Origin of the sequence: Gracilimonas mengyeensis (assembly GCF_900182705.1) — a bacterium.
Classification (GTDB): Bacteria; Bacteroidota; Rhodothermia; order Balneolales; family Balneolaceae; genus Gracilimonas; species Gracilimonas mengyeensis.
On record NZ_FXTP01000001.1, the window covers coordinates 230,687 to 288,357 of the forward strand.

Genomic DNA, 57,671 nt, shown 5'->3' on the forward strand with positions numbered 1-57,671 from the left:
GAATTTTGAGCGATGGAACGAAGCAGTCCATCGTTTCGGGCGGTATTGCTGAGTTCTGAACTGGAATTTGAGACCACAAATTCTCCCGAACTTTGATCAATGTCTCTGCCGCCTTTTCGGGCCGTGGCCTCATACGAATAAATACCTTCTGCCAATTGAGGCATTCTAAGTTGGTAATTCCCATTTCCAGTATGATCCATGGTAAAGGTTCGGTCGGAGCCATCTGGTGTATTCAAAATTAATTCAATGATGCCATCGGGTTCGGGTTCTCCATTTTCATTTTGAAGGCTGCCGGTGATATTGACCGTTTCAGAAGTAGTGAAATTTTGCTTTGAGGGAGAAAGAAACAGTAGCCGGTCGTCGGGATCACTGGAAGTCCAGGATACGAGATTAGACATAAGCTGCCGGTTATAGTCTCTCAGCGATTCGTCCTGGCTTTGGGCAAATTTATACCAGTTCCAGATGGCTACCTGCGCACGCCTGATGTTACCGCGTTCCAGCACGGCAATAGCCGGAGATTCGGTTTCCATCCCTTCAAACTGAATGTTGTGTAAAACCTGAGCCTGAGGATCGGAGAGAACGGTTCTCAGCGAACTTCTAAGGTTTGGGGTATCCCCAAGGTTGACCGCGGGGAGCTCCATGATGGGCTGTTCATCTTCTTCAGCTACCTCAGCAAGCCGAACCGGTGAAGAGTTTCGGTTACGATGACGGATTAGCTCTAAGTTACTTAGTTCGCTGGCGGTAATATTTTCATTATCCAGGCTTAAATAAAGCGTGGGCTTTTGCCGGGCCAATTCAGTAATGGCAGCCGCTCCACTGGAAGGGGGAGTACCATGTATGACCATTAGACTGAATTCATCTAAGCCCTCCGGCAGTTCTTCAATAAAACTATTCCCCAACCATGTGAGAGTGGATAGTTCATTGTTTTGATCAGTGGAGATAACACGCCGCAGCGTTTTGACATCGGGGTGAATGCCAAAAGCAACGTGCAATATACGCACTTTGCTATCCAGCACATTCACCGAAAAAGACTGTTGATTGTTTGAGGCAGACCATTCATCAGGCAGTACCTGAACTTCTATAGAAAACTGCTGCAGACCCTCTTCCTCAAGAGGTAATTCAAAGCGGGTTTCCTTCACCTGGTTATCGGTATCAAAATTGAGGCTTTGCTCCTGAAGCGTTTCTCCGCTTCGGGTCAGGCGTACCTGAACGGTGCTTCCGCCATAGCCCGATTGTGTGATTTCAGCATCAATGATATGATTGGTATTTGTATATCCCGTTTGATTAGCCAGAATGTTTGAAACGGAAATATCCTGGACTGCTGCTGTATCTCCAATACCAATGGTGTACATCGGGATGGAAGAATTGTACGCACTAATGGCGGGATTTCGGCCATAGGTGATAATTCCGTCAGTGATAAGCACCACGGCCTGTACGGATTCATCCATTTCAAGTACCGATGAAACCGGTTCAGCGAGGTTAGTCTGGGGTTCAGTTGCTGTGATAGAATCGGGATGAAACGGACGGGTTGAAGTGCCAATGCTATAGAATTCAACACGAGCATCATCGAGGCTGGAGAAATCCAATTCATTCAGCAGTGTGCGATAAGACTCGAGTCCCCGGTAATCTCCTTTGGAGATTCCAGCACTTTCAGAATTATCCAGAAATACTGCAATCTTGGGTTGTACTTCTACCTCGCGGGATGAATAGAAATAGGGATTCATCAACAAAAGGAATACAAGAAGCAGGGCAGCGGCCCGTAAAGTAATCAGAACCGTTTTTGGGAGCGGAGGGATGCTGCGGTGCTTGCGGTAACTGTACCAGGCAATAAAAACCAACAACAAAGCCACCGGCACAGCCAGCCATGGAGAGATAATATGTTGGAAACCTTGAAATTCCACATTAATCCTGCTTTGTGGTTGTGAGAGTCAGCTTATTCCTGTCCGGTGAGCATTTGAATGAGTTTAACCGTAGTAAAACCTTCGGCTTCGGCCGCGTAGTTATTCACAATACGATGGCGTAGTACCGGTATGGCCAGTTCCTGAATATCTTTTTCAGTCACGTGGTACCGGCCTTGTGAGAGCGCGCGGGCTTTGCCTCCTAAAATCAGGTATTGGGAAGCCCGGGGACCTGCACCCCAGCTCATGTACTTATTGATGAAATCCGGAGCCATATCGGTATTGGGCCGTGTTTTTGAAACCAGCTCAACCGCATAATCCAGAACATTTTCTGGCACTGGCACTTCACGTACAAGGCGTTGTAGCTGCTTTATTTTCTCAGCATCCACCAAAGGAGTGATATTGATATCCTGGTGGGCTGTGGTACTGCTTACAATTTCTTTTTCTTCAGCCAGGCTTGGATAATCCACCCAAATATTAAACATAAAACGGTCTAACTGGGCTTCCGGGAGCGGATAGGTTCCTTCCTGTTCAATAGGGTTTTGAGTGGCCAGTACAAAGAAAGGGGTATCCAACGGGTAGGTTTTACCTGCCGTGGTTACGTGATATTCCTGCATGCCTTCCAACAGGGCAGCCTGTGTTTTTGGGGGCGTACGGTTGATCTCATCAGCCAGTACAATATTGGCGAATACCGGGCCTTTAATAAATTTGAATTCCTTGCGGCCCGAGTCTTTGTTTTCTTCAATGACCTCGGTACCCGTGATATCCCCAGGCATTAAATCAGGGGTGAACTGAATACGGCTAAAGCTCAAATTCAGCGATTCGGCAAGGGTACGGATCAGCAATGTTTTCGCCAAACCGGGAACACCTACGAGTACGCAATGACCTCGGGAGAAAAGGCTTATCAGCAACAGGTCGATGATATCATCCTGACCAATGATCGCCTTATGAATTTCTTTTTTTATCTGATGAAATGTATCGTGGAATTCATCAGCTAATTTTACTGATTCTTCAGCTTGGTTGTTCATGATTCAATCTGTGAGTTTTGTCCCGGCAAATCGGCATCGGCGCTCTCGGGCACGGGAATTCGGTAATTTACATACACATCTTCCCGCAGCTCGCTCATCCATTTATCAATTACTCTCATTTGTTTTTGCTGCAGTGCAATTTGTTTAATCCGCTCATAATCCTGCTTAAGGTTCGCAATGTGCTCCGGGATTTGCCGGTCGAGGCGCACAATTCGATAAGCCTTACGATTACGGGTTTGCAGGGTGAAAGACTTAGGTTCTGATATCGCACCTTCTTCATCCATTAACAGAACGATACGATACATAGCCGGATCCAGCCGGTTAAGAGGAATCAGGCGTTCACCGGTTTGAGGATCAAATATTTTACCACCAAGGTCAGCCGTATTGTCGTCTTCACTATACTTGCGGGCCATGTCAGAGAACTTCAGTTCGGGATTCGTAAGCAGGCTGTCTCTGATCTCATTGAGTCGATTAATAGCATATTCTTCGTCCAACTCTTCTTCATCCACAGTAATTAGAATATGGTTGGTTTCGATCTGATCGCCTACACGTCGTTTCAGTTTAATCACGTGATAACCAAACTGGGTTTCTACAACTTTGGAGATGCCACCGGGTTGTAAAGCAGCGGCTGCGGCTGAGTACTCAGGTACCAGCTCGTTGAGAGACATCAGGGGAAGCAGGCCTCCGTTTCTTCGAGAGCCGGGGTCTTCGCTGTGGCGTTGTGCCAGTTCTTCAATAGACTTACCGTGCACCAATATGGAATCTCGCAGTTGTTGGGCAAATGCAAAGGCTGCGCTATCGGCATCTTTATGAGCCGGAGGTACGATCACGATTTGGGATAAAGAGACCTGTTCGGGAATAGTAGGGAGGGAATCAGCAGGAATCTTGTTAAAAAACTCTTCGACTTCAGGACGAGTAATTTTAATGGATTGCAGTTTCTGTTGCTGCACTTGTTGGGTAATCATCTGCTCGCGAAAGTCTTCCCGGAAATCAGCACGAAGCTGAATGATGGATTTTCCAAAGGCTTCTTCAAGGGCTTGCTCACTACCGGCCTGGGAAATAAGCTGCTGGATACGCTGGTCCATCTGTGCGTTAACCTGGTCGTCGGTAACAGTGATGGAGTCAATTTGGGCCTTTTCCAGCATCACGTAGTTATCAATAGTCGATTCAAGAAAGGAGTACCACAACTCTTCGCTAAATTGAGCCGAGCGTTGTTGAGACATCTGAGCCTGACGCAAATAGTCGGCTACACGCTGGTCAATTTCCGATTTCAGGATGATGCGCTCATTAACATGGGCAACAATCTGATCAACAAGTTTTGGTTGTTCCTGGGCCTGTAATTGAGTGGTTTGTGTAAATAAAGTGAGAAAAAGAAGAGGTAGAAAAAGGAATAATTTATTCTTCATTAGTAGATTGATTCAAAGATGCAGTGTCTGTTTGTACAGTACTATCGCTGTTTGTAACGCTATAAATTTTAATTTCATTGTTCGCCTGCCCCTGAAGATAAAGATTCTTTACATATGTATTGAAGGCTCTTTTGCGCTTTTCCATAACCAGCCAGCCTTTAATCTGTTCCAGCAGCCAATCCAGGTCAGGGTGATCACCGGCCGGACGTTCGTCCAGTAATTGCACAAAATGGTACTCATTCCCGGCCTGGAGAATAGGGGAAATCTCGGACGGACCGATAACTCGCAGGTACCGGTTCAGGCTCTCAATATCTCCGCCTGCGAGTGACAGAGGCCAGTATTTTTGAGATTCCCTGATCTTCAAATCAGGATATAATGAGTAACGATTTGCCACATCTTCCCATTCCTGCCCCTGTAATAATCCCTGCCGGGCATTTTCAGCGTCAGAAGCAGAGGAGGCTACCAGGTGACGGTAACGTACGTATTGCTCCTCCAACGTGAATTCATCTTTATGCTGCTGATAATAATTGCGCGCTTCCTGATCAGTTACTTCTACTTCATCCTCAAACTCGCCGATGATAAAATCCTGTACGGATTGTACAATCAATTCTTCCTCCAGACGCTCCAGACGTTTTTGAACTTCCGGACGACTGCTAAAATTAAGGCGATCGGCTTCCTGTAATATAACCCGCTGGCGCACCCACTTATCCCGATATTGCTCAATAGCAGATACGCTGTCGGATTGAAGGATAGCCGGTGGAATTTGCTGGCGGGCTTCAGACAATGTCAGGCTCTCCATACCTACCTCAGCCAAAATATCCGTGCCGTTTCGTTGAGGGGTATTGCAAGCCGTAAAAAGTAGAAGTCCGCCCGCAAACAGGCTAATTATATGGAAGAAGGGATGGTTCATGAATCCTTCTGGTAGGCCTTACTTAATTTATCGGTATAAACTTTAACGTTATACTCGTCCCTGATTTTATTGAGCCATTCTTGCTCACGTACAGGCTGGAAATCAGCCAATAACTTGCTGAAGGCTTCCTCAAAAGTCATACGGCGGGAGGGAAGGCGGTCTTTTAACCAAAAGATGGCACGACGTTTATTGTATTCAAATGGCTCTGAAAACTCACCCTCATCAAGGTTTTCGAGGCGGTTATAGGGGCTTTCAGTATAAGAATTCAAAGAGTCAGCCCGGAAAGCGATGCCTTTAATTTCGGTTTTAAGACTGTCGGGATTATTTCCTTCCTGAATAAATGCTTTGGCCTCCATTAGCAGGGAATCTTCAGCAGAAGTAATCAGATAATAATAAGGGCGTTCGGAATAGGAGTATTCCTCTGGATTATCCTCGTAGATTTTCTCAAGACGGGACGTATCTACCGTTGCGCTGCTCCAAACTTTGTCATCATTTATTTGGTAGACTACCAAGCCATCCATGTAGCTTTTTGATTGCTTTTTAAATTCTGGAAATACTTCCTTGGTAAGCTCAATGATGTTCTCATCAATTACATAGTTGACGAAGTTGTTGAACCAGTCATCGGCGTAATCTCTGCCCATTCGGTTCGCATATTTCTCTTTGAAATATTGGTGCAGGTCTCCAATGGTTTTTTTCGTGTCTTTAAAGTGATAAACCGGCTTTTGAAGTAATGATTTTCCCGGAGAGTCTATCTCAGAAAGCATCAGGCTATCTGAATCCACTAACCATTCTGAATACTGCTCAAGGTTGTTTTCGAAGGTTTTTGTTTCAAAACGATCTTTTAGATAACTGACTACAAAAGCATTGTTTTCTTCAAATGCGGGGGAATCCTCAAAGCCTTTCATGAGGGCAGCTCTGCGTTCTTCTTCTGAAGCATAGGTTTGAACAGAATCAATCTTGAAAATGTGATAACCGTAATTGGTTTGTACCGGTTCAGAATATTCTGATTCCGGGGATATATTCATCACAGCATCCACGAAATTCATCGCAAAATTCGATTGATAGCTGACCCATCCGAGTCGGCCACCGCTATTTCGGGAATTACCGTCTTCGGTGTAATCCTGGACAACTTCGCCCCAAGGCTGTCCATCTTCCAGGGCGGCATAAGCTTTACTTATTTTTTGATAAGCGGTCGTATCCTGCGTTGCACGCACATAAATGTGGCTGGTTTGTCGTGCACGGGTTCGTTCCCGGCGATCCTGTAACAGCACAATGTGATAGCCAAACTGGGTTTTAAAGGGCTCGGAGATTTCGCCTACTTCCAGGTTATAAGCTACATCTTCGAACTCGCTTACCGTTCTGCCGGCAGAAATCCAGGGAATATCCCCGCCCATGCTGCGGCCGTTGCGTTTGGTTGAGTATTCCTGATTTACTTCCTCAAGAGGAACACCTTCCTGAATTTTTTCTTTTGCTTCCTGCAGTTGTTGCTTGATTTCAGCTTCACGCTCTGCAGAGATACGAGCATCGGCAGCAATCAGAATATGAAAGGTTTTGAGCTCCTCCGTTGAGCGCTCATAGTAAGATTCGAAAAGAGTAGGTTTGATCTCACTTTGCAGCCATTTGGCGTAAGCCGCCTGTTTGGCATACGCCTTATGTTCTTCAATGAGGGAAGAATCCTGGTAATAACCCAGATCTTGGGCTGCTTTTAGCTTGGCTTTATAATCCAGGTAAACGGGTAAGAACTCTTCCAGCTCCTGTAAAGTCGGGTTACTGGCTTCACCGGAGTTGATGTTATTTTTTAGTTCAGCGTAGGTGACCTTCTCTTTACCTACTTTTCCAACTACTGTTTTGTCAGAGGATGACTGGGCCCACAAAAGAGCAGGACTTATCAGAAATATAAAAAGTGAAAAAACAATACGTTTCATACTGTTCGCCATTGCGAATATCGGGTTAGGTTATCGTGATTTTAGTTTGATAGTGATAAAAGAGTAATCAAAATAGCATGCCGGCAAAAGCAGCCGTCATCAGGTTGGCTAAAGTTCCGGCAAAAACAGCTTTAATGCCAAATTTAGCAAGATCTGATTTTCGGCTTGGTGCCAGTCCGCCAATTCCTCCAATTTGAATGGCAATGGAGGAGAAGTTGGCAAAGCCACACAACGCAAAAGTGGCCATGGCTATTGTTTTAGGTGAAATATTGGCGGCGGTTACTTCTTCCGCCAGTTTCAGGTAAGCTACAAACTCATTCAATACAATTTTAGTGCCCAGCAAGGATCCCATGTTCACGGCATCCGCCCAGGGGACCCCAATCAGCCAGGCGATGGGAGCAAAAATCCATCCAAGTACCATTTCAATGGTCAGGCTTTCTCCCAAAAGTCCGGTAATACCGGTGATGTCGCTTCCCCAGCCTAAGATACCATTAAACATAGCCAGTAATGCAATGAAGGCCAATAACATAGCGCCTACATTTAAGGCTAGCTGAAGACCTGTGCCGGCTCCGGTAGCTGCAGCATCAATCCCGTTGGCATCGGTTTTTTCTACTTTCATGGATACATCGCCTTTGGTCACGGGTTCGCTGTCTTCAGGGTACAAAATTTTGGCAATCACGAGTGCGGCAGGAGCGGCCATCAGACTGGCCCCCAGTAATCGTTCAGCAAAAAGTTGTTGAGCCGCGGCAATTTCTAATCCATTGGCTTCGGCAAAGGGTGTACCCAGCATGGCTACATAAGCAGCCATCACACCCCCGGCAATGGTGGCCATTCCTCCCGTCATTACCACCATCAATTCCGATTTGGTCATTTTTTTGATAAAGGGTTCCACAACCAGCGGTGCCTCGGTTTGCCCCACAAAAATATTGGAAACAACCGAGAGGGTTTCAGCCCCGGAAGTTCCCAGCAGTTTCTGCATCCCTTTTGAAACCATCTTCACCACAAACTGCAGGATGCCGTAGTGGTATAAAATGGCCGTGAGTGAAGCAAAAAACACAATGGTAGGCAACACCTGGAAGGCAAAAAATACGCCCAGGCTGTCGGGATGTTCTGGGCCGTGGCCCAATCGTCCAAATATAAAAGAGGCACCCTCGGTGGTGTAATCCAGCACTACAACAAAGAAGCTGGCTATTTTTTGGAATAGCAGCATGGGCCAGCCCAAAGGAGCCCAAAAACCGGCCAGTACATCAGCCTTTAAAATAAATATGGCCAGGATAAACTGTATCCCGATTCCTATACCGACCAGTTTCCAGTCAATATTTTTACGGTTGTTGCTGAAAATGATGGCAAGGCCAAGAATGCTGACGATGCCGATAATACCACGTACAATATCCATTAGGTGTGCTCTGTGTTTATTTCTTTTTTCTTCTGATCACTTTTTTTGTCGGATGATTCCGCTCCTGAATTCATAAAAGGTTTGATAGGTCGGCCGCGGCGTTTGTCTACCGGCGGACGGAAACAATGGCGTGCGCGTGGCTCGTAGGCATCATATTCGCCCACCAACACTTGTCCCTCTTTTTCGACCACACGCTGTGAGTAATGGGCCATAGTACCTGATTCAGCACAAACAGCATGCAGCTTGGTTACATATTCTGCAATCGCCAACAAATAGGGCATAGGGCCGAAGGGTTTTCCTTTAAAATCCATATCCAGGCCGGCTACAATTACACGTTTGCCGTCGTTGGCCAGAGTGTTGGCCACATCCACCACGCGATCGTCAAAAAACTGGGCTTCATCAATGCAGATTACGCGGGCGTCTCCGGTGAGCAGTACAATTTGGTCGGCCGTGTCCACAACCAGGCCGGGAAGGGAAGTTTCATTGTGGGAAACCACTTCCTCGTCGCTGTAGCGTTTGTCGAGTGCAGGTTTTACCACCACTACTTTTTGACCGGCAATATGTGCGCGTTTGGCCCGGCGGATCAGTTCTTCGGTTTTTCCACTAAACATGCCGCCACAGACCACTTCTATCCAGCCATATTCCCGTGGTGCTAACGAAGGTTCGTTAATCATCTAAATAAATACGTGTGAAATTAGGTTATGAGCCCTGTTAATTTGAGGACGGAATATATCAGCCAAGCGGGAGAAAAGGAAAAAGGAAAAGTGGTTAATTGTTTGAAAGTGTTAGGTTCAAGGTTTTAGTAGCAAGGCGCAAGATTTTTCTTGTCCATGTATTTGAATTGGGTGAACAAATCCCGCAGGGATGGCCGAATGTAGCCGCGGACTTCAGTCCGTGGTGATGGAGGTCACGGCTACCAACCTCCGCCCGATTGGTGTAAATGGTTTAGTGTTTGACGGAGGTTGGGCTTTCTGTTTTTCAAAAGCTTGTTCACTGCAATGTATATATTGAATCCATCAACCATTTTGGAACCAGAGGTTCCTGCAGGCATTACGAACGAAACGTGCGTAACGAGGAAGGTTAAGGGTTCGTTTTTTTGCCTACCCAAACAGGACCCCAACCCTTTCCCTCCGGCATTTTGAATCAAGCGCCTTTGCCCATTGTACTGCCGCAGGGCAAGGGGACGCTTTGGTGACATCAACAATTACTTCGCAGTTCGTTAATCGCTAATCGAATGATCGTCAATCTCTCGAAAGTTACTTTATATCGAATTGCTTTCCAGAAATGAATGATGGCTTTACAAATTAAGAGAGAATTTCAATAGATGTGCGATAGACCGACAGACCGATGTTCGATGGACGATTTTTTTTAATCCTGTTCATCCTTAAATCCCCAAAATCATGGTTCAATATGATGCCCGCTTTAGCTCCAGTATAAGTCCAGTACAACTCCAGTTACAGTATGTTTGGAAACGAAGCGGTATTGGAGGGGTGCTGGAGGGATACAATGGATGGAAGATGACTGACATCCTAATGAGCCGTCAGTTTTGCCCCGTAACGGGCAACACCATTTAAGAGATGACAGAGTCTGTGACCGGCAGATCGATCATTGGTGATTTCTTGAAAACCACTCTTATCTCTTAATAACACCGTCATTGCGAGGAACTCATAATGCTTAAAGTAGGACTGGAGTGCCTACCGACGAAGCAATCTCCTTAATACCACTTGGGGTATTCATCAACGAAGCGTTGGGAAAGGAGTTGCCTTGATCAAACAGATCGCCACGTCGGAAGGCAAGGTAAATCGAGTTTCAAACGAAGTTGCCTCCTCGCGATGACTGGCGTTGAATAGATTTTTGAAATCCTACTTTTCTGCTTAAATTTGTCATCGGTAAGATAAAAGCCAATAGCCCAATAACATCCTCATGCCATAGTTTCAAAAGGGCAATTTCGATATCTCTTTGATGGACATTATAAAAGGAGATATAGCCATGCGTAAAAAGATTTCAACTGCCTCTGTTCTTTCTGTTTCAATCATTTCCTTTCTTTTGGTGAGTTGCGGCACACCGTATCAAGCCCTGGACTTTTGGGGGCATGGTTTCAGCGAAAGAAAGCTCTCGGAACAAAGCTATCTTGTTTCATTCAGTGGCAATGAAAGTACATCAGCCATCGAGGTTCAAAACTTGTTGCTTCGAAGATGCGCCGAACTCACACTGTCTGAAGGCTATAATTATTTCTTGATCCTGGACGAGAAATCCGACAAGAAAACCAGCTTGTCGTACATTGAAAGCTCCGAAGAATATAGCCGGGATGAAGAATACACGAAATCCGTTCAGATATACATGGCGAACAGAGATGAGCTTACCAAAGAAGAACTTCGCCAGGCGATAGATGCACGTGTTTATCTTGCATACAACAAATGAAGACTGATATGATTTTCGATGCTTAAACAGCAACTTTGCTCTTAGCCCGACCTCACCTCAATCCCCTCCTTCGCAAGGAGAGGAAGTTTGCTTGGCTTAACCATAAAGGAATCTTGAAGTATGAGTTTGATGTATTACAAGAGTCCTTTTCCTTGAGAAGGAGAAGACAAAAGAGGTCAGCAGGGAAGGGCTGTGATCTTCACTCTACTTAGTTTTGAATCGCGGATTTAATGGATAAACAGATTGCGCAGATTTTACAAAGGCTCAATCTATAATCTTTAATTTTCCATCCTTTAATATTTAATCATAATAAAGGTCGAATTCTTTCTTCCACCCCTTAGCCATCCATCAGACGACTCTCTGCGGGAATTAAGTGACGGAGAGCTAAGCCAGTCGTCGGATGGAATACGGGGTTTGTAATCTGCAATTTGTAATCTCCAATCTTTAATTCACAGATACATAATTTTTACATATACCGCCTTATTGCTATCTTCAGCGCATGAAGAAATTTGTTCTACAGAAGGAAGAGCCTCGTAAACGACCCGAAGATTATTCCATCCCGTATGCTGATTTGCTTAATAAACAGCAGCAGGATGCGGTGTTCCACGATAAAGGACCAGCTTTGGTGGTGGCGGGAGCGGGGACTGGTAAAACCCGTACGCTGGTGCATCGAGTGGCACGTTTGGTAGAAAGTGGGGTTAATCCCAACAATATTTTGCTGCTTACTTTTACCCGTCGTGCCGCTAAAGAAATGCTTAACCGTGCAAGCAATATCCTGGATGAGCGTTGCCGGCAGGTGCAGGGCGGTACCTTTCATTTTTATTGCAGCTTGTTGCTTCATCGTTATTCCGAGGCCATTGGTTATCCCTCCAACTTTACCATCATTGACATAGCCGATGCGCTTGAAGTGATTCAGTTCGTGCGCACGCAGCTCAACCTTCATAAAAAAAAGAAACGGTTCCCCAACAAAAATACGCTGCGTAATATTATCAGCACCTGCCACAACAAAAACCTGGATTTGCGCGTGGTGTTGCTGGAAGAGTATCCGCAATTCCTGGAGCAGGAGGAAAAGATCCTGAAAGTGGTGGAAGGCTACCAAGAGTACAAAGAACGCAATTTTGTAATGGATTTTGATGACTTGCTGATCAACACCAGGGAGTTGCTTTCCAAGAATGATGACATCCGCAAAAAGGTGGCTTCTAAAAATGAGTTTGTGATGGTGGATGAGTTCCAAGACACCAATAAGCTGCAGGCAGAACTTACCGAGTTGTTTTCCAGCGTGCATGGTAACGTGATGGCAGTGGGGGATGATGCCCAAAGCATTTATTCCTTTCGTGGGGCCGATCACCAAAACATCATGGATTTTCCAGAGCGATTTAAAGGCACCAAGCTCATCAAGCTGGAAGAAAACTATCGTTCTACCCCCGAAATCCTGGAAGTGGCGAATAACCTGTTGAAACAGGCTAATTATAAGTTTGATAAGCAGCTGTATTCCAACATCGAAAATGGGGAATTGCCGGCCCTGGTGCAGTCTTCCAGCGAGCACGACCAAAGCCGGTTTGTAACGCAGGCGGTACTCCAGATGCGGGAGCAGGGGATGGAGCTCAATGAAATGTCCGTGCTGTTTCGTAACGGGCGAGACTCTTTTGATTTGGAAGTAGAGCTGAACCGAAAGAACATTCCTTTTGTAAAATACGGCGGACAAAAATTTACCGAAGCCGCTCATATCAAAGATGTACTGGCGCATGTTCGTGTGCTGGTGAATCCCATGGATACTATTGCCTGGAACCGCGTGTTGATGCTGCTGGATGGTATCGGCCCCAAGACCGCCCAGGATTTATTTGAGTGGATTCGTCTGGCCAACAATCCGTACCGGCTGGATCTCTCGGATACCACCAGTCAGTCCTACATCGATCAGCTAAAAGAACTGAGTAAATTACTGGTCGATTTGAAAGAAAATGATCACTCGGTATCCAAAGTGGTGGAATTGGTTGTCGGTTACTATAGAGATTTTTGCAAGAGCCGGTATGATGATTACCCAAAACGACTGAAAGACTTAGAAGCTTTTATTAATGTATCAGAGAGCTTTACTTCGCTCCCTAAAATGCTCGAAGAGTTGGCCTTGGACCCGATTACTGCTACGGCCGTAGATACGGAGCAAAAGACCAAGGAAGAGGCCCCGCTTATCCTTAGTACTATCCATTCGGCCAAAGGATTGGAATGGAGGCATGTGTTCATCATTCAATGCCTGGATGGTATCATTCCGTCAGCTTATTCCGTTGAGGATGAGGAACAGCTGGATGAAGAATTGCGCCTCTTATATGTGGCCGCCACTCGTGCAAAAGAGATGCTCTATTTCAGTTATCCGGTACTGGCGCAGTCGGCGTACGGGGATTATTTTACTCAGCAATCCCGTTTTCTAAAAGATATCAATAGTGAGTTGCTGGAAGAATGGAAGCTTGTAGAGGAGGAAACCAATCAGCTTTCCGATGGGGATCAGCAGCAATTGCCTGAATAGATTTGAGCCCGATTTCTGATAAAGGAGTGTAATTTTCGGGATTTAATTAATCCTGTAAATCTCATCAATCCTGAAAAATCCTGGTTCATTCTATGATTTAAAGCAATGGTTAGACCAATCAGGCCTTGGCACCGACACCTCTCACAAACAATACGGGAACAGCCGCATTGTTTGATCTCTCCTCAAGGAGAGACTTTATCGAGACGGTCTTAAAGTTACGTTGCCTGAAAATTTTTTGAGGTTTAATTCTAAATCGCAGACTTCACGGGGGCGAATTATAGCTATATAGTTGAATTAAGATTCCAAAATATTTCACTACTTCCTAAAAGTCCTCCCTTGAGGGAGGTGGCTTGCGCAGCGATAGCGGAGCAAGACGGAGGGTGTTTGATGCTAAGGCTTTCATTTATTTTATCAGACTCACAAACTATACATGCGCCTGGATAACCATAATTCTGAAAATCCTGGTTCACAACCCCAGAACTTCGAGCTTGAATACCGCCCTTCCAATTATTACCCTATTTCTAATATCTATTTCAACAATTATCAACTATCGCGGTCAAAGTGAAACAACTTCTACTCGGCTTATTCATCTTATTCGGGATTTCTGAGTGCTTAATAGCACAGGGATTTAACTCTACCAATGGCCGCAATCATCCCGAACTAAATTGGCAAGTGGCGGAAACGGCGCATTTTAAAATCATGTATCCGCAGCGGATTGCTGGGATTGAAGATGAAGCGGCGGCTATTGCGGAAGAAAGTTACCGTGTCTTATCAGAAAATCTGGATGTGGAATTTAATTACAAAATCCGCGTGTACCTTTCGGATGAGGATGAGGTCAACAATGGGTTTGCCGTGCCATTCCGCCGGGCCTATACCGATATTTGGGTGAATCTGAATGATTACAGCGAGATTTGGACCGGCAGCGAAAAGTGGCTGCGCAAAGTGCTGGCTCATGAACTGGCGCATATTTTTCACTTTGAAGCGGTTAAAGGGAATGCAGGGCTTCTACAAAATGTATTTGCCACTCCGCGAACCCGATTTTGGTCAGAAGGGCTGGCTCAGTATCAAACCGAATATTGGGACTCACAGCGTGGCGATCGTTGGTTGCGTAAAGCTGTTTTTGATGATAACCTGAACTATAATTCCGGACAGGCGCTGGATGATGGCCGCTTGGTGTATGCGCTTGGAAATTCTCAGCTTCGCTACTTCACTGAAAAATATGGCGATAGCACGCTGGTGAATATGCTGAAGTATCGGGATACTTCTCTGGGGTTTATTAAGTATCATGATTTTTATGAGGCTTTTGATAAAGCAGTAGATGGCGGCTATTCAGCGTTTTTTGACGATTGGCGCAAGCATACCAACGTGTACTATAACACGCTGGCTTCGCGGATGGAACGAGTGGATTCCCTCGACGGAAAGTCTTTTGGCTTTCCTGCTACTTTTTTATTTGATGCGGCAGTGAGTCCCAACGATAGCCTTGTTGCCGTGCTGGGCTATCCATCAATGACACGTCCGGTTAAAAGGCTGTATGTGATCACTACGGATTCATCCCATAAAACCAAACAAGTTGGAGAAGGCAGAATCAACGAGGACTTGGCCTGGAGCACCGATGGACAGCAGTTGGTGTATTCTAGGCTTGTCAGGGGAGAACATTCATCGCTGGTGAATGATGTTTTTGTATATGATTTAAACAACGGAGAGGAGCATCAAATAACTTACAGCAGGCGAGCTAAATTTCCTGTTTTTGGGCCGGATGATGATCAGCTTTCGTATATCGTAAATGAAAACGGAACCGGAAACCTTTTTACCCACGATTTGAATACAGGACAGACACAACGAATTACCAACTACCAGGGCGATATTCAGTTGCTGTGGCCGCAATGGTTGCCAAAGCAAAACAGCTGGGTGTTTCATCGGTTCGGTGAAGCCGGTAACCGAAACCTGGTGTTACTCAACCGCGAATCTGGCAAGGAAACTATCTTGGATGATGGAGAACTGGACAACCGTAAGGTTGTGGTCAATCCTTCCGGCGATAAACTCGCCTATGTTTCACTGCGGGATGATGTGCCCAATGTTTTTATCTATGATTTCGAAACCGACCAGGAAACCCGGTTTACCAATGTTTTTACCGGGGCGGAAGTATTTGGCTGGGTTTCGGAGTTTGATACTATGGCTACTGAACACCTGCTGGTTGGCGCTTCGGAAAGCCGTACCAAAGATCAGCTGTATTTTGTTGAGGCAGATCGGGAAACCCCAGAAGTTTCAAATGATTATGTGCCGGCGGAATATGCCAGTTGGAAACAAAAGACCCCGCCGGTACTTTTCCCAGATTCCATAGCCCCAGCTCCACAGCTGATATCTGATCGATATGAATATGCATCTTTTCAGAACATTACCCATGTAACCTCTTTTGCACTGCCATACTATAGTGCTGAGGATGATTGGGGTATTTTTGCTACTTCTAACTGGACCGAGCCTCTGGGCAAGCACACTTTTGCCGGCGGGGGATGGCTGTCGATACCCGAGCCTGCAAAGAATTCTTATGGAGCCTTTTCCTATATCAATAACCAATGGTATCCCAGTATCTCACTGAATGTGTACCAGATGCCGGAGAATGGACAGTTTTATGGTGATCGATACTTGTTTGAAGAATACACCGGCGTTGATGTTACGGCACGGTGGCCGTTGGATACTTTTTCCGGTTCTTACCAGCGTAGCACACTTGGGCTTAAGCTTCGTTACTATCACACAGATCCTTTTGAGCGTAGCAAGTTTTTGCAGATGTCAAATATTGAAGCTCCTCAATCTGCCACTATCGCTGACCTGGAATTGGCTTTTGAGGTAAAGAAACAACGTCCCTGGAGCCGAAATGTGATTCACCCGCTGGATGGCTCGGGCCTGAGATTTTCTCTCTCTGCTGCTAATGAGAGTGTAGCTTCAGACCTGAGCTTTTTGAAGGCTGATTTAAATGCTTACACGATGTTTCCCGCTTTAGGATTGCACCGTGTATTTATCCAAACGCGTTTACAGACACAGTTCGGCAATCCCTTGCCCCAAAATTATATTGGCTTCTCACGCTATGATAATATCACCCTAAACCTTTTGGAGCAGGTACCTTTACGCTTTTTTGGAGATAACGAGCGGGTGCGCGGTTACCGTGATTTTGTGGCTGGTGATCAGGTAGCTTTTGCCAGCATGGAGTATCGGGTGCCTTTCTTACCCTCATTGCAAACCGAGATTTTGGGATTACTGAAGTTGGGAAGCACCTATGCTACATTGTTTACTGATGCCGGGATGGTTTTTGAAGGACAAGCGGAGTCAGGTGAAAGCGGCACCATCAGCCGGTGGGGAGCAGGCGGAGAAGTGAAAAACCTGGTATCTCTTTTTGGGATCGAATTTGTACACAGCCTGGGAATAGCCAAACCCGCCAATCAATTATTTGATAATCAGCCATTTGAAGTGTACTATCGCATCAAAACAGTAGTACCTTTTTAAGGTTTCAGTTCATCCTGCCAGGCAGGATTTGAAGAAAAGGGTATTCAAAAGGATGTAAATAAAAGATAAACAGGTATTAATAAATGATACGTATGGATCTTGGTGATCTGTTCAAAATCCCCATATGGTTATTATCAAAAAAAAGTAGTTTCTTAGACACGGCAAAACTTAAGATATTTTAATATTACGTCGATACTTAGATACAACCAACAGTTATCAGGCAGCGCTAATCCGCTAATTTGCAAGCAGTATTATGGCACAATTCAGGCTTAAGGCAATATCTCAGAAAGGGAAATTGGTACAGACCGAGTTTGAGGCAGACAATAAAAAAGAAGCTCAGCTTAAGGTAGACCGCCTTTCCCGTACCAACGGACTTTCCATTAAGGCCCTGGATGAGAAAAAAATGTACCAGTATAAGGTGCAACGGCCCGGTAAACCCAAAGTGACCGGCGAGCAGGAAGCGTATAGCAAAGAAGAGCTGGAAAAGGCGCTGGTGAAGCTGGGTTATAAAGTCATTAGCATCAATAAAAAGCTGTTCGACTTTAAGGGCGGCGTACCGATGCAAGAGGTGGTGACCTTTATTCGCCTTTCCTCTGATCTGCTAAACCAACAGCTTTCCTATGATGAAATTTTGAATCTCCTGTATGAGGATACGCAGAATAAGCGCATGAAGGAGGTTATTAAAACCATCCAGAAGGACTTAAAAGATGGAAAGGAAGGTTCCGAGGTATATGGCAAGCACGAAGATGTTTTTGGAAAGTTTGCGGCCTATATGCTAAGTGTAGCTTCTACTTCTGGTAATATGGCTTTGGTATTTGAAAGTACAGCCAAGTTCCTGGAACGGGATGCGGATTTTAAGAAAAATCTCCGTCGAGCCCTGATGATGCCCGCAGTTACGGTTTTGGCTGTAATTGGGGTGGTTTTGTTTTATGTAGGATATATTTTTCCTGCCACAGCCGAGTTATTTGTTGAGATGGACATCACCCTGCCACCGATGACGGCGGCTACCCTGGAGCTGAGTTACTGGCTCAGGGATAACTGGATTATGATTATGCTGTCCTTTGTCATACCTATCGCAGGCTTTATATACTATATAAAAACACCCAAAGGGAAACTTAACCTTGATAAATATATTATTCATATTCCTGTTATTGGTGATCTGCTCCACAAAACCAGTATTGAGATTTTTTCCCGCGTATTCTATACGCTGTACAGTGGATCAGGGCAAAATATTGAAGTGATAAAGGTAGCAGCTGAGGCCTGCCGGAATAAATACATGGAAAAACAGATTAAAGAAGTGGCCATTAAAATGATGTTGAAGGACGGGGCCGGTCTGATTGAGTCCCTGGAAACCACCGGTGTGTTTACTAAAACGGCCTTAAGTCGGTTTAGGTTAGGTGCCGAGTCAGGAGCCTTGCGGGAAAATGCCAAGCAGCTGGCCGAGTATTACGAGATTCAAACTACTTATAAAATGCAGTCGGTGATTGACATCATAAACCTGTTTATCAACTTGTTTATCATGATTGCCCTGATTGCTATTACCATCGTCTCGTCCGAGTCTGCTATTATCCAGCCAAATACCGGAATGTAATTGTTGATATAAATGGGAAAGATTAACATACGGAGACATATTGGCGACATCCTGGTAAATAAAGGAGTGATCACGGAAGATCAGCTCCAGAAGGGATTGGCTATACTTGCCGAAGAGCCCAAGGAAAGCAACCGTCGGCTGGGGCAGATCCTCTTTCAAGACTTAGGCCTGAACCGGCATATGATCATGAAAGAGATTGCCAAGATCTACGCTTTCCGTGAGGTATTGAAGGATGTAGAGGAGGTGCCTGGTGAAGTACTGGATCACATCAAAGAGAATATTGAAGACCTACCCAAAGAAGTGGTAGATGAACTGGTCCATCACAAAGCACTTCCGTATCAAAAAACCAATAACTCAATAACTATTGCTGCAGCTGATCCCTCTGATCCCAATATTCAGGGGGTGATCAATAAGATCAATTTTAAGCAGACCGAGCTTGTCTACTGTAAGTACGAGGTTATTGAAGAGATCCTCTCTAAAGTATATGAGCAGAAGAATGAATTCCTGGATCTGTTGGAAGAGATTGATTACGAAGAGCCCGATCTCGACAAAACTGAAGAGGAGATTGATGAGGAAGAAATAGATGCCGAAATCAATCAAAGTATGCTCAACTCCCTGGTAGAGGGGATGCTGGTTGAATCGGTGCGTCAGGGCGTGAGTGATATGCACATTGTGCCCAGTTCGCCGACTACCACAGATATTCGTTTTAGGATTGATGGTAAACTGCAGCTTTGGTATCAACAAAAAAATGTGAAGCCGGAAGCCATTTCGGCCGTTATTAAGGATAAAACCCGTAATGTAGACCGTTTTGAGCGGGATGCCTCACAGGATGGTTTTATTCAGCGGCAGGTTGATGGTTTTGGTATTCGGTACCGCGTGTCGATCATGCCCATTGTAGGGAAACAGTTCGACCGCAAGTTTGAGTCTATTGTAATTCGGGTTCTGGATGACAGAAACGTAATTCGCGACCTGGATAAGCTGGGTTTACAGAAGGTTGCCAAACAAAATTTTATAAAATCAATCCAACAGCCTTCAGGCATCGTAATCATAACCGGACCTACCGGTAGTGGTAAATCAACCACGCTGGTAGCCGCCTTGTATTATGTAATTGATCCAACCAAAAACGTACTTACGGTGGAGGAACCGGTAGAATATATCATTGAAGGGGCCCGGCAGCTTAAAATTAGCCATCACATGACTTTCGATCAGTCTATGAGAGGGATTTTACGGCATGACCCGGATATTGTATTGGTAGGTGAGATCCGTGATTTGAAAACGGCAGAGATTGCTATCAAGCTGGCGAATACTGGTCACCTCACGTTCTCAACCTTGCACACCAATGATGCGCCAAGTGCTATCTCGAGGCTTTATAAGATGGGGGTAGAACCTTTCCTGATCGCTAACGCCGTGAACCTGGTAGTAGCTCAGCGACTGATTCGCCGCTTATGCAACAATTGTAAAGAGGCCTTTAAACCCCATCCTGAGACAGCCAAAGGCATTGGTTTTACCGATGAGGAAATTGAGAACACCACTTTCTATAAAGCAGTAGGATGTGATAAATGCAACGATACCGGCTACAAAGGTCGGGCGGGTATCCATGAGGCTCTATATTTCTCTAAAGAAATTAAGAAAATGATTTTGGATGCCGGTGGAGATATTGACGAAGGTGCCATAAAAGACTTAGCGATGTCTCAGGGCATGTTAACGCTTCGTGGTTCCGGCCGTGAGCGAGTGAAAGAAGGTATTACCACCATAGAAGAAATTGTAGCAGTTACCATTGAGGATTAACATGCATATTTTTTGGATATTAACTACTAACTTGAAACATATTTATATATGTTAAAGCTGGTACAACAACACAGGGATTTAGTATGAGTAGCGAAATAACTAATTCTGGCGATGACATAATGAGCGATTACATCAAAAAGTTTTTGAAGGAGCCACCTATGCTTCTAAAAAACTTTCATTATGAAGATGTGCTGGAATTTCTTCAGTTAGGAAAAGAAGAACGATTTATGAGCGATGAAATCATCCTCAACGAATCGGAGTATGTGAATTCGGCATACCTTGTGGCCGAAGGCAGAGTTAGTATATGGAAGGATAACATACAGTTGGCTACTCTTGGGGAAGGAAATTTTTTGGGTGAAGCCTTCCTTTTCAGCAAGAACAGCAGAATGGCAAAAGTTACTGCAGAAGGGGACAGCGTACTGTTACGATACGAACGGTATGAAGCACTTAATTTTTTCCGGCGAAAACCAGAAAAGCTTTTCAATATATTCACAAAAAATATCATCGAAATACAGCAGCGCAAAATCAGCAATATGAATGTTCAGTTATTAAATCTGAAGAAACGCTTGCTTAATGACTCCAATTGGTAATCATTTAAATTCGGTTCTGGAAGCAGGACTGAAATAGATGTGTTTGTTATATTAAAATAATTTAATTTTTTTTGTAACATCTTGCTGGCTCAGGTATCTAATACATATCTGGAAACCGGCAACTGGTTATCATCAACACGATTAGGCTTTATATGGAGGCGGCAACTACAACTGCGATTTCAAAACTGGTAGATCCGGTTTTACAGCAAATTCCCCGTACGGTACGAGGGCTGGACCGCCATATGCGTATCGGAAATATTGTTGAGGAGCTGGATGAAGAGCACCGTTTGGCACTCACTGACATACTGGATTCTTATCTCAAACGGATGCTTAAGAATGAAGCATCGGATATTGATTTGGGCGGCCCCGGTTGTAAAGGGCGGGTTTGGTACCGCATATATGGCGATAAGAAGCCGGCTGAAACTCCTACAGATCTTTCTCTCGATGAAACCAATGTGCTGCTCCATAACGCTATTTTACCTTCTCAGCGAGAGAAACTGATAAAAGATAAAAACCTCGATTTTTCTTATTCCATTGAACTGGAAGACGGCAGCAGTCAGCGCTTCCGGGCAGACATGTATTTTGATCTGGAACACCTGGCTTTAAACATGCGGAAGATTGATAATACCATCCGCCCGTTTAAGAATTTGGGTGCTCATACCGAAGTGGCAAAGGCGCTCAGTCTGAAGTATTACAAATATGGCCTCACCTTAATCACGGGTATCACCGGTTCAGGTAAATCATCCACCCTGGATACTATCATTGACGCCAACAACCGGACGGTAGACTCTCACATTGTGATTATTGCTTCTCCGGTTGAATTGATTCATGAACCCGTACGTTCGGTTGTACGCCATCGTGAAGTAGGACGGGATGTGCCTTCCTTTAAAGAAGGAGCGATACAATCGCTGCGTCAGGATCCCGATATCATTGTAATAGGTGAGCTTCGCGACCCGGAAACCATTATGACAGCCCTCGAAATAACAGATTCCGGGCACAAGACCTTCGGAACCTTGCACACATCTTCTGCGATGGAAAGCATCGAACGTATTTTAGGTGAAGTACCTACTGAAGAGCAAAACAGGGTACGAACGCGTCTGGCAGATGTATTAACGTGTGTGATTAGCCAGAAACTAGTGCCAAGCCTGGATGGAAAACGGATTTTGGCTAAAGAAGTTTTGCTTGTAAATTCATCCGTCAAAGCGGCAATTAGAAATAACAACGTGGGCGAAATTTACCAAATGCTGATGGAAGGCAGCGAGCGGGGCATGAATACCATGGAGCAAGATCTTAAACGATTGTACTCGGAAGGCATCATTGCCAAAGAAACGGCAATCAATCACGCCAATAACAAAACCAAAATGGTACAACTGCTAAGCGAAGTGAATTACTAAAGACGCATGATCTCAGGAAAAACATATACGGGCTTGGTGGTAGATGGCGATGCGCTTAAAGTGGCCATGGTTAAGGTTACAGGTAAAAAGTTAACCTTGGTGGGCATAGATAAAGTACGCCTGGTTGAAAACCTTAAAGAAGAAGGAATGCCGGCCACTATTGATGAAGATGGAGGCATTTTTGATTCTGTAGATGATCCCGTTGACAGTAGTGAGATTTTCGGTTTTGAAACGGAGGAAGAGGTAGAAGATGCTGATGATGAACTGAAGCTGGAAGAAGTTGATGACGATATCGATGATCTTGGTTTTGACGACCTTGAGGATTCCGATCAAATTGTAGACTCGGATATGGTGGATGAAACCGAGACCCCGGCCTCCAATGAACTCCTGCTCTACAATTTATTTAGCCTGATAGATGCAAAGCGCATCAATTTGGGATTGAGCATTCCTGCCGGACAAACGATTTTTCAAATTCTTAAAGACAGCAACTTTTCCAAAACCAAGCGCAAAGATTTGGAAGTCATCGTGAATGACCGTCTGGAGGCTCTGCATGGCGTTCCTAAAGCTGAAGATTACTATTCCTATTCCGTAGCGGATGATGGTACGCTTTTGCTTACTTCTATTGATGAAGAACCCGGAATTCTAAACCTTGTTAACAACACGCTGGAAATCTACCGCGGCAAGCTCTTTGTTGAGGATGTTGTACCAGATGAAGTGGCGTTGGTTGGCCTGGTTAGGGCTAATTATGAACTTGAAGAAACGACCATAACGGGAGTCATTCAGTTTGGGGAGAAGAAGACCCGTATTATTTTTATGAAGGGTGAACAGCTTTGGATTGTATCCCCAATTATAACCGAAGGTATTAAAGATCAGCGGTTCCTAAGTACAGTTTTTAGTAAGATATTATTCCAGTTAGATACGGGCGAAGTACCTAATCTGGACCGGCTTATTTTATGCAACAACTCTCTGGGTGAAAAAGCAGTCACCTTTTTTGAAGACCGTTTTCAGGATGTAGAAATCACAGAGTTTGAATTTTCGGATGAAATATTTGATGCGGAAGGCATTAACAAATCTTCCTTGCCTGCTTTTACTACGGCTATAGGTGCTGCCTGGGCAGCCTCCGGATTTCAGCATAACAAATTCCCGGATATATCATTCTTACCTGATTATGTGCAGGAAAGGCAAAAGATATTTAAGCTTCAATGGCACGGGATTTTATTGCTGCTTCTCATTTTACTAACTCCCATTGTATCCAATCATTTTTACACGCAAAATGCAGCTGAAATAAACCGTCTTGAAACAGACATCAGCCAGTTAAATGCGCAGATAGAGTCTTTAGAACCTACCGTACAGGAATATAACCGCATCAGCTCCGAGCTTGAGCAAATACAAGCTCAGCTTCAATTGCTATCGGAATTAAGCCAGGGAACCCTGCGATGGAGTACCAACCTGGACCTTATAAATAACGGTGTTGATGATGTGAATATGGTATGGCTCACTTCCATGAACCAAAGCGATGGTGGAGTAGAAATTAACGGCATTGCCACTCGTCGGAGTGCCATAGCCGATGTTGCGGAGATATTTGATCGTGCTACATTACTGAATGTATCAACCTCCGAAATACGTGAACAAGACGTATATAATTTCCGGTATCAGATTCAGGACTTCTTTGATACGGAAGACATCTATACGCCGGAAGCAGTGCAAGGAATAGAAGACTTAATCCAACAGCCATAAATTTGTCATACGCAGTACGAAATACCATCATTCTGTTAGTGACCCTTGCATTATTTGTAGGGGGCGCATTTTCCTATATCAAGTTTATCCAGGTGGCAGAGCTTGAGGAACTGGAAGAAACCTATGCCGAAAAGCAACAGGACTACCAGGAAAAACGACAAACCAGCGATGCTTTTCCCATATTGAATGAAACCTATCAGCGGGCAATAGCTATTACCGAGAATTTCGACAAATCACTGTATCCTCATCCCACTCCGGATGATGTATACCACTACCTGGATTACATCAGTTACAGTGACACCAACTCAACCGTATATTTTGATTTTGTATTTATAGATTCAACCGCTTCTGATCAATATGGAATCATGACGGCTGATATTAACGGATATGGCAACTACCAAAACTTTATGAATTTTATTAATAAACTGGAAAACAGTCGGTTACTTAACAAAGTATCCGGACTTTCTCTGACACCCCCCGGAGGCAGTGGGGAAGAACTGGATGAGGTCAGCTTTGGCTTTACCCTTGAGAGTTATTACCAACGGCTTGGCAACCAGCAAACCAGTTTACTGGACGATCAACTAAGCCTGAATCAAAGTATTTCTACTTTCAATCCCTTTTATCCGCTTATACTTGCTTCGGTACCTCCAAATGAGGACAACCTGATTAATGTGGAGCAAAGTCGCTTAATAGGACTTACAAGCTCACGAGTATTTATAGCGGATCAGGGCGGCAGTGTGCAGTCACTCAGAATAGGTGACAAGGTATATCTTGGCGAATTAAGCGAAATTGATACCGAAAATAATTCTGCTACATTTAATTTAAATAAAGGTGGTATCACAGAATTGGTTACCCTGGAGATAGAGCGATGAAAACAGTAAAGAAAATGAGTTACGCATACAGCACGGCATTCGCCTTATTTTTATGTATGGCGGTTTTTTCAACCGGCCAGCAAGTGATGGCGCAGGAAATCATTGATCCACTCAGGGAATATACCAATCCCGAGGAAGTGGTAACCTTTGACCGAAATACCTCATACACTGAGGCTATAGAAGTAATTAACACCTTTGCGCAGGAGTTTGATGATAAGTTTATTGTTGATAACACGGCCCGATCTGGAGAACTGGGGGTGAATTTGCCACCCATGCATTGGAAAGATGCATTGCGTTATATCCTTCGCTTTGAAAACCTCCAGCTCACAGAGTATGAAGATTTCTATGAAATCAGCGTCCCCAAAGAAGAAGCAAATGTAAGCAAACAGGCAAATGCTACCGGTGTCGGCCAGCAATCCGAAATTCTGGCCACAACCGATACCCGTGAAGTTCGCATCAATGCTACTTTCTTTGAAGGTAACAAACGGGCATTGCAGGAAATTGGCATTGACTGGTCTACACTTACCAGCGACATACCCGAGAACCTAAGTGAATTTGTATCGGGAGAAGGGGGAGAGACAGTACCTTCTTCAACATTGAATGATCAATTTGTAGCCGTTAATTCTTTCAATGCTTCCAGCGTATCACAGAATGCCTTTAACGCGATGGTTAATTTCGGGGAATTTGGTCCTGGAATCAGTGTTCAGGCTCTTTTCAGTGCTTTTGAAGCAGATAACCTCGGTAAAGTTTTGGCCACGCCATCAATTAAAGTGGTTGACGGACAAGAAGGGAACATCCAGGTGGGACAGGATTTTTCCATCAAGCAAAGAGATATTGCCGGAAACGTTACCGACAACTTTGTAAGTACCGGTACTATCCTTACGGTCACCCCGAATATCATCACGCAAGGAGATACTTCTTTTATTTACCTTGATTTGGAGGTTGAACGTTCTACTGCCCAGCCTGATGTGGTAAGTACCATTGTGAACAAGCAGGAAGCAACAACTTCTGCTATTTTGATGGACGGTGAGTCAACCTACGTTGCCGGTTTATATCGTACAGAAGAGACCTCGGTGCGTCGCGGAGTTCCTATCCTGAAAGACTTGCCAGGCTGGTTTTTCGGTCTTCGTTACTTGTTTGGATATAATTCCAATGACTATCTGGAAAATGAGCTTATCATCATTGTACAAGCGGAACTGATTGAACCGGTTAAAACTCGTATTTCAAACAAATTGGAAACCAAACGTGATGTATTAAACAGTACGCGTGACCGTATGCGGAATGATCTTGACCGGGTATTCGAATCCGCTGAATCACCTTTCCCACCAGAAGATGATGCAGCTGCTAAATCCCAGGATTCAGTAGCAGCTGAAGAGGAAGTTTTGGAGCCAGAAGTCACTGAAACCGAAACTACTGATGAGCCAGAGCTCACCGAAGAGCAACAAGAAATGGCGGAAGAGCTTAGCATGCCCGTAGAACATCCCGAATTGATGATGGTGGTTCCAAAAGCCTTCGATTTAAATGAATTTTTGGAGCGACAGCAAAACGGAGAGGTAGTAGAAGAAACCGATTCTGATCTAAAGTATTTTGTGATTGGAGGATCCTTCCTGGTTCCAAGAAATGCTCAAAACTTTAAAGAAACTTTAGCTGAAGAGGGATGGGACACACGGATTTTATTCAACCCTGAAACCCGCTTTAATTACGTAGCCTACGAGGGCTTCTCTGATTTTGATGAAGCAGTGGAAAGAACCTTGGAATTACGAGGTAGTATCAACGACGAGGCTTGGTTATTTACGCTTAGATAGAAAAGGCTCGGGTAATTCCTGAATTGAAGCTTAATTCAGGAGTGCTGTTTTAAATACTGTATGGAAACACGGTTGAAAGACCCCGGTCGCTCTACATTGCACACATGCCCGCAGTTTTCAATCACCTTTAAGGTTGAATTTTTGTGCTTCTCTACGATTTGTTTAACGGGCGGTAAAAACATGTGGTCTTCACTGCCCATCACATAAAGCATGGGAGATTTCACTTCTTTTTCTTTGAAGTATCTCAGCAGGGGATTCACCTCGTTGGTAAGCTTAAACCAGCGCAAAAACTCTTTTTGATATAATTTCTTTGCCTCCCGGATAAACATATTTCTGGACTTAGCGTGATGTTTTCGGGGCATGATAATCCAGGCAAAAAAGCGGTAGAGCCACATATATGGGATGATTCTCTTGAACATATGTCCCAAAAATACCAGAATTCTGGAGCGAATGTTTAGCCGTGTGATGGCTCCGCAGAGAACAGAAGACTTCACGCGTTCGGGGGCCACTTCAGCAATGGTTCTTATAATGATGGTACCTAACGAAACGCCAATAAAATGAGCCTTTTCAATGCCCAGATGATCCAGCACATCCAGTACATCACGGCTGATAAACTCAAAAGAATAATTCTCTTCGTAATACTTTTGCAGCAAATCCTTTGATTTACCGTGACCACGTAAATCTACCAACAACACATTAAAGTGCTCTTTAAAATCCCTCAGCTGGTTAAACCAGATAGATGAGCTTCCACCGGCACCGTGTACAAACACAACCCAGTCTCTCTCTTCCGAGGATATAAATTCTTTATAGTACAACATATAGTTAATAGAATTATCGCAGGCGGTACTAAATTAAAACCTTAATTATGATATAAAAAGGCCAGAACAATATCACAACAATTTGTAAATATAATGTTAAAGAACAGGGTATAGTTTCAATGACAAACCAATTTTTAAGTACGGAGAAACTATGCCAGGTATATTACAGAAAACTACACAGTCACCATCCACTATTGCAGGGCTTAATATTAAGTCCGGTAAGTACACCGTGCGTTTCGCGCAGGGTCGGAATGAAGTTGAAGAAGCTTTAAGGCTCAGGTTCAGGGTTTTTAACCTCGAAATGGGGAAGGGCTATACGCGTTCCTATTTTGATTTTTTGGATGAAGACGAGTTTGACCGTTATTGCCATCACCTGGTAGTGGTGGAAAACAGTACCCAAGAGGTTGTAGGGACTTATCGGCTTCAGGATGTTAACACGGCCGAGCAGGGCAGAGGGTTTTATACGGCCTCCGAGTTTGCCATTCACCTGTTTCCTTCCCGGATTTTATTAAATGCCATCGAACTTGGCCGGGCCTGCATAGAAAAATCACACCGAAATAGCCGCGTGTTGTATTTGCTATGGAAAGGTATTGCCCAGTACGCTCAGCTGATGGGCATGCGATATCTTTTTGGATGTTGTTCCCTGAATACCATGGAAGCAGAAGAAGCATGGACCGTTTTCAGGCAATTAAAGCGTGGCGATCATCTTCATCCTGACTATCACATTTTGCCTAGTCCAAAATTCAGATGTTTGAAACCGGATGCAGAGGCTAAAAGTGATACCCCGGTAATGCTTCCCCAGTTATTTGAACTATATCTGAAGTTAGGTGCAAAAGTCTGCAGTCCACCGGCATTGGATAAAGCATTTCAAACAACCGATTTCCTGATATTGTTGGATTTAGAACAATTATCAACCCAAACAAAAAACCTGTTTTTCAAATAGAAATTGTTAATTTTGCCCTCTATGAATCTGATAAGGGCAATACTACGTTTATTGGTTTTTCTGATTGTAACCTTAGGCCTGTACACAGTGATTATGCTTTGTGCAATTGCTTCGTTTACAGGGTTGAATTATGAAAAATACAGAGGCTACCTGCTCAAAGTATGGGGCAGGTGTTCCTGTGCAATTCTGAATTTGAACATTCACACAGAAAACGAAGCCCCCGAGCCTCCCTTTTTGGTGGTTTCCAATCATTTAAGCTATCTGGACATCTTTGTGTTGTTTTCACAATTACGATGCCTTTTTGTGGCTAAAAGTGATGTAAAGGCATGGCCGCTGGCAGGTTTCATTATTCGAACCTGCGGCATTCTTTTTATAGACCGAAACCGAAAAAGAGATGTAAAACGGGTAAACAGCCTCATATCCAGGAACATAAATGAAAATCAGGGGATCATTTTATTTCCCGAAGGCACAACTAGTCCGGGCATTGAAATACTGCCCCTTAAAACATCATTGTTAAATTACCCGGCCAGCCAAAGCTTTCCGGTACATTATGTAACCCTTTCTTACCAAACCAAAGATCCGGATTATCCGGCCCATACCCATGTGTGCTGGTGGCAGGATATTTCTTTTGTCCATCATTTTTGGGAATTTCTTAAAATCAAAGAAACCCATGTAAGCATGAAATTTGGGAAGTCCGGGATCGTTAACGCAGATCGTAAACAACTGGCAGAAACTTTACACAAAAAGATGAGTGGTGATTTGAAGCCTGTAATAACAGCTTCAGAATTCTATAAAAAGCATGACGACTATAAATCTATGTTACCAGTATAGGAGTGACAGCCTTGAAGAGTATTGTTAGTACACTTTTAGCGTGGCTGTTGCTATCGTTTAGTGTTGTATCAGTTCATAGCTTAGCCAATGGATCAGTTAGGGGATACCAGGGTACTGAAATATCAGTGCTACAAGCAGATTCTTCAGAAAGCGATTCAGCAGCCTATCAGACTAACCGAAAGGATAGCCTGGAAGAAATCGTGCCATACTTGGACAGGGTAGAGAATGAGTCGGGGACCACACTAATCGTTATATACTTTTTTCTGATTGTGTTAACCAGTTTTATGAGTGAAGACTTAGCCTGTATAGGGGCTGGTTTGATGGTTGCACAGGGATTGCTGGAATTCTGGCCAGCCGCTGCTGCCGCCTTAACAGGTATCTTTGTGGGGGATTACGGATTATATTTTGCCGGACGGATATTGGGAGATTCTGTATTTAGAACAAAGCCGTTATCATGGATCATTAGTGAAGATACTTTGGAATCGTCTACAAAATGGTTTGAAAATAAAGGCCCCATTATAATGGTCATCAGTCGTTTTGTACCCGGCAGCCGTTTGCCGGTATATTTAAGTGCTGGAATGCTTAAAACAGGTTTCTGGACCTTCACACTTTACTTTGGAGTTACTGCCGCTCTTTGGACGCCTATCTTTGTTTGGCTTTCCGTTATAGCCGGTCACGAAATTTTAGCTTATTACGATCACTACGACCAATATGCTATTTGGGTGATGCTGGCAGTTGTTGTTGTTTTGTATCTGATGTATAAATATTTGCTGCCATTATTTACGGTAAGGGGCCGTAGAATAGCCTGGCAGAAGATTAAGCAGTTACTTGGTAAATAGTTATAGATTGCACTATCGCTAATCGATTTCGGTAATATTGATCAGCTCTTGTGATAAAATATCTCAATACCTGATAATTTATCTGCAAGTGCAGCCAAATTCTTTGTAATTTTGGGGCATGCTGATAACATTTGAAGGAATAGACGGAAGTGGTAAATCCACACAAATAGCTTTGTTGAAAGAGGCTTTGGCTGAACAAGGTCTCACTGCTCGTGTATTTCGGGAGCCCGGAGGTACCGATGTTTCTGAAATGATAAGGGGCATGCTGCTAAACCCTGAGCTGGATATTGATCCGGTGACTGAATTGCTGCTTTTTTCTTCTGCACGATCTCAACTGGTGGCCGAAAAGCTACAGCCGCTTTTAGAAGAAAACGAGATTGTAATTTTAGATCGTTTCTTTGACTCTACAACTGCTTACCAAGGCTACGGCCGAAACAGCTTACCCATTGCCCAAATCCAGCAGATCAATGAGGTAGCCACGCACGGCATCAAACCCGATGTGACCTTTTATCTGCAAGTTTCTCCAGAAGAAGCAGCTGCCCGCACCAGCCGTTTTCAAAAAGACAGGATGGAGCAAGCAGGGAACAGCTTTTTCCAAAAAGTGTTTCATGGATTCGAAAAGATGGCCAAAGAATACCCACGTTTCAGGACGATTAAGTCTGCCGATGACCCAAAAACAGTTCATCAGGAAATACTAAAACACCTGGAACCATTATTAAAAGAGATAGGGGACTGAATAGGCCTTTTAAATTATATTTCTTTAAAAACAGGAAAAAAAAAGTATTTATAAAGGATGATAATTGAGGCTTAATCAATTTATCCTTAAATTTAGAACAATCTGGATGAGTCCTGCCTATTTCCATGACAACCAGTTCATCAAAAGAATACAATTCTAACGATCATAACTACCAAGTAATAAATTATGGCGCACGAAAGAATCGAAATTGATTTACCTCTTGCCAAAGTGTATGAGCTTCTCAGCAACCCCGTTGAATTCCCTAAGTTTTTGGAGCGCATAGACAAAGTGGAGCGAGTCAACTCTCAAACCTTCGAATATAAAACTACCATCGAAGACGAAGAGTTCCAGTGGACAACCAATATTATTGACAATCTCCGGAACACCCGTTTTGCTTGGATTACCATCAATGGTAACCTGAATCAAACCGGAACTATTCGTTTTACTCCGCTTGATAATGGTGAGCGCACGCGCGTAGAATTCTCTTTAGACTACCGGACTTTCTTCGGAGAGCCTGAAGATGGTCTCGCTTCTTTTATTGAAGATTCCCCAAAACAGCTGGCTGAAGATCTTAAAAAATTCAAAGAATTGGCTGAAAGCGGAACCTTCAAAGATATGTCTCTTGAGTCAGACAGCGACGCAGAGTCGGAAGAAGCTGAAGAGGAAGTTACCGCCTAAGGTATTTCAAATTAATTTATTTACATTTATCAATGCGCATCTAAACGATGCGCATTTTTTTTGTCCATCAAACCCTTTTACATGGAATTTGCTGAATTTCTAAAGTCTCAAACCTCACAAAAACCCCATTACCTGCTTATAGGGAGTCCGGTTACGCATAGTGTTTCCCCGCTGATGCATAATACGGCCTTGGAACACCACGGATTAAAGGCGGAGTATCATGCAGTCTCGGTCAAAAATAGCGAAATAAGCACACTCATCGCGCATTTCAATCGACTGGAGTTCTTAGGGGCCAATGTGACCATTCCCTACAAAGAAACACTTTTTGATGCCATGGATACGCTGGGCATGGAAGCAGCCCAGATTGAGGCCATTAATACCATCGTAAAGAGGGACGGCAAGATTATAGGCGAAAACACCGATGAATATGGTTTCAGAGTTCCTATTGAGGAGTTTGAAGATGTATTGCCTGGTGAACGTGCTGTTATTTTTGGAACCGGAGGCGCTACCAAAGCTATTTGTTACGCTCTGCGGGAAATGGGAATTGAGGAAATTGTAATGGTTTCCCGTCGGCCGGGTAATTATGATGCACAGCCCTCAGATATTGTGATGTGCAATTACGACAACTGGGCGGCCTATGGGGAAGAGGCTACCATCATCATAAATGCTACACCTTTGGGCATGGTGCCCAATACGGATGCCTCACCGGTTCCGCCCGAAGACACAGGAATTCTGGAAGGCAAAATCTGTTATGACATTGTGTACAATCCACGCGAAACTACGTTCTTAAAACAAGCAAAAGAGGCGGGCGGAGAGCCTGTAGGAGGTCTGGATATGCTCATCTATCAGGGAGCGAAGTCATTTAAACTGTGGACCGGGCAAGAATTTCCTTTAGGAAAAATTAAAATGAAACTGGATGATGTCTTCCCAAATTAAGTGTATTCGTCCTTCAAATTTGAATACAGATACCATTTCAAGCTGGTTTAGTTTGAGAAATCAAGAGTTGGTTCATCCCAACAAAAAGATTGCTGGTTTAAATCTGGGCTTAAACACTAGTGAAGATGACGATATAGTATTTGCAAACCGCGAAGAACTACTGGATGAAATTGGTGTAGAAGTACATGAAATAGCCTATGCCATACAAGTGCATGGCACCTCGATAAAAGTGGTAGACCAGGGCGGTACTTTCCCTAATACGGATGGGTTTGTATGCAATACACCCGGACTAGCGCTAACTATTCAGGTAGCTGATTGCGCAGCGGTTTTACTGGGGGATGATAAGAATGAGGTGATTGGTGCGGCCCATGCCGGTTGGAGAGGAGCGGCAGGTGATATCGTCCCGAAAACGATACAAGAAATGAAACAGCTGGGTGCAGATCCAAAAGCGATCAAAGCCTTTATAAGTCCGTGTATATCCCTCAAGAATTTTGAAGTAGGGGAAGAGGTGGCTGTGGAATTTCCGGATGCTTTTGTAGACCGAACGAATTACGCTAAACCTCATGTTGATTTGAAAGCTTTTTTAAAGCATCAGCTAATTGAAACCGGAGTACCGGAGCTACAAATATCAATTGATGAACACTGCACCATCGCAAATGAAGATTTCTATTCCTATCGCCGACAGAAAGGTGAAAGTGGTCGTATGATGGGAATCATTAAATTGAATAAGCAATGAACTCCGGGCTTTACAGATTCAACCATAAAGACTATTCCGTTTGAGAGTAAGTTATAATCCCGGCTATGTGGCCGATATCCCCGATGATCACGTTTTCCCGATGAAGAAATTTTCGGGATTACATGCCTATTTGATTGCAAACAGAGTCATCAAAGAAGAGGAAGTAGTGGCTCCGTCTATGGTTGATTTTTCAAATTTGATTACAGCTCACACTTCCAGGTATGCCCGTGCTATTTGGGATGGTACGCTTACACACAAAGAGGAGCGAAGGATGGGCTTGCCGTGGAGTAAATCCCTGGCTATTCGTTCTCGTTTGGCGGTGCAAGGCACCATTAATGCAGGACTGATGGCTTTACAGGATGGATTAGCTGGTAACCTTGCGGGAGGAACGCATCACTCCATGCCGGATCATGGCGAAGGATTTTGTGTGTATAATGATGTAGCCGTCGCCATCAGGGTATTGCAGCATTCGAAATGGGCCAGCAAGATTTTAGTTGTAGATTGTGATGTTCATCAAGGCAATGGGACAGCACATATTTTTGCAAATGATCCGGATGTGTACACTTTTTCCATTCATGGTGAAAAGAACTACCCATTTAAAAAGCCCCCCTCAGATCTCGATGTTGGACTGCCTGACAAGACCGGAGATCCCGATTATCATAAAGCCTTGATAGATGCTTTAGATAAGGTTCTTTCAGAGTTTGAACCGGATTTAGTGTTTTACCTTGGCGGGATTGATCCGCTGGCGGCTGATCACTTTGGAAGACTATCGCTTACGCTGGCCGGACTGCGCGAACGGGAGCGGATTGTCATCGAAACCATCACCCAAAAAAATTACCCGCTGGTGCTACTTCTTTCTGGGGGCTATGCACCAACTTTGCAAGATACGGTGAAGGCCCATGCCCAAATGTATGAAGTGGCAAAAGAAATGGGCTTTTGATCTATGAATGCTTAATTTAGGCGTCGATTATCAGGGCGCAGTTAATGCGCCTTTACTGTTTGGATCGACTGCACTTTCTCATGCCTTCAGGTATGAATGACTAACCAAGATCAAAAACTTTTGAGCATACAAAAACTGGCAATTTTAGGTTCAACCGGCTCTATCGGCACGCAAGCGCTGGATATTGTTCGGCAGCACCCGGACAAATTTGAGATTGTGGCCCTTACGGCACATTCAAACTGGGAATTGTTGGCTGAACAGGTTAATGAGTTTCAACCACGATATACGGTTATCAGTGATGAGGAGCATGTAGAAGTGTTATCAGACACTGTATCCGACACCGAAGTACTTTCCGGATCAACAGAGTTGGCTGATATTGCAAGCCTCGATGAAGTAGATACGGTTTTAAATGCTCTGGTGGGCTTTGCAGGTTTTGAGTCAACTCTTTCTGCCATCAATGCTGGAAAAAAGGTGGCGCTAGCCAACAAAGAGTCACTGGTAGTTGGCGGTGCGTTGATAAAAAATGCATTGCAGCAATCAGGTGCTCAACTTTTACCGGTAGATTCTGAGCACAGCGCTATGTTTCAATGCCTGACAGGAGAAAACCGGAAGGATATTGAGAAGATTATTATCACAGCCAGCGGCGGACCTTTCCGGGAGCTCAACCGCAGTGAAATGCAGGAAGTGACAGTGGAACAAGCCCTGGATCATCCCAACTGGAATATGGGTGCTAAAATCACTATTGATTCGGCCACGATGATGAACAAGGGGCTGGAAATAATTGAAGCACACTGGTTATTTGATTTGCCCGTTAAACAGATTGAGCCGGTTATTCATCCCCAAAGTATCATACATTCGATGATCACTTTTGTAGATGGTTCCAGCAAAGCGCAACTGGGACTGCCGGATATGAAAGTGCCCATCATTTATGCACTTAGTTATCCGGAAAGATGGACCTTAGATACACCAAGAATGGACTGGAAAGAGGCGCAAAACCTGACTTTTGAACCGGTTGACTACGAGAAGTTCCCTTGCGTAAAATTGGCAATGGATAGTATCACGGAAGGTCCTTATGCTCCGGCTGTTTTAAACGCAGCCAATGAAGTAGCAGTAGATCGATTTTTAAAACGTGAAATTGGTTATATTGACATCCCTAAAATTGTGGAAAAAAGTTTGGCAAATATCCAATCTAAGGATAGTTTAAACGTTGAGACGCTAAAAGAAATTGACAAAGAGACGCGTAGCTACGCGGAATCACTCACTAAATAAGTTACATGGACTGGTTTCTAAATCTATTAAATACACTGCTCATTTTTGGCGGGGCGCTGATGCTCCTCGTTTTTGTACACGAACTTGGGCACTTCCTTGCAGCAAAACTCTTTGGGATGCGTGTAGAACGCTTCTCCATCGGTTTCCCGCCCCGTGTATGGGGTTTCCAGAAGGGAGAGACTGACTACTGTATCGGAGCAACTCCGCTGGGCGGATATGTTAAAATTTCCGGGATGATTGACGAGAGTCTGGATACCGATCATCTTGAAAAAGAACCCGAACCCTGGGAGTTTCGAAGCAAGCCTGTTTGGCAGCGAATTATTACCATTACAGCTGGTGTAATATTCAATATGATTCTGGCAGTGATGATCTACTTCGGAATGACTTACACACAGGGTAAAGCCGTACTGCCTATTGAAGAGACAGAAGGTATTTATGTACCTGAGACCTCGCTTTTACATGAAGTGGGCTTCCAAACCGGGGATAAAATTGTTGGTGTAAATGGTGAACGAGCTACTTATTTCAATGACTTGGTTTCACTGTCTAACCTGACTTCCGATAATCTGAATTATACGGTTATAAGAGATGGTAATGAGGTGAATATTCCCGTTTCGCCAAACTATTTAGACAGTTTGAAGACCCGCGGTTTTATCAGTCCTGAATACACATATCCATCCACGATATCTTCTGTTCAGGCAGGAAGTCCGGCAGCGTCAGCGGGCCTTGAAGCCGGAGATAAATTTATATCGGCAAATGGTAATTCTGTTAAATATTGGGTACAGCTGGTTGATATTATACAAAATGCTGAGGGAGCCATTGATTTTGGCATTCAACGGGGTGACTCCGTGTTTTATACTTCCATTGCGCCAGACCCTGAAACCCAAACGGTAGGCATTGTTTCCCCCACACTTGACATGGCTGGGGCTACTCGCATTGATTACGGTTTATTTGAGTCAATCAGTGAAGGCTATCATGAAACCGTTGATCGGACAGTTGGTACCGTACAGGCATTTGCCCGCATGTTTAGTGGTGATATTTCTGTAACCCAGAATCTTGGTGGTCCCATAGCAATTGCAAATATGACCCGCGAAGCAACAGATAGAGCCGGATGGATTGGTTTTTGGAATATTACAGCATTACTAAGTATCACCTTGGCTATTTTAAACATTTTGCCCATTCCAGCTTTGGATGGAGGTCATCTTGTATTCCTAATATATGAAGGGATTACCCGGCGAGAGCCTTCTGAAAAGGTTCGCATGGTGGCTCAGCAGATTGGCTTCTTCATCATGATAGCCATCTTCATATTTGTAATGTTCAACGATGCATTCAGGTATTTTTAATTTCTAAATTGGGCATTGCTGTAAGGACCAGAAATTGAATGAATTCTACTGTCTGAAGTGAACCGTTATTGGTCTATGTGGATTGGTTATGAGTTTTTAACTGAACCTACTATCCTTTCCCAATAAATGCGTAACCGTTTGCCGAATAACCATTTACTAATGTTATGATCTCACGTGAAGGATTTGCTACCATTGCCATTGTAGGCATTGTTTCTGCACTGATAAGTATTTTTGCCGTCTACTTTTTACCGCAATGGATTGCTTATGCTATTATGGCAGTTTTTGTGGTTTTAACGGCACTCACGGTATTCTTTTTTAGAGATCCAGAGCGTACTCCTCCTGCTAATCAGGATTTGATTATATCTCCTGCTGATGGAAAAGTGGTGTTCGTGAAAGAAGTGGAAGAGGATGTATATCTAAAAGAGAAGGCTACACAAATCAGCATTTTTCTTTCCCCGCTGAATGTGCATGTGAACCGTAACCCTGTTTCTGGTTTGTTAGAGTATGTGAAGTACCATCCGGGCGAATACCTTATGGCCTGGACGGAGCACGCCTCTGAGCTCAATGAACGGGCTGATTTTGGAGTGAAGCATCCGTCCGGTACTAAAATATTCTTCCGGCAGATTACCGGATTTTTGGCTCGTCGCATCGTTTACAATATTGGAGAAGGGGATCAGCTTAAAGCCGGGGAGCGCTTCGGTATCATGAAATTCGGCTCCAGAATGGATATTGTGGTGCCAGGCAATGTGAAGGTTAAGGTACAGCCGGGCGATACAACTGTTGCTGGAGAGTCGATTTTAGGAGAGATTAAGTGATATAGTGATGGGGTGATATGGTATTGAAAGGTCAGGCTTATTTGTAAAATTTCAGTTTACATTATTTTCTGTCATTGGTGTGATGCCGATCTTTATAGCGATACAATCACAGCCCATATAGTCTTCTCAAATATCACCGTTTCGCTTTACTTTTTTGTGATAGATAGTCTCTTCAATATTGTAAATATTTAGCCCTTCAGAAGAGTTATCCCGCAATACTATCCGCATAAAAAAAAGCCTGAAAGATTACTTCCAGGCTCTGAATTTATAATAAATTAATAAGTGTAAATTATTGTGCTTCTTTAACTTCCAGTAGCTCTACTTTAAAAATCAATGTTTGATTTGGTCCAATGGGGCTGCCTTGTGGAGGACGAGCGCCATAGGCTAAATCAGAAGGAATGTAGAACTCATACGTTGCACCTTCCTGCATCAGTTGTACGCCTTCGGTCCAGCCTGGAATAACACGGTTAAGCGGGAATTCAGCCGGCTCGCCTCTTTCGTAAGAGCTGTCAAAAACTTCACCGTTAAGCAGTTTTCCTTCGTAATGCACACGCACTACATTTTCAGCAGTAGGGGAGGCACCGTCACCTTCTTCAATAACTTTGTACTGTAAACCGGAGTCGGTTACCTGAACACCTTCTTTGGATTTATTTTCTTCCAGGAAGGATTCGCCTTCTTCGGCGTTATCAGAACTTTGTTTTTCATTCAGTTCTTGAAGATAACTATTGGTAACGGCCATGATTTGTTCTTGTGTTAACAAGCCGTCTTCACCAGAAATACCAGTACTCATACCGGCGTTATAGTTTCCGTAGTTTAACTCTTCAACGCCTTCACGAGCCAGAAATGAACCGTTTTGATACCCCAAAGCATAACTAACACTGTCCAGTTTAGTTGAAAGATTCGCTTCAGGACTGTTATTGCTTTGTGTTTGGTTACAGGCCGATACAAAGAGGAACGAGCCTACAACCGTACCAAGAATTAACTTTTGAAATGTCATATTATGGATTTTAAAATTAAGATTTGTGAAAGGTTTAAAATCAATTACCACAAAATAGGGTAAATCACGGCAAAGTGGAATAAATAATCTTCTATCTGTGTATATTGAAAGGCTATTTAAATAATTTTAAAAACAGACGATATTTTGACTTTTAACGACTTTAGCTTTCATGAAGCCTTGCAGAGCGGTTTGAGAGATACGGGCTACTCAGAACCCACGCCTATCCAAGAGCAAGCCATACCCATTATTTTAGAACAAAAAGATCTTATTGGGGCTGCCCAAACAGGTACAGGAAAAACTGGTGCCTTTGTAATTCCCATCCTGCAGAAAATCCTGGAAAACAAATCGGATCATACGCAGGCGCTGATTTTATCACCAACAAGAGAATTGGCCCAGCAGATAGACGAACAAATTTTTGCACTGGGATACCATACCGGGATCTCATCGGCTAACGTAATAGGCGGAGCTAACTTTGCCCAGCAGGCCAATGCAATCCGTGGCGGAGTTGATATAATTGTAGCCACTCCCGGGCGTCTGATTGACCAAATGAAAGTGCTGGATATGGATTTAAGCCATATCAAATACCTTGTATTGGATGAAGCTGACCGGATGTTGGATATGGGATTCTTGCCCGATGTAACCAAGATCATCAAGCAGCTGCCTCAAGAGCGGCAGACGCTGTTATTCTCAGCAACCATGCCCGGGGAGATCAAGAAACTGGCCAACCAGTTCATGAAAAATCCCGAGAAGATTGAAATAGAAATTGAGAAACCTTCCGGAAGTATCACTCAAAAGGGATATTTCGTAGACCAACGCCAAAAATTAAAATTGGTACAACAAGTACTGGACGAGCTGGAGTGGGAGTCGTGTATCATTTTCTGTGCTACCAAGCGTGGCACAGACCAGTTGGAACAACTATTGGTGAAGAATGGCATTAATGCCGGCAGTATTCATGGTGACCGTGACCAGGATGAGCGGAACAAAGCACTGCATGATTTCAAAAGCGGTAAAGTACCTGTTATTGTAGCCACAGATGTACTGGCTCGTGGTATTGATATTGACAATGTTTCTTTGATTATCAATTACGATGTACCTCGTCAGGTTGAGGATTATGTCCATCGCATTGGCCGAACGGGGCGATATGATAAGACTGGTATCGCTGTAACCTTCGTCAATAAAAAGGACAAAAGGGCTTTCTCTGCTATTCAGGACAAAGTGGGGGATCAGTTGGAAATTATGGAGCAACAATCTTCCCGAAAGAAAAGCTCACGAAAAAGCTCCAGGAAAAGTGATGACAATCAGTCCAGTAAAAAGAGCGATTCAAAATCTGCTTCAAATAATTCGAATAAGAATGAGGATTCAAAATCATCAGATAACAATTCAGTGCGGAAAAAGAAATTGAGTGACAAAGAAATTCAGGCTGCAAATAAGCGCGTAGAAAACCTGAAAAGTGTGAAGGTAGTGCTTAAGCACAACCTTAAGAAGGATAAAAAGCAAGACAACAAGCCAGCTTCAAAAGACAAGGGTAAAAGTAGTAAAAGCTCATCCGGGAAGTCATCTTCTTCCAGCAAAAAAAGCAGCAGAAAGAATGTGATGCCGGCAGAACGAATAAAGAAAGCTACCAAGCGCAATCAAAATGCACCAAAGCCAGCTAAAGGACTGTGGGGTTTGATCAAATCGTTCTTTTCCTGATCTGGTTAAGGTAATATTTACAATGCCTTAATTTAAAGGAAGCTTGTTAAGTTGTACTTTTAAAATAAAATCTATGAAAAATTTTATTCTTGTTACTCTAACATTCATTCTGGCATTGGCCTGCCAGCAAGCGGAGATGGAGGATAAGACCGAAGCCTTCCAGCTTTCCAGTTCTGTAAGTGCTGAAAAACCTCCTATGCTTTCCATGTCAGATAAAACAACCGTTAAAAATGTAATCTTTTTGATAGGAGACGGAACAGGCTTTGCCCAGATCACAGCCGGTCAGTATGCCTTGGTTGGGCCTGAAGGTCGACTTCATCTCCAAACAATGCCTGTAACAGGAACGGTAAAAACTTCCTCTTCAGATAACTTAATTACCGATTCTGCTGCCGGTGCAACGGCTTATTCTTGCGGTATCAAAACCTACAACGGAGCCATTGGGGTTAACCCTGAACAAGTTCCCTGCACCACCATTTTAGAGCTCGCTGAACAAGAAGGACTTAGTACCGGATTGATATCCACATCTTCCATCACACATGCAACGCCGGCCAGTTATGCCGCACATGTGAACGACAGGGGGATGCAGGAGGATATTGCTGCTGATTTTCTGGATTCTGGAGCTGAAGTATTCCTCGGGGGCGGATGGAAGTGGTTTGCGCCTGAACTACGCTCAGATTCACTGGACTTAGTAACCCAATTTGAAGAGTCTGGATACCAGGTTCTGAGAAATGCTACGCAGTTGATCAATGCCAATGGGGAACGCCTTTTAGGACTTTTTGCCGAAGATGGCATGGAACGCGAGGAGGGAGAGCCTTCCAGTTCTCAAATGGTAGAGAAGGCCCTGGAGCTTTTGACTAAAGATGAAGACGGCTTTTTCCTGATGTTGGAAGGGAGCCAAATTGACTGGGCAGGTCATTCTAATGATATTGAATATCTTAAACGAGAGATGAAGGATTTTGATGATGCGGTAAAAACCGTGTTGGATTTTGCCGAACAAGATGGTGAAACACTGGTAGTGTTTACCGCTGATCATGAAACCGGTGGTTTAACACTTTTAGATCAAACAGCAAGCGATTCCCTTCAGGTTTACTGGGCAACAACACATCATAGCGGGGTTCCGGTACCTTTGATGGCTTACGGTCCTCAGGCTCAGGAATTCATGGGATGGATGGATAACACAGAAGTAGGTATTAAGTTGGCCCGCTTGCTTCAGGTAGGGGATTTACCGATTCTTTCTGAGTAATATCTTTGGTTCGCGATAATATAGAGCATAAAAAAAGCCTGTAAAGAACACAGGCTTTTTTTATGGATGAAATATGTCATGAATTAGAATTCCATACTGTTACTTCCAATTCCACTTTTTTGGATTTGCCGTTCAAAGCAAATAGTAAACTGTGTTCCTGGTTGAACATTTTCATAGCTATATTCTGCTTCTATTTGTTGCGCAAGCACTTCAATGAGATGAAGCCCTAAGGAGCTTTGGTTGGAATATTCCTCGTCTTCAGGAAGCCCAACTCCGTTGTCTGTAATAGAAATGAGGATTTTGTCATTGGGTTTTTCTTTTAACTCAAAGACTAATGTTCCATCTTTTCTGTCTTTGAAAGCATGCTTGAAAGAATTTGTGATCACCTCATTAACAATTAATGAAGCTGGAATAGCCTGGTTGATATTAAGTTTTATGGGGTCACATTCAATCTTAAGGTCTACTTTAGAACCTGTTTGAAGGGTCTCAGAAACATTTTCAACTAATTTTACAAGAGTATCTGAGAAATCAAGCTGAGAAAAACTATTTGAGTTGTACAGCAATTCGTGTACCGTAGCCATTGTTTTTATTCGAACTACACTATCATACAATTTAGCTTTTAGATCTTCATTGGTTGAATCGAAGGCTTGCAGCTGCATCATCCCGGAAACCACGGCAAGATTATTTTTAACTCGATGGTGGATCTCGGCAAGCAAGGTCTCTTTTTCAGAAAGGGAAGCTTTGATTTCGGCTTCGTAGTTCTTTTGATCCGTTACATCGCGCCCAATGGCAACCCAATGCGTGTAATTACCGTTATTATCGGCTACAGGAACCATGGAGGTATTTACCCAGAAAGGAGTCCCGTCCTTTTTGTAGTTGATAAATTCAACTTCAACAGGGGTAAAATTCTTCATTGCTGTCCGAAGCTGTTCTCTTACTTCATCATCAGTTTCAGGGCCATTTAAGAAATGCAGGGTACGGCCAATGACTTCATCTTTAGAGTATCCGGTTAGCTTGGTGAAAGCTTCATTTGCATACACTATTTCTCTTCCAAATTTGCCAGGCTCTGCCTGTAATATGGTCACCGATTCGGAAGTATTGGTAATGACTGATTCAAGGAGTTTCAGCCGCTCTTGTTCCTGTACTTCATGGGTAACATCTTGCATGGCACCAATCATACGAACTGCCTTTCCCTTGTCGTCTTTAAGCACATATGCCCGGTCAAAAACATGTTTGTAGGAACCATCCGAGGCTTTGTATCTGTATTCAATTTGGAATCGTTCTTTCTTGTTGTTTTTGAGTACATCAGCCAACGCCTCATCAACTTTTCCAAGATCTTCCGGGTGAATTTTATCACGCCACCAAGAGCCTACATTTTCTATTTGAGTTTGATTGTACCCAAAAATAGACCTGAAATTATCGTTATAGACCATAAGGTCTGATTCCAGGTCAAGATCCCAGATTGCTTCACTGGTTGCCTTATTGACCGCATCATAACGTTCAAGGCTGCTTTGTAACTCTTTAGATTTTTCTATCTTTTCAGTTACGTCTTTAAGGATTGAGATGATGTGAGTGCATTCTCCATCTTCATTAAGAATGGGATCGATACTAAGGTTCAGCCAGAATGGTTCTCCATTCTTCTTGTAATAAAGGTTGGTATCCTCAATAGACTCGTAATTAGCCTGTGCCTTGCGGAGCCTTTTACTCACCTCCAAATCGGTATTACGACCTTGTAGAATATCTCCTGGCCTTATTCCCTTTATGTCCTCAAGTTCAAAGCCGGTAGTTTTTTCAAATGCACTATTTACCCACGTAACCCGACTTTGGTTGTCACTAATTACAACCATTTCTGTGGTTTTAGAGGCAACAAGAGAAAGTTCATAAAGCTTCTCTTCGCGCTTAATCTGGCCGGTTATATTTCTGGAGTTTGCTACATATCCACCCACAGCCGGCTCATCCATCAAATTGGTGATGATAGTTTCAACCCAGTGATACCGGCCATCTTTGGCTTGCAGGCGGTAGGGGTCCAATACAATGCGTTTTTCGTGGGCCAGGGTTCTAATTTTTTCCTTAACCTTTGCTTGGTCTTCAGGATGGATAAAGTCTACGGCAGGCATGTGAAGGTATTCCTCAAAGTTTTCACCGGAAGTGGGACTAATATAGCTGAACCTAAAATCTTCATCCAGAATGGCTATTAAGTCAGAGCCTTCCTGAACCAGTGCTTTAAAGCGTTTTTCACGTAAGGCAAGTTTTTGTTCTGCCTGTACTTTTTCTTCACTTTCAAATAAAATACGCAGGATATGGGCCGCCCTTTCAACGGTATTATGTTCATACTGAGTAGGGAAGGCTGGTTTCTCGTAATAAACAGCAAAACTGGCTATCAGTTCACCTCTATTATTGAAAACGGGCTGGGACCAGGAGCCGATAAAATTATATTTTTCACCAAAATCCGTAAATCCTTCCCAAAGCGGACTTTCGAAAATATTTTCGACAATTACAGGCTCACCTCTGTAGGCAGCAGTTCCACAAGAACCACTGTTTTCAGCTATTGGTATACCATCAAGTTCCTCCATAAAACTGGCAGGGAAGGAGGGTGTTGCAAAACAGCGCAGTTGATTCCCTTCAGCTAAAGTGACAGAAGTACGAATACCCGTATGCAAGTGTTCAATGCCCAATAAAAATTCTTTGATGATGTCTCTGACATTACGTTCTTGCAAAGCATTTTTTTCGAGAACATCGCGTTCAAGCCGCTGAAGTTCACTGTAATATTTTTGTTGTGTGATATCTGAAGCGGTTATAAGGAAACCACTAATGATGGGATCATCCGCTAAATTAGAGCCTGTACATTTAAGCCATTTATATTTTCCGTCCTTATGTTGAAAACGAAATGATCGCAGGTTTACATACTTGCTGGATCTTAATTCTTCAAAATCCTGTTTGGCTGCTTCAAGTTCATCAGGATGTATGAAATCAAACATGGTTTTGTCTTTAATTTCATCATATTGCCATCCCAAAATTTTGGTAAGGTTTGGACTGATGAAATTGAAACCACCATGCTTATCCAATATTTCTATCAAGTCGCCGCCTTCTTCCACCATAGACTTAAACTTATACTCGCTCATTTGCAGTTCGCGGGTGGTGTTACGAAGTTGAATTGTACTTGAAATATTGGATGAGATAGTACGCAGGTACTGAATTTCTTCCTTATTCCATTGCCTTTCGGTTTGGCAGTCATCAAAGCCGATATAGCCATAGAATTCGTCTTTAACAAAGATCGGGAAGATGAGGATGGACAGGATGTCTTGTGCTTCAAGAGCTTCTTTCAACAAAGAATCGGGCAAATCCTTCACTAAGGATTTAAAGATCTTACCTTTTCGAAGAAGGTCATACAATTCTTTAAAGTCAGTCTGGTTAAGGTTTTGTAATTCCGGGTTATCAAGTTGTGGAGTTGCAGAATCGGTTGTCCATTCAATTTTTTGGCTGGTCATTTTTTGACCGGTTTCAGGATCCTCGTGGTTTTCAAAATAATAAACCCGGTCTACCTCGATGGCTTCACCAATAATCTGGAAGGTTTCAGATAATACATTCAGCCAGTTTTCATTTTTTATGAGCGCACTTGCCACTTTTGCGTTTGCCGATAAAAGTTGACTTTTTTGTGCTAAAGAATGCTCCGTTTTAAGCTTCTGAGTTACATCCTCGGCCAGCTCTATCTTTGCTTTATCTCCCAGATAGTCAATAATGTCTGCCTTAATTCGAACTTGTATCTCGGATCCATCTTTTTTCTTATGGGTAACGGTGAGCTCTTTTTGATCTTCTCTGACTACTTGTGCAGAATTTAAATCAGGGGAGGGGTTAGCATTTAAATCTCTTATCGTCATCGATAGAAATTCTTCTCGGCTGTAACCATAATGGTCGATGGCAGCCTGGTTCACATCCAAAAAACGTAAACTTTCAATCTCAAAAACCCACATTGGCTGTGGGCTTAGATTAAATATGTCACGGTATTTTTTCTCTGACTCTTTTAGAGAACGGCCAATTCTGTTCCGCTCAATACTATAGGCTATAACTTTGCCCAAAATAAATGGAGTGATCTCATCTTTCAGTAAATAATCAGCAATACCCATACTTAAGGTACGCAGCCCGAATTCCTGATTTTCATACCCTGTAAGTACAATAATTGGAATACTTTCGGAAATGGAGGTCATTTTCTTGACCAATTCTTCTCCTTTGGCATCCGGCAGGGTAAGGTCGAGCAGAATTACATTGAAGTTGTGATTGGAGCTAAGTTCTTTTTCTGCCTGCGAGAAAGTTGTAACGTGTGTGGTTTCCGGATCCTTGAAATTCTCTGAGAGATATTCCTCAATAAGTACAAAATCCCCGGGATTGTCTTCTACGACCAGCACTTTAAGGTTTAGCTGTGTTTGATACATATCTCTACCGTATTATTTAGTCTTAGGGAATTGTACAATAGATATCCAAAAATTTTCGATGGTAGAGATGACATCCAGAAAATCATTTATATCAATAGGTTTTGTGATATAACAGTTAGAATGATTTTTGTACGATTTATTGATATCTATCTCATCTGAGGAAGTGGTTAGCATGATAACCGGAATTTGTTTTAAATGCCCGCTGGTTTTAATATGCTTCAGTACTTTATGCCCGTTTATTTTCGGAAGGTTTATATCCAATAAAATTAAGTCAGGTGTCTCAACATCTTCGTACCCTTCCTCTTTTTCGAGATACTGTATGGCTTGCCAGCCATCACGCACAACGGAAATGCTGTTATTTAATTTACCTTCTTCGAGAGCCTCTGTGGTTAGTACGATATCGCCCTCGTTATCTTCAACCAAAAGTATATGAATTTCCTTTTTTTCCATGATCTTAGCCTTAGACTACTTTCTTTTATGTGGCCTGTTTTTGACTTTCAATAAAACCGATTGAATTCCGCTATAATTAACACCACTCATAAAATGATTAAACCATTGCGGAATTAAGGTAGTTGTACAATTCCAATGAACAGACATTATCCATTGGATGAATAACATTAGTACTGTGCGACTCCTTAAATCTGAGCAATATCTATCCGTAGATACCTGTGCTCCCAAAACTATAGCACTATTTTTATGATGCTTTTTTGGGTAAATCAACATTTTTTGTTGTGTTAGGTCAACTTGGACTAAAATGGCATTAAAATCAATCACTTCTTTCTGGTTAACTAACATTTTTAAAAACCGGCATTCTAAATTTTATAGTATATGCTGCATTTATTTGGATATTGTGAAATAAAAAATACTTCCAGCTCCTTCTTTTGATTCAATCCAAATTTGTCCTTTATGTTGTTCTATGATTTTCTTGCACATGGCTAAGCCCATGCCGGTTCCCGAGTATTCACTGCGGGCATGCAGGCGTTTGAACATTCCAAATACTTCATGATGGTGCTCAGTAGCTATACCTATACCATTATCTTTAACAGCAAATTCCCAATGGTTTTCTAATTCCTTGCAGGATATATCGATCTGTGGCTGGGTATCTTTTTGCTGATATTTCAGAGCATTGGATACCAGGTTTTGCATCAAAATTTTTAAAGTAACAGGTACGCCTGTTACAGTGGGTAATGTGCCAACAACAACATTTGCGTTCTTATGGGATATTTGCCCATCAAGTAATTTTAAAACATCCTGAACTATAGCTTCCATAACTACTTCTTCTGTCTCATTATACAAGCGGCTAATACGAGAATATTCAAGCAACTCGTCTATAGAAGATGTCATCCGGGCAGCACCATCCACGGCAAAATGAATATACTGGCGGGCTTTATCATCCAACTGGGTAGCATATCGCTTTTCAAGCAGCTGCATAAAACTACGGATCATCCGTAAGGGTTCTTTTAAATCATGAGAGGCCGTGTAAGCGAATTGCTCAAGTTCCTTGTTTTTGTTATTGAGCTGCTTGATACTGCTTTGAAGTTTTCCCCGTTCGATTTCCAATTCTGATCGTAGCCGGTTTTCTTGAGTAATGGCAGATTCCAATCCATTAAACAAAATGGGAATTAGAATAGCAGACATAGCACTTAGAAAAACAAGATTGGAAGAGATAGCTATCCAGGCGCCCAACTCGTTTTGTCCCAGCACTGCAAAGTTTCCCACCTCCATATACAATAAAAGTCCCACAGAAATACAGATCAAAGTGTTAAACACTACAGCAATATATCCGAACTTTTTATCCAGGCTTAATACCGTAAAAATGGTGATGCCCAGCAGGTACAATAAGCCGGGCCCCGCAGTGCCAAGATATAGCAGTAGCATGGCGGAAATGAGGTACAACACACCATTGAAAAGTAATTTTCGGGCAAAAACGGTGATACCCGGTATAAATGCTACACAGAAGATTACGACAACCCCGATGCTGTCAACTACAATCATCCCGTCTAAATTATTAATATAAGCCATGTATATGCCTGGGATCAGGGCCATCATGCTTAAAGGAATTAGATAAACAACTGAATTAGCGAAAAGACGGTTTTGCCAGTACGAAAGGGAAGTAGTAGCTACAAAGTCATTCGTACAATGATGAAAAATGATCCCCTTGTAAGCTTGCCATATGTTATTAAATAAGTTTTTCATCAGAAAAAAAGGGGGTTAAAAAATAAGGCTGTTCGTTGACAACATAGCGAGAAATCATGACTGACCGTTGGTATTGGGTTTCTTGGGAATTGTAAACAAGAAATTACACCCTTTGCCTTCCTCTGATTCTACCCAGATTTTACCACCATGGCGCTCCACAATCTTTTTGCTAATAGCGAGTCCAATCCCGGTACCTGAGTATTCATCACGGGTATGAAGTCTCTGAAATATTTGGAAGATGGTATCCTGGAATTCTTCTTTAATTCCAATTCCATTATCCTTGACAGAGATTTTCCAAAACAGGCCAGCATCTTCAGCACTAACTATAATTTTCGGAGTGGTATCAGGTTTATGATATTTTAATGCGTTGTTTATGAGGTTTTGGAATAATTGTTTTATTGCTCCTGGATTCACAGATACTTTTGGAAGTTCCCCAACCTCGATCATGGCCTGCTTTTCATCAATATGAGTTCGTTCCAGCGATTGAACTTCTATTAGTAACCTGTTAAGCTCTACATCAGAACGTTGTTTATCCCCATTATTTAGTCTGGAATAGTTGAGCAGGTCAAGAATAATTTGACGCATTCTCTGAGCACCATCTACAGCAAAATGAATGTACTGATTGGCTTTCTCATCCAGCTTATCAGCGTATTTTTTATCTAACTGGGTGAGGAAGCTTGTAACCATACGGAGGGGTTCCTGGAGGTCATGAGAAGCTACGTAGGCAAATTGTTCAAGTTCAGCGTTAGAGGCTGCAAGTTCTTTGGCGTGCTCCTCTAACTCATTATTCAAACTTTTTAGTTCAGCCTCATACTCTTTTTGACTGGTAATATCAGTCATAGCTCCAACTACACGTATTACATTTCCTTGTTGATTCCGAATAAAATTGGCCCGGTCGATGGTATAGGCATAGGAGCCGTCTTTTCTTTTAAACCGGTACTCTTCTTGCCAATTCGATTTTTTAGAATCGTTCATATACTGATTGATCTTTGTTGCAATCCGCTCACGGTCATCAGGGTGAATTCTTGACAACAAGAAATCAAGGCTAGGGGTTATTTCATTCAAATCATAACCAAATAGTGTTTCAAAACCTTTACCCCAGAACAGAGAATTTTCGACTACATTAAAATCCCAAATGGCATCATTGGTGGCTTCTGTAACTTTTTCGAAGCGTTCATTTATGTGACGTATTTTTTCTTCGTTTTTCTTTCGATCCGTAATGTCTTTGAAGAATACAGAGATACCCTTAGCAGAAGGGTAGGCATTGATATCGTACCACTTATCTTCTTTTTCGTAATAATCTTCAAAATGAACATTCACCCGCTCAAACATTACCCGGTGAAAGTGAGTGTAGGAAGGCTGGTCAATCCAGGATTCAAAAATATCCCAAAGGTTTTCTTTAAGTATGTTTTGTTTAGGTACTTTCAATAATTGTTCTGCCGCTCGATTCCAGTAAGTAACCTGCCAATTTTGGTCCAAGGTGAAGAAACCATCTCCAATACTTTCCAGAATAATTTCCTTCTCTTCATAGGCTTTCTGCAGCTTAACTTCCGTGGCTTTTTTCTCAGTGATATCCTGAACTGTGCCTTCCAAGATAGCTTCTTCCGAATTTTCTGGTTTTACCACATTGCCTAAAATATGCAACCATTTTACCGAACCATCCGGCATTTTCAGGCGATGTTCCATATTCACCGGATCATGGTTTGTGATGGCGTTGGTATTCTGCTCTAAAAACAGTTCTCGTTCTCCGGGGTACAAGCGCTCCAAAATGGTCTCAAAATCAATTTCATCTTGCTCCGGATCCATTCCCCAAATTTCATAGGCCTGTTCCGACCAATAGATATCACCCGATTCCATGCCCACTCGCCAATATCCCAGTTTGGCTATTTTTTGGGCCGTTTTTAGTTTTTTATTTGAAGCCTGTAATTCTTCCGCGGCCTGCTTACGCTCCGAGATATCCCTGAAAAACACACTTAAGCCTTCTTTAGAAGGATAGCCATTAGCTTCAAACCATTTACCCAGGCGTGGGTAATATTCTTCAAAATGGACCGCTTCCTGTTGCTCCAAGGCCCGTTCATATTCACTAAAAAATTTAAGTTCTTTAGCATCTTCAAAACTATCCCACAGATTATTGCCTAACACTTCCTCACGGGATATACCAGTAATGTCTTCGGCCTGCTTGTTCCAATAGGTTACCGTCCAGTTTTCGTCTATAGCAAAAAAGGCTTCGGTAATGCGTTCCAAAATACGTTGGCGTTCTTTATGGGCTTCCAGCATATTTAGCTGGGCTTCCTTTCTTTCATGGATATCCTGGAAGCTTCCATACAGGCCCACACAGTCGCCATCTATAATTTGTGCTTCACCTTTCACCCTAATCCATTTTTCGTTGCCCAGGGCTGTTACTATTTGTAATTCCACATCCCAGGGGGTTCCTTTTTCAATGGCTTGATCTAGTGCCTGTTGTATGGCTTCCCGGCTTTCACCTTCTTTATAAAAAAGAATGCCTTCTTCCAGAGTGGGCTCGTACTCTTCATCTACCTCGTGTATTTCGCGTGTGATGGGAGACCAGTACACTTCTTCTTTTTCAAAGTCTACTTCCCATGCACCAATCTGAGCCATTTTTTGCGCCTGGTTCAGCAACTGTTCCAACTCTGTTTTTTCTGTTACATCCCGGCCGTAAGTAAATACAAAACCATCTTCCCCAAATACATCCGATGAGCTCCAGGATATCCACCGGTATTCTCCATTTTTGGTTCGCCACCGATTTACATAGTTATTGGCCTGACGCTCCCCGGAAATGGTTTCACTGTATTCTTTCTGGGTTTCCTGCAGGTCATCCGGGTGTACAAAGTTCTCGTAATTTTGGGATGTGAGCTCTTCTTCAGTGTATCCCAGCAAATCACAAAAAGCGGGATTAACTTTTACAAATCGCTTGTCAGAAGCGGTGATAGCAAGAATATCCGGGGCGCTTTCAAATAACAACAGCATTTCTTCTTCCTGTTGTTTTCGTTTGATTTCTGCCCCAAGGAAATCAGTTAAGGATTCATATGGCATCATTTTTCTGCGAATGGCCTCCGAACTTCTACTGCTACCCAGCACTAATACGCCTACCAACCTACCATTATGAAATAGGGGAAACCCGGCGGCAGATTTTAACCCCGCTTTATCGGCCGCTTCATGCCTGAGAAATGATTGGTTATTGTCAATATCATCCCAAACCAGAAGTTCCTGCGCTTCCCAAACCATGCCAGGAAGGCCGGTTCCTTTTTTGAAGGTTGTAATTTCTCTGCTATTGCGTAGAAATTCAGCTCCATTCATACTCACTGAGTAGGAAGATATCATGTGCAGCACTTTTTCATCAGTACTGGTTAGCCAAATTTCAGCCGTATCAAATTTTTCATACTCTGCAAGAAACTCCGTCAGGTTACCTAAAATAGGCGATAGCCGTTTCTCCTCTTTAAAAAATTGGGATACCTGTTGTTGTAGTTTAGTATGTATTTCGGCTTGTTTCTTTTCGCTGATATCCCGCAAGGCCCCAATCATGCGTGTAGGTTGGCCGTCTTCATCCCGAATAATATAGCCGTGTTCCACAACATGGGCATAGCTTCCGTCGGCTTTTTTAAAACGGTATTCGTAAGACCATTTATTCATAGAAGCATCGCGCAGGGTATAGGAAAGGTCTCGCTGTACTTCTTCAAGGTCGTCGGGATACACCAATTTTTCCCATTCTTTAAGTGGAAATGGATCCTCTTTTTGAGTGTGTCCGAACAAAGCTTCAAAGCCATCCCCCCACTGCACATGATCTTTTTTTATGTCCCATTCATAGATGGCATCCATAGAAGCTTTACTTACATAATTGTAGCGTTCAAGGCTTTCTTTCAGCTGCTCCTCGTACCGTTTACGTTCTGTAATATTAGTTAGGGCGCCTACAATACCAACCACTTCACCATTTTTCTTCAATGGAGCTTCGTTTACTTCTACCCAAATTATTTCCCCATCGGCTTTCCTTAGCTGTAACTCGTAGGCGGGCTGTATCTCTCCAGTTTTTATGGCTTTGTGGGTTAAGGCTTCTCCCTTTTTATTCAGGGGATGGTCGGTAATAAACTCCGTCCATTTCAGCTTGGCATCATCCGGAGAGTAGCCTAAAAACTCCATGCTTTGTGCACTCACATAGGTTAAAAGGCCATCCGTATCGTGCTGGTAGAACATGTTGGAACTGTGCTCCACAACATTGCGATATTTCTCTTCGGTTTTTTTAAGCTTCTCCCGCTTCTGTATTTGATCAATTTTTTGGGATAACTGAAGCGCTATAGCCTGTAATAATTCTTTTTCTTCGGCTAAAAAAGGATGCTCGGTCAAATTATCATCTACATCACGATAAATAATCTCAACGGTTAAAAACTTGTCAGATAATCGTTTGCCGGATTCAGCTAACTTATATCTACTATCTTCAAAGTTTTTGGTTTGATACTTTTGATTATCCCATTTGATACAGCATTCCGAAAGCTCATTGTATTTAAAACCCTGGGGAATAATGTGTGAGGCTTTTTCCAACAGTTGGTCAATAGAAAGTTCTTGTTCTTCAATGTTGCTAATTTCATACAAGCATCGCTGTTCTTTTACACGCTCAAGAAAATTGCTATGCGATTGTTTAAGCTCCTGCTCTACATTTTTGATCTCTGTGATATCCTGCGTACTGCCATACACCCGTTTACACTCTCCATCCTGAAATTCAGCCTCACCAACAGCCCTGATCCATTTTTCATTACCCTTAGCAGTAACAATCTCTAATTCCAGGTCAAAAGAGGAACCTTCATTAATGGTTTTTTCTATTGCTTCCGTAATCTTTTCCTGGCTCCAGCCTTCTTTATAAAAGCCAAGGGCTGACTCCAGATCAGGTTCATAATCAGGAGCTACTTCATGCACTTCCTTTACAAAAGTAGACCAATAGAGCTTTTGCTTTTCAACGTTTAGTTCCCAATTCCCAATTTTGGCCAGTTTATAAGCTTGCTCCAGTTTTTGTTCCAGCTCTTTTTCAGGAGTAATGTCAATCATTAAGCCGCGCAGGTGAACTGGCTGGCCATCTTCTTTAATTACAGTTACTACATCCCGTATCCAAATGTATTCCCCGTCAGCCCTTTGCATACGGTACTCAAAAGTGTGATTAATGCCTTCCTGCGTTTGGCTTTTACAAAAACCTACGGCTTCCTCACGATCTTGTGGATGTATTTTGTTTTGCCAAAACTCTGAGGAGCCCTGCCATTCTGCTGGAGAATACCCCAAAATACGCTGCACCTGCGGACTTACATAGGTGAAAGTAAATGAGGTCGCATCTGCTTCCCAAATCACCCCATCTATGGTTTGTACCAGCGATTGATACTTTTCCTTGGTTTTTTTAATTCGTTTTTCCGCTTTTACCCGGTCGGTAATTTCCCTGAAATTGTCCACAATTCCGCCCACATTGGGATCATGCAGCATGTTGGTGATGGTACCTTCAAACCAGTGCCAGCTGCCATCTTTATGCTGCATACGGGCAGGGGTTACTTCCATGGGCATCCCCGGCTGCTGCAGGCATTTTTCAAGCTCGCTGTAAATAATATGGATATCATCCGGGTGCACAACAGCTTCAACATCCAAATTCATGGCTTCATCAACCTCGTAGCCCAAAACCTTTTTTAAGGAGGGAGATACATATGAAGGGCTGCCATCAGGCTGTAAAATAAATAACACATCGTTCCCGGTTTCTACCAACGCACGGTACCGGGCTTCGCTTTCTTCAAGCTGGGCTTTGTAGTACAACTCGTCCGTTTTTTCATAGATGGAAACCAACGCTCCGTAAATGTTACCATTCTCGTTAAAAGCGGGACGATACGTCGTATAAAAGTAGCGATTTTGTCCATTGGTGTTGGTCATGGACAAATCGGCTTTTATCACTTCTCCGTCAAATACTTGATCTAAAATATCATGGACTTTTTCTACCCGATCTGGCAAGGCAAATTCTATGATACTTGTGCTTTTCCGGGGTCTTTTATCAAATATATCCTGGCATTTTTCGGCATAGGCTTCATTAAAGTTCAGGATATTTAAATCCCGGTTTATCAGAACAAAGCTGTCCTCTGCGCTATTTAGCATTAAGTTGGCTTCGCGTTCGCTAATTTTATTGTCTGTGATATCATGTATGGTGTTGATGATATAGTCAACGCCGCCGGAATCATTGCAAACAGGAGTATTTATGACTTCCCAATATCTTTCATCAAAATCCTGATCCCTTTTTACCAAGTCATAACGGAGGCTTGTAATACGGTCGGTAATCTTCTTCTGTAGTACTTTTCGAAATGACTTGAGTAACTCAGAGGTGCCATCTCCGCGTATATCAATCTGATTGGGAGGGAAGGCTTCAAACAGAGGTTGGCCCAGCAATACATTCTCTTGTTGATCCAAAATATCTAAGGCAGCTTTATTTACTTCTAAGATGGTAAAGTCAGGATCATCTGCTCTAAGAATGAGCGTAGGCGTAGGGGAAGCTTTAAAAATCTTGATGATCGTATCTTGGTTATCCATATCATTATACCTAAACAAATTCCGGCCCTGAAAGCTCAATTTATTACTACCAACCACTAAGTTGTATTCGTTTATCGCGCTACTATTTGTGAAACCTAAACAACTATTTGATTATTAAAATAAATTAATCTTCATCATATGGCAATAAAAAAAGCCGCTAGCTTGCGGCTTTTTTCCTAATCATTTTTTTGATAAAAATTTAAGTGATAATTATGTAATAGCTTAATATGCATTCTTAATAATAGCCATATCGATATATTTTAAGGTTACGGATCCAGACCGTAGTACTCTGCTACCATTTCATAATTCCGGTAATCCATACCTTTGCTGCGTACGATTTCAGAAGGAGGTATGGCTATCACACGTAGAACATCACGATCAAAAAGAGCAACATTAGCGTTGTTGTTGTCAGCCACTTCACCTTCTATTATTAAACTGAAGTCTTCAACATCGAAGGAGTATCGAAGGTTAACTAAATCATTTTCGTAGGGAACGGAAAATGGGAGGGCTTGCCAGGCTGTGGTTCCTTCAAATCGCAAATAGCCCATCACCAGTCCCTGGTCTACCATATATTCATCTAAATTATCCCATCCATAGCTTGCTACACTAACAAATTCATCTTCATGAATAAAATCATTAGCACGTATGGTAATGGTGCTGGAATAAACAAGGTCTACATCAGCTTCAATGTCATTTTCATAAACGGTACACGATGAGATTATAAATAAGCCGGCAAGTATAAGTGTAAATTTTATTGCTTTCATGATCTTCTCCATTATTAGTGTTTGTTCCATTGGAACTGAGAGAAGAATACGGCTCTAAGACGAATGCTATAATCGCATGTTTGGGTTATTCCAGTTGGTCATTGTCTGATTATCATCAGGTCTTTATCCAACTATATCAATGCTAATTAAAATCGAGAGGAGTGGTTTTGGGTTGCAAGCTGATACATAGCGAAGTTAATCTTAATTCCAGATTTAGGTTGGAATAGGTCAATAAAGACGCCATAAGGATCATGAATGATCACAAAGAGGGATGTGCAGCAAAGCCAGCAATATATCAACTTGTAAGCAGATCATACGTTTCTTTCGGCTTTAAGACAAAACGTGGATTTTGATTTAATCTTTTGCCGAGGGCGGGAGAGGTCATTTCAACCGCAACCGTTTGAACAGTATCCTCTGAAATTTGGACTACACTGATTTGCCCCATAATCACTACAATCTGCTCCACTTGACCAATGGCATTGGCCAGTTGTTGTGCCGCATCGGCTACTTTCTTATTAACTTTATCATTCTCCTTTTTCATGAAAACAGCTTCAAGGGCTTCTTTTCCTGGCGCAAAGATATTGTAGATATTTTCCTTGTCATTCTCTCTTTTACGGAGGTAGGTCAAATGTTGGAAAAATGGAGCATAGGTAGGTTCGTCAAAAATCTCTAATTGGAAACCAAGTGACTCCATTAGCTTTTTGCCAGCTTCAAGAATTTCTGCGGATACTTGTTTTGAGATACCATGATCCGGTATCCCTATATAAATGTCAGAGAGAAAACGGCTGGAGGATGCAGTAGTTAAGGTATCTTTGGGTTCCGCATCGGAGGTCGCATCGCCTTTATCTGATGAGGTTGCGTTATCAGAAGGTGAAGCTTTTTCTTCTTGTTTGTGTTCTTTCTTTTGATCTGTTGATTCTTCTTTGGTCTCTTTTTTTGCAGCTTTCTCAACTTCTTCTGCAGGCTTCTTTTGTTCACTTTGCCCATTGGTTGATATTGCGCCGGGATTATCCAAGTCGATCTGTACATTTGCACCCGATTTGATATCAGCATTAACCGTGGCGCCTTCTTCAATAGCAAAATGTTTGGCAAATATTTGTCCGTCGATACTGGCGCTACCGCTCACGGTCAGTTTTTCTTTTGCATGAAGTTCTCCTTCAACTTTACCAGAGATCTCTATATTCATGGCTACAAAAATGCCCTTTAGCCTACCGGTATTGCTGAGAATAATTTTTTCGTTAGAATGCAGGTTACCTTCAACCACGCCGGCTATGCGAATGCTTTGATCGGTTTTAATATCAGCCCGGAGAGTAGTGCCTTCAGCAATCTGTGTAATACTTTTGGTAGGGTCTTTGGTTTCCACGGTGTATAAATTTGGTTAACCATTTATGTTAGCAGCATTTAAAATATCCAAAGTGTAGGATAGATGCGGAAGAGTTTTTAGATGCTTCACAAACCCATTCCCTTATAAATGTCTTATCGGCGATACTTACGAATTTATTAAATCATTGAATGTTCAAGCACTCAAATCTATTATTTTTTTTGAGCAATAAGCTATAAAGTCAATAAAATTTATGTATGTAGATGCAGATAAAATCGAAATAAAAAACATTACACTGATTATATGAAGTATCTAATAGCTTGAGTTAGACGATGGGGTATATACATAATTTCGCCTCTCTTTTTCTAATTAAGAATGGCATCAGTTTCCATTAGCTATTGCATTTTTAAATTAGCGGAAATTGGCATTTCATTCATGTTCACTTTCCTTATCTTTGCCACCGATGGCACGCAAACCCAACAGCAATCAAATATATAAACAGGTAGCAGGTGAACTAAAATCAGGGAACCTGAAACCCGTGTACTATCTATTCGGGGAGGAAGAATTCTATCTCGACCGTTTGCTGAATCACTTTTCAAAGATCATCCCCGAAGAACAAAAGGATTTTAACTTTGATTTGCTATATGGCCAAGAGGTAAGCCCGGCCAAAGCCTTATCTATTGCCCGAAGCTTTCCCATGATGGCAGAGCGACGGGTACTCATCATCCGTAACTTTATGCAGATTAGTAAAGGAGGGACAGATGAGGGAGCAGCCAGTGGCCACATCAACGATTTCATTTCTTATATAG

Annotated in this window: 40 protein-coding genes (2 of these 40 running past the window's edge); 25 read left to right on the plus strand and 15 right to left on the minus strand. The window is 42.9% G+C overall.

Features of this window, described 5'->3' with window-relative positions:
- The 7 genes from FN815_RS00970 to FN815_RS01000 form a co-directional block, all read right to left on the minus strand.
- On the minus strand, positions 1–1,901 hold the 5' portion of the coding sequence (locus tag FN815_RS00970; RefSeq protein ID WP_142452719.1) for a hypothetical protein. 193 nt of this gene lie to the left of the window's left edge; 1,901 of the gene's 2,094 nt are visible here — the first part of the coding sequence; the start codon lies at positions 1,899–1,901; the stop codon falls past the left edge of the window.
- Between the two features lie 32 nt (positions 1,902–1,933).
- Positions 1,934–2,926 carry an AAA family ATPase gene (locus tag FN815_RS00975; RefSeq protein ID WP_142452720.1) on the minus strand — a complete coding sequence of 331 codons (993 nt, stop codon included), beginning with the start codon at positions 2,924–2,926 and terminating at the stop codon, positions 1,934–1,936.
- Positions 2,923–4,332: a peptidylprolyl isomerase gene (locus tag FN815_RS00980; RefSeq protein WP_142452721.1), complete on the minus strand. Its 1,410-nt coding sequence runs from the start codon at positions 4,330–4,332 to the stop codon at positions 2,923–2,925. The genes FN815_RS00975 and FN815_RS00980 overlap by 4 nt, the downstream gene beginning before the upstream one ends.
- On the minus strand, positions 4,322–5,242 hold the full coding sequence (locus FN815_RS00985) for a peptidylprolyl isomerase (protein WP_142452722.1): 921 nt from the start codon (positions 5,240–5,242) through the stop codon (positions 4,322–4,324). The genes FN815_RS00980 and FN815_RS00985 overlap by 11 nt, the downstream gene beginning before the upstream one ends.
- On the minus strand, positions 5,239–7,167 hold the full coding sequence (locus FN815_RS00990; protein WP_185957125.1) for a peptidylprolyl isomerase: 1,929 nt from the start codon (positions 7,165–7,167) through the stop codon (positions 5,239–5,241). The genes FN815_RS00985 and FN815_RS00990 overlap by 4 nt, the downstream gene beginning before the upstream one ends.
- Before the next feature lie 67 nt (positions 7,168–7,234).
- Positions 7,235–8,563, minus strand: coding sequence for a NupC/NupG family nucleoside CNT transporter (locus FN815_RS00995; protein ID WP_142452724.1), 1,329 nt, complete (start codon positions 8,561–8,563; stop codon positions 7,235–7,237).
- Entirely contained in the window at positions 8,563–9,237 is a 675-nt protein-coding gene (locus FN815_RS01000) for a thymidine kinase (protein WP_142452725.1), read from the minus strand. Before FN815_RS01000 ends, FN815_RS00995 begins: the two co-directional genes overlap by 1 nt.
- Before the next feature lie 726 nt (positions 9,238–9,963).
- Between FN815_RS01000 and FN815_RS18790 the strand changes: the two genes are divergently transcribed.
- The 11 genes from FN815_RS18790 to FN815_RS01050 all read left to right on the plus strand — a co-directional run bounded on the left by FN815_RS18790 (position 9,964) and on the right by FN815_RS01050 (position 26,777).
- Positions 9,964–10,137 carry a hypothetical protein gene (locus FN815_RS18790; RefSeq protein ID WP_185957126.1) on the plus strand — a complete coding sequence of 58 codons (174 nt, stop codon included), beginning with the start codon at positions 9,964–9,966 and terminating at the stop codon, positions 10,135–10,137.
- Positions 10,138–10,525: 388 nt separating this feature from the next.
- Complete coding sequence (locus FN815_RS01005) at positions 10,526–10,984, plus strand: CC0125/CC1285 family lipoprotein (protein ID WP_142452726.1); 459 nt, start codon at positions 10,526–10,528, stop codon at positions 10,982–10,984.
- Positions 10,985–11,483: 499 nt separating this feature from the next.
- Positions 11,484–13,502 (plus strand): ATP-dependent helicase, encoded by a 2,019-nt coding sequence (locus FN815_RS01010; RefSeq protein ID WP_142452727.1) that lies wholly within the window; start codon positions 11,484–11,486, stop codon positions 13,500–13,502.
- A gap of 561 nt (positions 13,503–14,063) precedes the next feature.
- Positions 14,064–17,000 (plus strand): BamA/TamA family outer membrane protein, encoded by a 2,937-nt coding sequence (locus tag FN815_RS01015; protein ID WP_142452728.1) that lies wholly within the window; start codon positions 14,064–14,066, stop codon positions 16,998–17,000.
- Positions 17,001–17,253: 253 nt separating this feature from the next.
- Positions 17,254–18,591: a type II secretion system F family protein gene (locus FN815_RS01020; RefSeq protein WP_142452729.1), complete on the plus strand. Its 1,338-nt coding sequence runs from the start codon at positions 17,254–17,256 to the stop codon at positions 18,589–18,591.
- A 12-nt stretch (positions 18,592–18,603) separates the two neighbouring features.
- Positions 18,604–20,379, plus strand: a complete 1,776-nt coding sequence (locus FN815_RS01025) for a GspE/PulE family protein (RefSeq protein ID WP_142452730.1) — start codon at positions 18,604–18,606, stop codon at positions 20,377–20,379.
- Between the two features lie 83 nt (positions 20,380–20,462).
- On the plus strand, positions 20,463–20,969 hold the full coding sequence (locus FN815_RS01030) for a Crp/Fnr family transcriptional regulator (RefSeq protein ID WP_142452731.1): 507 nt from the start codon (positions 20,463–20,465) through the stop codon (positions 20,967–20,969).
- A 152-nt stretch (positions 20,970–21,121) separates the two neighbouring features.
- Positions 21,122–22,363, plus strand: coding sequence for a type IV pilus twitching motility protein PilT (locus tag FN815_RS01035; protein WP_142452732.1), 1,242 nt, complete (start codon positions 21,122–21,124; stop codon positions 22,361–22,363).
- Between the two features lie 6 nt (positions 22,364–22,369).
- The gene (locus FN815_RS01040) at positions 22,370–24,100 is read left to right on the plus strand and encodes a hypothetical protein (protein ID WP_142452733.1); all 1,731 of its coding nucleotides are present in this window, start codon (positions 22,370–22,372) and stop codon (positions 24,098–24,100) included.
- 2 nt (positions 24,101–24,102) lie between these two features.
- Positions 24,103–24,972 carry a hypothetical protein gene (locus FN815_RS01045; RefSeq protein ID WP_142452734.1) on the plus strand — a complete coding sequence of 290 codons (870 nt, stop codon included), beginning with the start codon at positions 24,103–24,105 and terminating at the stop codon, positions 24,970–24,972.
- On the plus strand, positions 24,969–26,777 hold the full coding sequence (locus tag FN815_RS01050) for a type II and III secretion system protein (RefSeq protein WP_142452735.1): 1,809 nt from the start codon (positions 24,969–24,971) through the stop codon (positions 26,775–26,777). Before FN815_RS01045 ends, FN815_RS01050 begins: the two co-directional genes overlap by 4 nt.
- 35 nt (positions 26,778–26,812) lie before the next feature.
- On the opposite strand, the gene FN815_RS01055 is transcribed toward FN815_RS01050, so the two are convergent.
- Positions 26,813–27,595, minus strand: coding sequence for an alpha/beta fold hydrolase (locus FN815_RS01055; RefSeq protein WP_142452736.1), 783 nt, complete (start codon positions 27,593–27,595; stop codon positions 26,813–26,815).
- A gap of 151 nt (positions 27,596–27,746) precedes the next feature.
- On the opposite strand from FN815_RS01055, the gene FN815_RS01060 reads away from it, so the two are divergent.
- The 11 genes from FN815_RS01060 to FN815_RS01110 all read left to right on the plus strand — a co-directional run bounded on the left by FN815_RS01060 (position 27,747) and on the right by FN815_RS01110 (position 37,658).
- Positions 27,747–28,538, plus strand: a complete 792-nt coding sequence (locus FN815_RS01060) for a GNAT family N-acetyltransferase (protein ID WP_142452737.1) — start codon at positions 27,747–27,749, stop codon at positions 28,536–28,538.
- Between the two features lie 192 nt (positions 28,539–28,730).
- Entirely contained in the window at positions 28,731–29,369 is a 639-nt protein-coding gene (locus FN815_RS01065; RefSeq protein ID WP_185957127.1) for a lysophospholipid acyltransferase family protein, read from the plus strand.
- Positions 29,370–29,380: 11 nt separating this feature from the next.
- Positions 29,381–30,208, plus strand: coding sequence for a DedA family protein (locus FN815_RS01070; RefSeq protein WP_142452739.1), 828 nt, complete (start codon positions 29,381–29,383; stop codon positions 30,206–30,208).
- Positions 30,209–30,326: 118 nt separating this feature from the next.
- Complete coding sequence (gene tmk, locus FN815_RS01075; RefSeq protein ID WP_142452740.1) at positions 30,327–30,944, plus strand: dTMP kinase; 618 nt, start codon at positions 30,327–30,329, stop codon at positions 30,942–30,944.
- 186 nt (positions 30,945–31,130) lie between these two features.
- Positions 31,131–31,622 carry an SRPBCC family protein gene (locus FN815_RS01080; protein WP_142452741.1) on the plus strand — a complete coding sequence of 164 codons (492 nt, stop codon included), beginning with the start codon at positions 31,131–31,133 and terminating at the stop codon, positions 31,620–31,622.
- An 81-nt stretch (positions 31,623–31,703) separates the two neighbouring features.
- Positions 31,704–32,558 carry a shikimate dehydrogenase gene (gene aroE / locus FN815_RS01085; protein ID WP_142452742.1) on the plus strand — a complete coding sequence of 285 codons (855 nt, stop codon included), beginning with the start codon at positions 31,704–31,706 and terminating at the stop codon, positions 32,556–32,558.
- A gap of 52 nt (positions 32,559–32,610) precedes the next feature.
- Positions 32,611–33,294 carry a peptidoglycan editing factor PgeF gene (gene pgeF, locus FN815_RS01090; RefSeq protein ID WP_185957128.1) on the plus strand — a complete coding sequence of 228 codons (684 nt, stop codon included), beginning with the start codon at positions 32,611–32,613 and terminating at the stop codon, positions 33,292–33,294.
- A gap of 40 nt (positions 33,295–33,334) precedes the next feature.
- Positions 33,335–34,234, plus strand: coding sequence for a histone deacetylase family protein (locus FN815_RS01095; protein WP_142452744.1), 900 nt, complete (start codon positions 33,335–33,337; stop codon positions 34,232–34,234).
- Positions 34,235–34,354: 120 nt separating this feature from the next.
- Positions 34,355–35,503, plus strand: coding sequence for a 1-deoxy-D-xylulose-5-phosphate reductoisomerase (dxr, locus tag FN815_RS01100; protein WP_221930204.1), 1,149 nt, complete (start codon positions 34,355–34,357; stop codon positions 35,501–35,503).
- A gap of 5 nt (positions 35,504–35,508) precedes the next feature.
- Positions 35,509–36,843, plus strand: coding sequence for an RIP metalloprotease RseP (gene rseP, locus FN815_RS01105; RefSeq protein ID WP_142452746.1), 1,335 nt, complete (start codon positions 35,509–35,511; stop codon positions 36,841–36,843).
- Positions 36,844–37,007: 164 nt separating this feature from the next.
- Positions 37,008–37,658: a phosphatidylserine decarboxylase family protein gene (locus FN815_RS01110; protein WP_142452747.1), complete on the plus strand. Its 651-nt coding sequence runs from the start codon at positions 37,008–37,010 to the stop codon at positions 37,656–37,658.
- A 289-nt stretch (positions 37,659–37,947) separates the two neighbouring features.
- Here the strand turns inward: FN815_RS01110 and FN815_RS01115 are convergent, their stop codons facing one another.
- Entirely contained in the window at positions 37,948–38,655 is a 708-nt protein-coding gene (locus tag FN815_RS01115) for an FKBP-type peptidyl-prolyl cis-trans isomerase (RefSeq protein ID WP_142452748.1), read from the minus strand.
- A gap of 144 nt (positions 38,656–38,799) precedes the next feature.
- Between FN815_RS01115 and FN815_RS01120 the strand changes: the two genes are divergently transcribed.
- Both FN815_RS01120 and FN815_RS01125 read left to right on the plus strand, forming a co-directional pair.
- Positions 38,800–40,347: a DEAD/DEAH box helicase gene (locus FN815_RS01120; protein WP_142452749.1), complete on the plus strand. Its 1,548-nt coding sequence runs from the start codon at positions 38,800–38,802 to the stop codon at positions 40,345–40,347.
- Between the two features lie 73 nt (positions 40,348–40,420).
- Positions 40,421–41,590, plus strand: a complete 1,170-nt coding sequence (locus FN815_RS01125) for an alkaline phosphatase (RefSeq protein ID WP_142452750.1) — start codon at positions 40,421–40,423, stop codon at positions 41,588–41,590.
- Positions 41,591–41,673: 83 nt separating this feature from the next.
- Here FN815_RS01125 and FN815_RS01130 read toward each other — a convergent pair whose 3' ends face one another.
- The 6 genes from FN815_RS01130 to FN815_RS01155 all read right to left on the minus strand — a co-directional run bounded on the left by FN815_RS01130 (position 41,674) and on the right by FN815_RS01155 (position 56,904).
- Entirely contained in the window at positions 41,674–46,020 is a 4,347-nt protein-coding gene (locus FN815_RS01130; RefSeq protein ID WP_142452751.1) for a PAS domain S-box protein, read from the minus strand.
- A gap of 12 nt (positions 46,021–46,032) precedes the next feature.
- Complete coding sequence (locus FN815_RS01135) at positions 46,033–46,470, minus strand: response regulator (protein WP_142452752.1); 438 nt, start codon at positions 46,468–46,470, stop codon at positions 46,033–46,035.
- A 387-nt stretch (positions 46,471–46,857) separates the two neighbouring features.
- Positions 46,858–48,216, minus strand: coding sequence for a sensor histidine kinase (locus tag FN815_RS01140; protein ID WP_142452753.1), 1,359 nt, complete (start codon positions 48,214–48,216; stop codon positions 46,858–46,860).
- Between the two features lie 54 nt (positions 48,217–48,270).
- Positions 48,271–54,777: a PAS domain S-box protein gene (locus FN815_RS01145; protein WP_142452754.1), complete on the minus strand. Its 6,507-nt coding sequence runs from the start codon at positions 54,775–54,777 to the stop codon at positions 48,271–48,273.
- 266 nt (positions 54,778–55,043) lie between these two features.
- A complete protein-coding gene (locus FN815_RS01150; protein ID WP_142452755.1) occupies positions 55,044–55,541 on the minus strand; it encodes a hypothetical protein in 498 nt (165 codons plus the stop codon).
- 295 nt (positions 55,542–55,836) lie between these two features.
- Positions 55,837–56,904, minus strand: a complete 1,068-nt coding sequence (locus FN815_RS01155) for a bactofilin family protein (RefSeq protein WP_142452756.1) — start codon at positions 56,902–56,904, stop codon at positions 55,837–55,839.
- A 421-nt stretch (positions 56,905–57,325) separates the two neighbouring features.
- On the opposite strand from FN815_RS01155, the gene holA reads away from it, so the two are divergent.
- Positions 57,326–57,671 carry the start of a DNA polymerase III subunit delta gene (gene holA, locus FN815_RS01160; protein WP_142452757.1) on the plus strand. Its footprint extends 722 nt past the window's final position, so only the first 346 of its 1,068 coding nucleotides appear in the window; it begins with the start codon at positions 57,326–57,328; its stop codon lies off the right edge, out of view.

Coding starts and splice junctions, on each gene's coding strand:
- FN815_RS00975 (WP_142452720.1), bottom strand. CDS start 2,926: ATGAACAACCAAGCTGAAGAATCAGTAAAATTAGCTGATGAATTCCAC.
- FN815_RS00980 (WP_142452721.1), bottom strand. CDS start 4,332: ATGAAGAATAAATTATTCCTTTTTCTACCTCTTCTTTTTCTCACTTTA.
- FN815_RS00985 (WP_142452722.1), bottom strand. CDS start 5,242: ATGAACCATCCCTTCTTCCATATAATTAGCCTGTTTGCGGGCGGACTT.
- FN815_RS00990 (WP_185957125.1), bottom strand. CDS start 7,167: ATGAAACGTATTGTTTTTTCACTTTTTATATTTCTGATAAGTCCTGCT.
- FN815_RS00995 (WP_142452724.1), bottom strand. CDS start 8,563: ATGGATATTGTACGTGGTATTATCGGCATCGTCAGCATTCTTGGCCTT.
- FN815_RS01000 (WP_142452725.1), bottom strand. CDS start 9,237: ATGATTAACGAACCTTCGTTAGCACCACGGGAATATGGCTGGATAGAA.
- FN815_RS18790 (WP_185957126.1), top strand. CDS start 9,964: ATGGTTCAATATGATGCCCGCTTTAGCTCCAGTATAAGTCCAGTACAA.
- FN815_RS01005 (WP_142452726.1), top strand. CDS start 10,526: ATGGACATTATAAAAGGAGATATAGCCATGCGTAAAAAGATTTCAACT.
- FN815_RS01010 (WP_142452727.1), top strand. CDS start 11,484: ATGAAGAAATTTGTTCTACAGAAGGAAGAGCCTCGTAAACGACCCGAA.
- FN815_RS01020 (WP_142452729.1), top strand. CDS start 17,254: ATGGCACAATTCAGGCTTAAGGCAATATCTCAGAAAGGGAAATTGGTA.
- FN815_RS01025 (WP_142452730.1), top strand. CDS start 18,604: ATGGGAAAGATTAACATACGGAGACATATTGGCGACATCCTGGTAAAT.
- FN815_RS01030 (WP_142452731.1), top strand. CDS start 20,463: ATGAGTAGCGAAATAACTAATTCTGGCGATGACATAATGAGCGATTAC.
- FN815_RS01035 (WP_142452732.1), top strand. CDS start 21,122: ATGGAGGCGGCAACTACAACTGCGATTTCAAAACTGGTAGATCCGGTT.
- FN815_RS01040 (WP_142452733.1), top strand. CDS start 22,370: ATGATCTCAGGAAAAACATATACGGGCTTGGTGGTAGATGGCGATGCG.
- FN815_RS01050 (WP_142452735.1), top strand. CDS start 24,969: ATGAAAACAGTAAAGAAAATGAGTTACGCATACAGCACGGCATTCGCC.
- FN815_RS01055 (WP_142452736.1), bottom strand. CDS start 27,595: ATGTTGTACTATAAAGAATTTATATCCTCGGAAGAGAGAGACTGGGTT.
- FN815_RS01060 (WP_142452737.1), top strand. CDS start 27,747: ATGCCAGGTATATTACAGAAAACTACACAGTCACCATCCACTATTGCA.
- tmk (WP_142452740.1), top strand. CDS start 30,327: ATGCTGATAACATTTGAAGGAATAGACGGAAGTGGTAAATCCACACAA.
- FN815_RS01080 (WP_142452741.1), top strand. CDS start 31,131: ATGGCGCACGAAAGAATCGAAATTGATTTACCTCTTGCCAAAGTGTAT.
- aroE (WP_142452742.1), top strand. CDS start 31,704: ATGGAATTTGCTGAATTTCTAAAGTCTCAAACCTCACAAAAACCCCAT.
- rseP (WP_142452746.1), top strand. CDS start 35,509: ATGGACTGGTTTCTAAATCTATTAAATACACTGCTCATTTTTGGCGGG.
- FN815_RS01110 (WP_142452747.1), top strand. CDS start 37,008: ATGATCTCACGTGAAGGATTTGCTACCATTGCCATTGTAGGCATTGTT.
- FN815_RS01115 (WP_142452748.1), bottom strand. CDS start 38,655: ATGACATTTCAAAAGTTAATTCTTGGTACGGTTGTAGGCTCGTTCCTC.
- FN815_RS01125 (WP_142452750.1), top strand. CDS start 40,421: ATGAAAAATTTTATTCTTGTTACTCTAACATTCATTCTGGCATTGGCC.
- FN815_RS01130 (WP_142452751.1), bottom strand. CDS start 46,020: ATGTATCAAACACAGCTAAACCTTAAAGTGCTGGTCGTAGAAGACAAT.
- FN815_RS01135 (WP_142452752.1), bottom strand. CDS start 46,470: ATGGAAAAAAAGGAAATTCATATACTTTTGGTTGAAGATAACGAGGGC.
- FN815_RS01140 (WP_142452753.1), bottom strand. CDS start 48,216: ATGAAAAACTTATTTAATAACATATGGCAAGCTTACAAGGGGATCATT.
- FN815_RS01145 (WP_142452754.1), bottom strand. CDS start 54,777: ATGGATAACCAAGATACGATCATCAAGATTTTTAAAGCTTCCCCTACG.
- FN815_RS01150 (WP_142452755.1), bottom strand. CDS start 55,541: ATGAAAGCAATAAAATTTACACTTATACTTGCCGGCTTATTTATAATC.